At 44.6% G+C, this 54,670-nt stretch carries 60 protein-coding genes, 2 tRNA genes and 1 pseudogene; 35 read left to right on the top strand and 28 right to left on the bottom strand.

The features are described from left to right. Nucleotides 1–54 precede the first annotated feature (54 nt). The 9 genes and pseudogenes from VB073_RS03555 to dnaK form a co-directional block, all read right to left on the bottom strand. Nucleotides 55–140, bottom strand: a tRNA-Tyr gene (locus tag VB073_RS03555). Between the two features lie 22 nt (nt 141–162). Beyond that, nucleotides 163–236: transfer RNA gene (locus VB073_RS03550), tRNA-Thr, on the bottom strand. A gap of 107 nt (nt 237–343) precedes the next feature. Then, nucleotides 344–640 carry a ribosome hibernation-promoting factor, HPF/YfiA family gene (gene hpf / locus VB073_RS03545; protein WP_323402772.1) on the bottom strand — a complete coding sequence of 99 codons (297 nt, stop codon included), beginning with the start codon at nt 638–640 and terminating at the stop codon, nt 344–346. Between the two features lie 12 nt (nt 641–652). After that, nucleotides 653–1,543 (bottom strand): tyrosine recombinase XerC, encoded by an 891-nt coding sequence (locus VB073_RS03540; RefSeq protein ID WP_323402771.1) that lies wholly within the window; start codon nt 1,541–1,543, stop codon nt 653–655. A gap of 131 nt (nt 1,544–1,674) precedes the next feature. After that, on the bottom strand, nt 1,675–1,866 hold the full coding sequence (gene rpsU / locus VB073_RS03535) for a 30S ribosomal protein S21 (protein WP_323402770.1): 192 nt from the start codon (nt 1,864–1,866) through the stop codon (nt 1,675–1,677). A 327-nt stretch (nt 1,867–2,193) separates the two neighbouring features. Further along, nucleotides 2,194–3,039: a VIT1/CCC1 transporter family protein gene (locus VB073_RS03530; protein ID WP_323402769.1), complete on the bottom strand. Its 846-nt coding sequence runs from the start codon at nt 3,037–3,039 to the stop codon at nt 2,194–2,196. A 374-nt stretch (nt 3,040–3,413) separates the two neighbouring features. Then, nucleotides 3,414–3,602: pseudogene (locus tag VB073_RS03525) on the bottom strand (hypothetical protein); the annotation flags it as partial. Nucleotides 3,603–3,703: 101 nt separating this feature from the next. Next, complete coding sequence (locus VB073_RS03520) at nt 3,704–3,835, bottom strand: hypothetical protein (RefSeq protein WP_323402768.1); 132 nt, start codon at nt 3,833–3,835, stop codon at nt 3,704–3,706. Nucleotides 3,836–4,277: 442 nt separating this feature from the next. Continuing rightward, nucleotides 4,278–6,191: a molecular chaperone DnaK gene (gene dnaK / locus VB073_RS03515; RefSeq protein WP_323402767.1), complete on the bottom strand. Its 1,914-nt coding sequence runs from the start codon at nt 6,189–6,191 to the stop codon at nt 4,278–4,280. Nucleotides 6,192–6,494: 303 nt separating this feature from the next. Between dnaK and VB073_RS03510 the strand changes: the two genes are divergently transcribed. The 9 genes from VB073_RS03510 to VB073_RS03470 all read left to right on the top strand — a co-directional run bounded on the left by VB073_RS03510 (nt 6,495) and on the right by VB073_RS03470 (nt 15,535). Beyond that, on the top strand, nt 6,495–8,012 hold the full coding sequence (locus tag VB073_RS03510) for a DUF4301 family protein (RefSeq protein WP_323402766.1): 1,518 nt from the start codon (nt 6,495–6,497) through the stop codon (nt 8,010–8,012). Nucleotides 8,013–8,043: 31 nt separating this feature from the next. Next, on the top strand, nt 8,044–8,433 hold the full coding sequence (locus VB073_RS03505) for a hypothetical protein (protein ID WP_323402765.1): 390 nt from the start codon (nt 8,044–8,046) through the stop codon (nt 8,431–8,433). A 64-nt stretch (nt 8,434–8,497) separates the two neighbouring features. Further along, nucleotides 8,498–10,525: an OmpA family protein gene (locus VB073_RS03500; protein WP_323402764.1), complete on the top strand. Its 2,028-nt coding sequence runs from the start codon at nt 8,498–8,500 to the stop codon at nt 10,523–10,525. Between the two features lie 114 nt (nt 10,526–10,639). Then, entirely contained in the window at nt 10,640–11,248 is a 609-nt protein-coding gene (locus VB073_RS03495; protein ID WP_323402763.1) for a peptide deformylase, read from the top strand. A 91-nt stretch (nt 11,249–11,339) separates the two neighbouring features. Next, entirely contained in the window at nt 11,340–12,296 is a 957-nt protein-coding gene (locus VB073_RS03490; protein ID WP_323402762.1) for a DUF4835 family protein, read from the top strand. A 5-nt stretch (nt 12,297–12,301) separates the two neighbouring features. After that, nucleotides 12,302–13,963, top strand: coding sequence for a DNA repair protein RecN (recN, locus tag VB073_RS03485; protein ID WP_323402761.1), 1,662 nt, complete (start codon nt 12,302–12,304; stop codon nt 13,961–13,963). Nucleotides 13,964–13,966: 3 nt separating this feature from the next. Next, entirely contained in the window at nt 13,967–14,704 is a 738-nt protein-coding gene (gene rlmB / locus VB073_RS03480; protein WP_323402760.1) for a 23S rRNA (guanosine(2251)-2'-O)-methyltransferase RlmB, read from the top strand. Nucleotides 14,705–14,786: 82 nt separating this feature from the next. Beyond that, nucleotides 14,787–15,164, top strand: a complete 378-nt coding sequence (locus tag VB073_RS03475) for a RidA family protein (protein ID WP_323402759.1) — start codon at nt 14,787–14,789, stop codon at nt 15,162–15,164. Beyond that, nucleotides 15,161–15,535: a YccF domain-containing protein gene (locus tag VB073_RS03470; RefSeq protein ID WP_323402758.1), complete on the top strand. Its 375-nt coding sequence runs from the start codon at nt 15,161–15,163 to the stop codon at nt 15,533–15,535. The genes VB073_RS03475 and VB073_RS03470 overlap by 4 nt, the downstream gene beginning before the upstream one ends. Nucleotides 15,536–15,826: 291 nt before the next feature. Here VB073_RS03470 and VB073_RS03465 read toward each other — a convergent pair whose 3' ends face one another. The 5 genes from VB073_RS03465 to VB073_RS03445 form a co-directional block, all read right to left on the bottom strand. Beyond that, the gene (locus tag VB073_RS03465) at nt 15,827–17,200 is read right to left on the bottom strand and encodes a transposase (protein WP_323402757.1); all 1,374 of its coding nucleotides are present in this window, start codon (nt 17,198–17,200) and stop codon (nt 15,827–15,829) included. 188 nt (nt 17,201–17,388) lie between these two features. Then, nucleotides 17,389–18,216: a twin-arginine translocase subunit TatC gene (tatC, locus tag VB073_RS03460; protein ID WP_323402756.1), complete on the bottom strand. Its 828-nt coding sequence runs from the start codon at nt 18,214–18,216 to the stop codon at nt 17,389–17,391. Between the two features lie 143 nt (nt 18,217–18,359). Continuing rightward, nucleotides 18,360–18,560: a twin-arginine translocase TatA/TatE family subunit gene (locus VB073_RS03455; protein ID WP_323402755.1), complete on the bottom strand. Its 201-nt coding sequence runs from the start codon at nt 18,558–18,560 to the stop codon at nt 18,360–18,362. 124 nt (nt 18,561–18,684) lie between these two features. Beyond that, nucleotides 18,685–19,719 (bottom strand): hypothetical protein, encoded by a 1,035-nt coding sequence (locus VB073_RS03450; protein ID WP_416349495.1) that lies wholly within the window; start codon nt 19,717–19,719, stop codon nt 18,685–18,687. A gap of 10 nt (nt 19,720–19,729) precedes the next feature. Next, nucleotides 19,730–21,193: an aminoacyl-histidine dipeptidase gene (locus tag VB073_RS03445; RefSeq protein ID WP_323402754.1), complete on the bottom strand. Its 1,464-nt coding sequence runs from the start codon at nt 21,191–21,193 to the stop codon at nt 19,730–19,732. Between the two features lie 143 nt (nt 21,194–21,336). On the opposite strand from VB073_RS03445, the gene VB073_RS03440 reads away from it, so the two are divergent. The 7 genes from VB073_RS03440 to VB073_RS03410 all read left to right on the top strand — a co-directional run bounded on the left by VB073_RS03440 (nt 21,337) and on the right by VB073_RS03410 (nt 28,984). Then, a complete protein-coding gene (locus VB073_RS03440; protein WP_323402753.1) occupies nt 21,337–21,561 on the top strand; it encodes a hypothetical protein in 225 nt (74 codons plus the stop codon). Nucleotides 21,562–21,572: 11 nt separating this feature from the next. Next, complete coding sequence (locus VB073_RS03435; protein WP_323402752.1) at nt 21,573–22,208, top strand: OmpH family outer membrane protein; 636 nt, start codon at nt 21,573–21,575, stop codon at nt 22,206–22,208. 185 nt (nt 22,209–22,393) lie between these two features. Beyond that, on the top strand, nt 22,394–23,569 hold the full coding sequence (locus VB073_RS03430) for a glycosyltransferase (RefSeq protein ID WP_323402751.1): 1,176 nt from the start codon (nt 22,394–22,396) through the stop codon (nt 23,567–23,569). Nucleotides 23,570–23,653: 84 nt separating this feature from the next. Beyond that, entirely contained in the window at nt 23,654–24,262 is a 609-nt protein-coding gene (locus tag VB073_RS03425; protein ID WP_323402750.1) for a MarC family protein, read from the top strand. Nucleotides 24,263–24,429: 167 nt separating this feature from the next. Then, nucleotides 24,430–25,713, top strand: a complete 1,284-nt coding sequence (gene eno / locus VB073_RS03420) for a phosphopyruvate hydratase (RefSeq protein ID WP_323402749.1) — start codon at nt 24,430–24,432, stop codon at nt 25,711–25,713. A 114-nt stretch (nt 25,714–25,827) separates the two neighbouring features. Further along, nucleotides 25,828–27,429, top strand: coding sequence for an alpha-L-arabinofuranosidase C-terminal domain-containing protein (locus VB073_RS03415; protein ID WP_323402748.1), 1,602 nt, complete (start codon nt 25,828–25,830; stop codon nt 27,427–27,429). Continuing rightward, nucleotides 27,419–28,984 carry a sulfatase gene (locus VB073_RS03410; RefSeq protein ID WP_323402747.1) on the top strand — a complete coding sequence of 522 codons (1,566 nt, stop codon included), beginning with the start codon at nt 27,419–27,421 and terminating at the stop codon, nt 28,982–28,984. The genes VB073_RS03415 and VB073_RS03410 overlap by 11 nt, the downstream gene beginning before the upstream one ends. A 36-nt stretch (nt 28,985–29,020) precedes the next feature. Here VB073_RS03410 and VB073_RS03405 read toward each other — a convergent pair whose 3' ends face one another. The 14 genes from VB073_RS03405 to VB073_RS03340 form a co-directional block, all read right to left on the bottom strand. After that, the gene (locus tag VB073_RS03405; RefSeq protein WP_323402746.1) at nt 29,021–29,668 is read right to left on the bottom strand and encodes a succinate dehydrogenase cytochrome b subunit; all 648 of its coding nucleotides are present in this window, start codon (nt 29,666–29,668) and stop codon (nt 29,021–29,023) included. 43 nt (nt 29,669–29,711) lie between these two features. Next, nucleotides 29,712–30,827 carry a radical SAM protein gene (locus VB073_RS03400; RefSeq protein WP_323402745.1) on the bottom strand — a complete coding sequence of 372 codons (1,116 nt, stop codon included), beginning with the start codon at nt 30,825–30,827 and terminating at the stop codon, nt 29,712–29,714. Nucleotides 30,828–31,032: 205 nt separating this feature from the next. After that, nucleotides 31,033–32,136, bottom strand: a complete 1,104-nt coding sequence (locus VB073_RS03395; protein ID WP_323402744.1) for a HAMP domain-containing sensor histidine kinase — start codon at nt 32,134–32,136, stop codon at nt 31,033–31,035. Between the two features lie 62 nt (nt 32,137–32,198). Then, nucleotides 32,199–32,861: a response regulator transcription factor gene (locus tag VB073_RS03390; RefSeq protein WP_323402743.1), complete on the bottom strand. Its 663-nt coding sequence runs from the start codon at nt 32,859–32,861 to the stop codon at nt 32,199–32,201. A 105-nt stretch (nt 32,862–32,966) separates the two neighbouring features. Next, nucleotides 32,967–33,686, bottom strand: a complete 720-nt coding sequence (locus VB073_RS03385) for a dihydrofolate reductase family protein (RefSeq protein WP_323402742.1) — start codon at nt 33,684–33,686, stop codon at nt 32,967–32,969. A 98-nt stretch (nt 33,687–33,784) separates the two neighbouring features. After that, nucleotides 33,785–34,414, bottom strand: coding sequence for a hypothetical protein (locus VB073_RS03380; RefSeq protein WP_323402741.1), 630 nt, complete (start codon nt 34,412–34,414; stop codon nt 33,785–33,787). Between the two features lie 460 nt (nt 34,415–34,874). Further along, nucleotides 34,875–35,405, bottom strand: a complete 531-nt coding sequence (locus tag VB073_RS03375) for a hypothetical protein (protein ID WP_323402740.1) — start codon at nt 35,403–35,405, stop codon at nt 34,875–34,877. A 3-nt stretch (nt 35,406–35,408) separates the two neighbouring features. Then, on the bottom strand, nt 35,409–35,978 hold the full coding sequence (locus VB073_RS03370; protein WP_323402739.1) for a phage virion morphogenesis protein: 570 nt from the start codon (nt 35,976–35,978) through the stop codon (nt 35,409–35,411). Further along, nucleotides 35,975–37,798, bottom strand: a complete 1,824-nt coding sequence (locus tag VB073_RS03365) for a phage tail tape measure protein (protein ID WP_323402738.1) — start codon at nt 37,796–37,798, stop codon at nt 35,975–35,977. The genes VB073_RS03370 and VB073_RS03365 overlap by 4 nt, the downstream gene beginning before the upstream one ends. Before the next feature lie 114 nt (nt 37,799–37,912). Then, nucleotides 37,913–39,121: a phage minor head protein gene (locus VB073_RS03360; protein WP_323402737.1), complete on the bottom strand. Its 1,209-nt coding sequence runs from the start codon at nt 39,119–39,121 to the stop codon at nt 37,913–37,915. A gap of 113 nt (nt 39,122–39,234) precedes the next feature. Next, nucleotides 39,235–40,527 carry a phage portal protein family protein gene (locus VB073_RS03355; protein WP_323402736.1) on the bottom strand — a complete coding sequence of 431 codons (1,293 nt, stop codon included), beginning with the start codon at nt 40,525–40,527 and terminating at the stop codon, nt 39,235–39,237. Between the two features lie 18 nt (nt 40,528–40,545). After that, nucleotides 40,546–41,016 carry a phage protein Gp36 family protein gene (locus VB073_RS03350; protein ID WP_323402735.1) on the bottom strand — a complete coding sequence of 157 codons (471 nt, stop codon included), beginning with the start codon at nt 41,014–41,016 and terminating at the stop codon, nt 40,546–40,548. A 3-nt stretch (nt 41,017–41,019) separates the two neighbouring features. Next, a complete protein-coding gene (locus VB073_RS03345) occupies nt 41,020–42,573 on the bottom strand; it encodes a hypothetical protein (protein ID WP_323402734.1) in 1,554 nt (517 codons plus the stop codon). Further along, nucleotides 42,563–43,039 (bottom strand): hypothetical protein, encoded by a 477-nt coding sequence (locus tag VB073_RS03340; RefSeq protein WP_323402733.1) that lies wholly within the window; start codon nt 43,037–43,039, stop codon nt 42,563–42,565. The genes VB073_RS03345 and VB073_RS03340 overlap by 11 nt, the downstream gene beginning before the upstream one ends. 188 nt (nt 43,040–43,227) lie before the next feature. On the opposite strand from VB073_RS03340, the gene VB073_RS03335 reads away from it, so the two are divergent. The 19 genes from VB073_RS03335 to VB073_RS03245 form a co-directional block, all read left to right on the top strand. Then, nucleotides 43,228–44,343: a Clp protease ClpP gene (locus VB073_RS03335; protein ID WP_323402732.1), complete on the top strand. Its 1,116-nt coding sequence runs from the start codon at nt 43,228–43,230 to the stop codon at nt 44,341–44,343. Between the two features lie 57 nt (nt 44,344–44,400). After that, a complete protein-coding gene (locus VB073_RS03330; RefSeq protein WP_323402731.1) occupies nt 44,401–45,462 on the top strand; it encodes a hypothetical protein in 1,062 nt (353 codons plus the stop codon). A 79-nt stretch (nt 45,463–45,541) separates the two neighbouring features. Beyond that, nucleotides 45,542–45,922, top strand: a complete 381-nt coding sequence (locus VB073_RS03325; protein ID WP_323402730.1) for a hypothetical protein — start codon at nt 45,542–45,544, stop codon at nt 45,920–45,922. Next, entirely contained in the window at nt 45,922–47,163 is a 1,242-nt protein-coding gene (locus VB073_RS03320) for a DUF2586 family protein (RefSeq protein WP_323402729.1), read from the top strand. The genes VB073_RS03325 and VB073_RS03320 overlap by 1 nt, the downstream gene beginning before the upstream one ends. A 3-nt stretch (nt 47,164–47,166) precedes the next feature. Then, entirely contained in the window at nt 47,167–47,592 is a 426-nt protein-coding gene (locus VB073_RS03315; protein WP_323402728.1) for a hypothetical protein, read from the top strand. A 7-nt stretch (nt 47,593–47,599) separates the two neighbouring features. Continuing rightward, entirely contained in the window at nt 47,600–47,938 is a 339-nt protein-coding gene (locus VB073_RS03310; RefSeq protein ID WP_323402727.1) for a hypothetical protein, read from the top strand. A 50-nt stretch (nt 47,939–47,988) separates the two neighbouring features. Continuing rightward, nucleotides 47,989–48,138: a hypothetical protein gene (locus VB073_RS03305; protein WP_323402726.1), complete on the top strand. Its 150-nt coding sequence runs from the start codon at nt 47,989–47,991 to the stop codon at nt 48,136–48,138. Next, nucleotides 48,135–48,755: a DUF6046 domain-containing protein gene (locus tag VB073_RS03300; RefSeq protein ID WP_323402725.1), complete on the top strand. Its 621-nt coding sequence runs from the start codon at nt 48,135–48,137 to the stop codon at nt 48,753–48,755. Before VB073_RS03305 ends, VB073_RS03300 begins: the two co-directional genes overlap by 4 nt. Continuing rightward, nucleotides 48,752–49,732, top strand: a complete 981-nt coding sequence (locus VB073_RS03295) for a hypothetical protein (RefSeq protein WP_323402724.1) — start codon at nt 48,752–48,754, stop codon at nt 49,730–49,732. The genes VB073_RS03300 and VB073_RS03295 overlap by 4 nt, the downstream gene beginning before the upstream one ends. A 77-nt stretch (nt 49,733–49,809) precedes the next feature. Beyond that, nucleotides 49,810–50,355, top strand: coding sequence for a hypothetical protein (locus tag VB073_RS03290; RefSeq protein WP_323402723.1), 546 nt, complete (start codon nt 49,810–49,812; stop codon nt 50,353–50,355). Nucleotide 50,356: 1 nt separating this feature from the next. Continuing rightward, nucleotides 50,357–50,674 (top strand): hypothetical protein, encoded by a 318-nt coding sequence (locus VB073_RS03285; RefSeq protein ID WP_323402722.1) that lies wholly within the window; start codon nt 50,357–50,359, stop codon nt 50,672–50,674. Next, nucleotides 50,671–51,183 carry a lysozyme gene (locus VB073_RS03280; RefSeq protein ID WP_323402721.1) on the top strand — a complete coding sequence of 171 codons (513 nt, stop codon included), beginning with the start codon at nt 50,671–50,673 and terminating at the stop codon, nt 51,181–51,183. Before VB073_RS03285 ends, VB073_RS03280 begins: the two co-directional genes overlap by 4 nt. A 6-nt stretch (nt 51,184–51,189) precedes the next feature. Further along, nucleotides 51,190–51,489 (top strand): hypothetical protein, encoded by a 300-nt coding sequence (locus tag VB073_RS03275; RefSeq protein ID WP_323402720.1) that lies wholly within the window; start codon nt 51,190–51,192, stop codon nt 51,487–51,489. Continuing rightward, nucleotides 51,486–52,001 (top strand): hypothetical protein, encoded by a 516-nt coding sequence (locus VB073_RS03270; RefSeq protein ID WP_323402719.1) that lies wholly within the window; start codon nt 51,486–51,488, stop codon nt 51,999–52,001. Before VB073_RS03275 ends, VB073_RS03270 begins: the two co-directional genes overlap by 4 nt. Further along, nucleotides 51,974–52,243 carry a hypothetical protein gene (locus VB073_RS03265; protein ID WP_323402718.1) on the top strand — a complete coding sequence of 90 codons (270 nt, stop codon included), beginning with the start codon at nt 51,974–51,976 and terminating at the stop codon, nt 52,241–52,243. Before VB073_RS03270 ends, VB073_RS03265 begins: the two co-directional genes overlap by 28 nt. Nucleotides 52,244–52,245: 2 nt before the next feature. Continuing rightward, on the top strand, nt 52,246–53,079 hold the full coding sequence (locus VB073_RS03260; protein ID WP_323402717.1) for a hypothetical protein: 834 nt from the start codon (nt 52,246–52,248) through the stop codon (nt 53,077–53,079). A 2-nt stretch (nt 53,080–53,081) separates the two neighbouring features. Then, nucleotides 53,082–53,888 carry a hypothetical protein gene (locus VB073_RS03255; RefSeq protein ID WP_323402716.1) on the top strand — a complete coding sequence of 269 codons (807 nt, stop codon included), beginning with the start codon at nt 53,082–53,084 and terminating at the stop codon, nt 53,886–53,888. Nucleotides 53,889–53,898: 10 nt separating this feature from the next. Then, nucleotides 53,899–54,168, top strand: a complete 270-nt coding sequence (locus VB073_RS03250; protein ID WP_323402715.1) for a hypothetical protein — start codon at nt 53,899–53,901, stop codon at nt 54,166–54,168. Nucleotide 54,169: 1 nt separating this feature from the next. Further along, nucleotides 54,170–54,670, top strand: a 501-nt coding sequence (locus VB073_RS03245; protein WP_323402714.1) for a hypothetical protein, incomplete at its 3' end; no start/stop codon positions are given.

The following is a 54,670-nucleotide window of genomic DNA, read 5'->3' as shown; positions in this document are numbered from 1 at the left end:
CCGCTCTCCGTTTTTAATTGGCACATTGACTGATTTGCACATTGGCAAATTGATTGGTGGGCAGTGATGGATTCGAACCACCGAAGGCGTAAGCCAGCTGAGTTACAGTCAGCCCCATTTGGCCACTCTGGTAACTGCCCTAAATTAATGCCTTTTCGTTTGAGCCTCTTGTCGGATTCGAACCAACGACCCCGAGATTACAAATCACGTGCTCTGGCCAACTGAGCTAAAGAGGCTTATATTCTTGAAATTAACCGTTTCTCTCTTGAGATTTGGAGAGAAACGGTCGCAAAGGTAGTGATATTTTTTATGATGCCAAAACTTTTATCTGAAATTTTTGGCGTTACCTTTCCTTTTTTTCTTTGGTTTTGAGAATCTGTTTTTCTATGGCTACCACACTTAGGTCAATAGCCTCTTCGAATGTGTCAGCCGTTTTGTTGGCAAATGCCTCACTATGCCTGAGTTTCAATTTCACGGCTGCGTCTTTGTTCATAGCCGTTTCCGGTTTTACTACTTTCAGGATCACTTCTGCGAGGATAATGTCGTCGGAGAATCGTTCCAGTTTTTTGATCTTTTTCTCTACAAACGCTTTCAGTTGATCAGTGGCGTCAAAATTTACAGATTGAATTGTCAGTTCCATACTTTTCCTCCTTCATTTTTTTGCTCTTGGATGAGCGTATTGATATGCTTTTTTCAATTCTTCAAAAGTAACATGTGTATAGACTTCCGTAGACGCAAGGCTGGAGTGCCCGAGCAGTTCCTTTACCGCATTGATCTCGGCGCCGTTGTTCAGCATCTCAGTGGCAAAAGAATGGCGTAATACGTGCGGGCTTTTTTTTGCCAGGGTGGGGATGCTGTTGAGATGATTGTGAATGACATTGTACACAAGTTTAGGGTATAGAGGTTCTCCATCTTCCTTGACAAAAAGAAAAGGGGATTTGTTCTCTATTTCGGCATCTCTGGCTGCGATGTATGCTGTAAGTTTTTCTTTTGTTGTGTCGGAGAAGGGGATAATGCGTTGCTTGTTGCGTTTTCCCGTTACCCGGAGTGTGCATGCACCGAAATCGATATCATTATCCTTCAAGGCTATCAGTTCCGCACGGCGCATACCGGTAAGGTAAAGCAGTTCGATCAGGAACCGATCGCGGTGCCCCCGGAAGTCGTCGGAATACTCAAACGGATCATCCAGCACTTTCCCCATTTCCGGGTCATTCACGAACGAAGGGAGTTTCTTAGCCACTTTGGGGCCAGTTACAGCCTCTGTCGGATTCTGCACGATCATCTCTTTTTTCTTCAGGTACCGGAAGAATGATTTTACAGCGCTGAGTTTACGGTTCACGGATCGGGCTTTCAACCCCTGTCCCATCAACTCGCTCATCCAGATACGGATATGATTGCTGTGGATGCGTACAGGATCGAATGTACCCAGTTCCCCGATGATAAACGCTTCAAACTGAGTGAGGTCATCCAAATAAGAAATCTCCGTATGAGAAGAGTAGTTCTTCTCAACACGGAGATATTGTATGAATTTTTCCTTCCACATTTCGTTATTCCGTCGATGAGCTACGAAAGTAAGGAAAATTTTTGAAACTCCGAAACCAATAAAAGTAAAATAATCATTAAAAAAGCGAAGGATTATTATTGTAGGTCCTCAGAGGTTTCAGAGGCCAATAATTATTCTTCGTTTTGTTGCATTTGCTGCACGTAGATGGCGTGCTGTTTTTTCTTGCGTTTCTCGATGGAAGGTTTGGTGAATGCCTGACGGCTGCGTAGTTCTTTTACAACACCTGTTTTTTCGTATTTGCGTTTGAATTTCTTCAGGGCCCTTTCAATATTTTCGCCCTCTTTTAATTGTACAATGATCATATTTGTTGTTTGTTTAATTAATTCTTTTTGTTTGAGATTATTGTGATGAATGCCATACATTATTATAGACATCATCTATGCTATGGCCTTTGCGATCTGTTTCTTAGCAGTGGTAATTCCCGAACTTTGGCTCTTAATTTCTGCCATAGTCCGTTATCCATATTCAAGATATCCCCTCGCCGTAATCAGCCCTTAGCCTGAAATGTAACCGTTTTTATTTCTTCTTTGCTAATTTCTGGTTGTACAATAACCTCCTCTCTGTTTCGGGCTGCAAAGGTATAAATAAAAATATAAATATCAATCTACTAAGTGGCAGATTTTTTACTGTTATACATTAATATTAAATATCCGATTTACGATCAAACCGATGAAAAAACTGACAGTTGCCACGCCGAGACTGATGGATACCATCTCCAGAAAGCGTTTCCGGAAAGGTGTACCTTTGGCAACAGACACATAAAAATTGAATATGTAGATGATGGTTACAGCGATAGCTACTGTTATCAATAAAGCAATAAAGACATTCTTGACGATCAGGTAGGGGAGGATGAGCGCGATCACTGTAGCAATATAGGCGATACCTGTGTAGATCGCCGATGTGAGCGGTTTTACTTTTCCCGTATTTTCTGTTTTGGTCGATAAATATTCCGAGCCGGCCATGGAGAATGCAGCCGAAATTCCGGTGATGATGCCGATAGCGGCAATCATGGGAGAACTCTGTATCCCTAAAGTAAGCCCGGCAAGCACTCCGGTTAATTCAACCAAAGCATCATTCAGTCCGAGGACAATCGAACCGAGATAATCGAGCGGCTTATCATTCAGTAATTCAATCAGCTTGTCTTCATTTTCCTTTTCGGTTTCGTACATCTTTTCGCCCTCGGGGAAATCAGAGCGCATGGCACCGTAAGTTTGTACTCCTTTATGAGCATCACGTTCCAATAGCTTGATCCCGAATGTGAGGCCGAAGAATCTGATCAGCAACGTATAAAACGGCACTTTCCAATGATAGGGCAGTACTTCCTGTTGTGTATATGACTTCCAGGTAGCTGATTGATGTTCTTCATTCTTCGCTATTTGTAGTAGTATCGCTTTATTGTTTTCGTTTTTTTCGAAATCTGCCACGCGGTAATAGATTTTTGATTCCGTCAGTTCCGCGCGTTGTGCTTTTACCATTTTTTTATAGGAAGAATCAGTGTCAGTCATATCGAACTAGTATTAAGAAATTATACCTGCTGCAAATGTACGTAAATTATCCAGATCATCTTGGTTTGGTCTTCCTTTATGCAAGATTGTCAATTATCCGCGACAGTGAAATTCCCTTTCTCAACATGGATATTTCGTTTTTCCGGTAGTTGTTTTACCTGTGGGTATACTCCCTTATTCGTTACACTGAAAATTAAGGATTCCTCTTATTTAGTACTTCAATGTGGAGTAAAAAAACGGAGAACGTGAAAAAAGTCATTCTTTATCTGTTATCCGGTTTTAATTTCATCTATTTAGTGAAGTGAGTTATACCTCAAGCCTTCATATAGGTCAAACACTATCATTTACCAGGTGTAATATATTGCGAAACTGTATGGGGTCGTGTCTCCCTGGAAATAAATCGGACCCGGTTCAGCCTGGTTACTATCGATAGCGCCGCCCGTGATACCTGGAATTTCCTGGTTATTGATAATGGTGATGCCGTTGGCTATAATCGTTACCATTCGCCCGATCAGTGTGATATCATACGTCTTCCAGCCGTCGCCACAAAACGTCCTACCAAAGTTTCAAAACCCGATATCTCCACTTCCAACCACGAAGGTCTCATTGTGCCACCTTCATCTACTGTCAAATCTCATCTACCTACCAGCGTTCCGCCGTCTACACTCCCTGCTTTCGCCGGGGTTATTTGTGCATAACCCGAAGTGGCAATCATGCAGCTGCCAATAATCAGGCACATTACATGCAATAATCTTCTGATTTTCATTTTTCTTTTCAAAGAATGCTGAACCCTCTTAGCTCTATTGAAAACACACAAGCGGTGGATATACACCCCAATACGAAAGTATTTATTCCATTTATAACTATATCAGTTGTTTATAATATTGATGTTCAATTACAAAGATATAAGATTTTTCTTATATTTGCCCGTAAAAACAAGAAGGTTTGTCCTCGCAATAAATTTTGTTCACGAGATTTTATTTGTGATTTGCACTTTGCTTTATTAAAAACGACGGATAAGGATAATTGAAAATGATTGTATATCCAAATATATAAAACAAAAACCGCAGTAAAACAATTGCTTACTGCGGTTTGAGAATATTTGATTATTTATCTTAGTCGATCTTACTTCGTCAAAGCTTTGCTTTGTCACAATAAGTTCACGCTTGGAAATAAAAGTGAACTTTTACTTCTCTCGCTTAATCGCTTTATTTTACTTCCTCGAAGTCTACGTCAGTTACGTTATCATCGTTGGACTGGTTGCCACCTTGCGACTGTTGCTGTCCTGCATCGGGACCGGGTTGTGGGCCGGATTGGGTGTTGGAGGCATTGTACATGTCTTGTGAAGCGGCCTGGAAGGCAGTGTTCAACTCAGTGGTGGCTGCATCGATGCCGTCGAGGTTCTGTGCTTTGTGGGCTTCCTTCAGTTTGTTGAGGGCTACTTCAATCGGCGCTTTCTTGTCAGCGGGGATCTTGTCGCCCAGATCAGTCAATTGCTTTTCAGTCTGGAAGATCAGTGAGTCGGCATGATTCAGCTTGTCGATGCGTTCCTTTTCTTTCTTGTCGGCTTCTGCATTGGCTGCAGCTTCTTCCTTCATCCGTTTGATTTCATCATCGCTCAGCCCGGAAGAGGCTTCGATACGAATCTTCTGTTCCTTGCCGGAGGCCTTGTCCTTGGCAGAAACACTCAGGATACCATTGGCGTCGATGTCGAAGGTCACTTCGATCTGAGGAATTCCACGTGGCGATGGTGGTATACCGTCGAGGTTGAATACTCCGATCTGTTTATTGTCACGTGCCATCGACCGCTCACCTTGCAGTACGTTGATCTGTACCGAAGGCTGGTTGTCGGCTGCCGTAGAGAAGGTCTCGCTCTTCTTCGTCGGGATGGTAGTATTGGCGTCGATCAGTTTGGTCATTACGCCACCCAGTGTTTCAATACCGAGTGAAAGCGGAGTTACGTCGAGCAGAAGAACATCTTTTACTTCACCTGTCAACACGGCTCCCTGGATAGCAGCACCGATAGCCACTACTTCATCGGGATTTACCCCTTTATGCGGTTTCTTTCCGAACAGGCTTTCTACCAGGTCCTGTACGGCCGGGATACGGGTTGAACCACCCACCAGAATTACTTCGTCGATATCGGAATTGCTCAGTCCGGCATCTTTCATTGCTGTCAAGCAGGGTTGTTTACATTTCTGCAACAGGTCGTCGATCAACTGTTCGAATTTGGCACGTGAAAGGGTTTTTACCAGGTGCTTTGGAATTCCGTTCACCGGCATGATATATGGCAGATTGATCTCGGTGCTGGTAGAGCTGGAGAGTTCAATCTTTGCCTTTTCAGCAGCCTCTTTCAGACGTTGCAACGCCATCGGGTCTTTGCGCAGGTCCACTCCTTCGTCATTCATAAATTCATTGGCCAGCCAGTCGATGATACGGTGGTCGAAGTCGTCACCACCAAGGTGGGTATCACCATTGGTCGATTTCACTTCAAAAACGCCGTCACCCAGTTCGAGAATGGAGATATCGAAAGTACCACCACCAAGGTCGAATACGGCCACTTTAGAATCCTTGTTCTGCTTATCGAGCCCGTAAGCCAAAGCAGCGGCAGTAGGTTCATTGACGATACGGCGTACGGTCAACCCGGCGATTTCACCAGCTTCCTTGGTAGCCTGACGTTGAGCATCGCTAAAGTAGGCAGGCACGGTGATCACCGCTTCTTTCACCTCTTGTCCGAGATGGTCTTCGGCAGTCTTTTTCATCTTCTGCAATACGATGGCAGAAATTTCCTGTGGCGTGTAAAGATGTCCGTTGATATCAACACGCGGCGTATTGTTGTCGCCTCTTACTACTTTATAAGGTACACGTCCGATCTCTTTCTGAACTTGGTCGAAAGTTTCTCCCATAAACGTTTTGATGGAAGAAATCGTATTGTGAGGGTTGGTAATGGCCTGACGTTTGGCAGGATCTCCTACCTTGCGTTCACCGTTATCCATAAAGGCCACCACCGAAGGGGTAGTCCGTTTTCCTTCATTGTTGGGGATTACAATGGGTTCATTGCCTTCCATAACGGAAACACACGAATTGGTTGTCCCTAAGTCTATTCCTATTATTTTTCCCATAATCTATATATATTGTTATTATTATTTTTTCTTTTCAGTGAATGAGATTGACTCTCATTTCTCATTGTCAATCATCTGCCAGCCATTACCGGTCTGTGCTCGACATATTATTTCTTTTTCAAATGTTGTGCCAAATTTTCGAAGAGCAGGAGTTTCTGCCAATATGACGGTGTCAATTTTGTACATTCACCACTCTTCGTTTAAAAAATAATCTCTACCTTTGATGAATAAAGAGTATAAAAGCGGCATTCTGTTTTAGAATTGTGCTGTGTAATGATAATAACAATTTTAAGGCCAAACACTATGTATACACAACAAGATTTGGAATTACTGCGTGAAAAAGGGATCTCGGAGGATCAGATTGATACGCAACTGAAATATTTCGCTGCCGGATTTCCCTATCTCTCTATTGTCGCTGCTGCTTCCGTAGGGAGAGGCATAATGAAAGTAGGAAAAGAAGAAGAAAAAGTGTACCTAGATGCATGGCAGGATTTCCTGGACAGTGGTAAGAAGGTGACCAAATTTGTGCCGGCTTCAGGAGCAGCCAGCCGTATGTTTAAAGATTTGTTTGCTTTCATTGATGCTGATTATGATGTGCCGACCACTCCTTTTGAAAAAGAGTTCTTCGACCGTATCCAGCAATTTGCTTTTTTCGGTTCACTCGATGAGACATGTAGGGTTTTGTTTGCGAAGGATGTGGAGACATTGTGTCAAGAAGGACGATATAAAGATGTGGTGTCAGCGTTGCTTAGTCCGGAAGGGATGGATTACGGCAGTATGCCCAAGGGATTGCTCCTTTTCCATAAGTATCCCGAAGGCAACCGTACCCCGGTAGGAGAACACCTTACCGAAGGTACATTCTATGCAAAGAATAAAGTCGGTGAGGTGGGGGTGCACTTCACCGTATCGGCGGAACATAAGGAGATGTTTGAACTTTTGGTGGCAGCCAGGAAGTTGAATTATGAATTCAAGCTGGGGGCTACTTTCTCAGTATCATATAGTATCCAGAAGCCGAGTACCGATACCATTGCCGCAGATGTGCACAATGAACCTTTCAGAAATGAGGATGGATCGCTACTGTTCCGTCCCGGCGGACATGGGGCGTTGATTGAGAACCTGAATGATATCAATTCGGATGTGATTTTCATAAAAAATGTCGATAATGTGATTCCTGACAGGTTGAAGGAAAATGAAGCGCGATACAAGAGGTTACTGGCAGGTATTCTGGTATCGATGCAACAACGTACGCATGCTTACCTGAACCTGTTAGAGTCGGGCGAAGCCACGACGGACGAGTTGGGAGAGATGCTGGCATTTACCGAAAACGAACTGTGTATCTCTCATCCCGGACAATTTGCCACGGAAGATGAACTGAAAAAATACCTGAAAGTGAAATTCGACCGGCCTTTCCGTGTGTGTGGCATGGTGAAGAACGAAGGTGAACCGGGAGGTGGTCCTTTTATCACTGTCAATCCCGATGGCACGGCATCTCTTCAGATACTTGAGAGTTCCCAGATCGATAAGAATGACGCTGCAGCGATGGAGGCATTCAGGAATGGCTCTCACTTTAATCCTGTGGATGTGGTGTGCGGCGTAAAATGTAATCAGGGAAACAAGTACAATCTGACAAAATTTGTCGATCGTAATACCGGATTCATCTCCCAGAAATCAAAAAATGGCAAGGAACTGAAAGCGCTGGAGTTGCCAGGATTGTGGAACGGGGCGATGAGTAACTGGAATACCATTTTCGTAGAGGTGCCTATTTCCACTTTCAATCCGGTGAAGACGGTGAACGACCTGTTGCGACCTGAACATCAATAAGATGTCGTCGCACTGTAATCAGTCTCAATATATGCGTAAATCTGTTATTATTCTTTTTTTCTTTTTGCTCGCTTTCATTTCATGCGACAATGAACCTTTGGCACAGGATTTGTCTTCGTTGCAGGGGACAAAATGGAAGTATGCTGAAACTCAGACCTGGGATGGCGGTAGCTCCTCGTTCGTGATCACACTCCATTTCATAGGAGAAGAAACAGTGGATTATCGCTATGAGTTTAAAGGAAAGTCTGGTTCTGAAACTCAGTTAGGGAGAGAAGAACGCAGCTATATTTACCGGTACGACCTTTCGGTGAAGCAAGGTGTTTTTATTTATGAGGATGGAGATAGCCAATCCTTCGAGTTGAGAGGAAATCTGCTGTTTTTAGAAGTGGGCACCGATACCTATATTTTTCGAAGGGAGTGACTTACCGAAAAAGGATGATACAATAATTCCCCGAAAAAACCGTTTATAGCCAAAACGGACGAACTTGAAATTGGCTTTCCCATATATTCTGCTGGCGGCTGCATGTTTGCTGCTTTCGTGCGATCAGGCAAGACTGAGTATCGCACGGGATCAATATCTTCGTGGGGAATATTATATTGCGAGCGAGACCTATAGGACGCTATACCGGAATGCACTGCGTGAAGGGGTGGCTCAACGGGCGGTTATCGCTTTTGAGCTCGCTGAAAACTACCGCAGATTGAATCAGTCCGCACGAGCTGTGACTGCTTACAGTAACGCTATCCGTTACGGATATCCCGACACAATAATGTATCTTCACTATGCCCGGATGTTGCATCGTGAAGAACGTTACCATGCTGCCGCAGAAGAATATCTCCGTTTTTTAACATTCAAACCGGATGATCCGATGGCTCTCCGCGGGCTTCGAGGGGTGGAAATGGCTCTGAAGTGGCGAGAAAGCCCTACACGATATAGAGTCGAGCGGATAGAGTTGTTCAATTCAAATCGTGGAGAGTTTAGCCCGATGCTTTCACCGCAAGGCGACGGCCTTTATTTTGCCTCCTCGAGAGATGAGGCCCTTGGAGAAGAGAAGAGCCCCATCACAGGGATGAAATACAACGACCTTTTCACTACAACTAAGAATGTACACGGTGAATGGCAGCGCCCGGAACGGATAAATACCGACATCAATACCGACCATGATGAAGGTACACCCTCTTTCTCTCCGGATGGGGAGTGGATGTATTATACTTTCTCCGGCGGCGATCCCAATTACCCTACCACTGCAAAGATCTATCTCTCCCGGTGGGTCAATGGCCGGTGGAGTGAGGGAAAGCTTTTGGAGATAGTGAAGGATGATTCGCTCTCCCTTTTTGCCCATCCGGCGATCTCCCCATCGGGCCGTTGGCTTTACTTTGTTTCCGATATGGCGGGTGGCTATGGCGGTAAAGATATATGGCGGGCGGAAATCCGGAATAATCAGGAGATATTATCCGTAGAAAACCTTGGTCCGGTTATTAATACGCCTGGTGATGAACTTTTTCCCTATCTGCGCAATAACAATAGACTCTATTTCTCGTCCGACGGTCATCCCGGGATGGGAGGACTAGATATTTTTGTGGCTGTTGCCTCAGGAGAGGATAGTGGGAGAGGGGAAGAGTGGGAAAGTGGAAAGGAAGGGAAGTGGGAAGGTGGGAAATGGCTTGTACGTAATATGGGATCTCCGCTTAACTCGTCTGGCGATGATTTTGGGATCACGTTTGAAACGAAAGGAGAAAGGGGATTTTTCAGCTCTAACCGGAATGATGTGCGGGGATATGATCATATCTATTCTTTCACCTATCCCGAAGTGACTACATGGGTAGAGGGTTTTGCAGTGGATCCCGATGATGAATTCATCACGGGTGCTACCGTGAGCATAGTAGGAAATGACGGATCCCAACTGCAATTAGTGACCGGAGAGGAGGGTGAATACCGATTCAAGGCCCGGGAGGGAGTCGATTACCTGTTGATGACGAGCGCCGAAGGCTTCCTCAATAAGAAACAGAGATTATCGACCGTTTCTGTCGAAAAAGATACCCTTTACTATGTCGATTTTGAGATGATACCCTATTATAAACCGGTTATACTGGACAATATATTCTACGATTTCAACAGTGCCACATTGCGGGGGGAGTCGAAAGAGGAACTGGATTTGCTGATAACACTACTAAACGAGCATCCGACTATTGCCATAGAACTCTCAGCCCATACCGACCGGAAAGGATCGGACGAGTACAATCTTGATCTCTCCCTACGCCGTGCTCAATCGGTAGTGGACTATCTCGTGACTAACGGTATCAATACGCAGCGTCTGTCGGCTCACGGTTTTGGTAAGACCCAACCGGTAAAAGTAATGAAAAAGATGGCTGAACAATTCGATTTTCTGAAAGAAGGAGATCTCCTCACCGAAGAATTCATTGAAACTCTTACAGTTGATCAACAGGAAATCGTCGATCAGATCAACCGTAGGACAGCTTTCGAAGTGGTCGATCACCAATTCGGATTGCATTAATAGCCTGAAGAACCCTATATGTTCGAAAGGATTTACTAACTTTGGAACATAATTTTTTGTAGCGTATCGTTAAATTCATTACAAATGCAATGTAAATTCATCACATTGTTATTTATGATTGTATCTCAATTCAATCTGATGGCGCTTATACCCTTTACCGAAAGAGAATTGGAAATCATCCATAACGGGGATGAAGAAACTCCTTTTCGTGTGTTGCAGGTGACTGATCCTATCGACTCACTGGTGCTTCGCATGCACTCCACGGATGTTGATCCCGATTCAATTGCAAACGACGAGAGTCTGCAATTGCTGATCCGCCGCCTGATTGTAACCATGCATACGTCGGGTGGGGTAGGTATTGCCGCACCTCAGGTGGGAGTGCTTAAGAATATATTCATCTTTATTCGTCTGGATCTTCCTGGTGAGCCGGTGCATGTTGTGATCAATCCCCGGATAGTCGGTTTCCCGGAAGAGACTGTCTGCTTCGAGCGTGACGGTTGTCTTTCTATCCCCGACACGCAAGGAAACTCGCTCCGTTGGCCATGGATAGATGTGGAATACCGGGACGAAAAGGGGGATTTACATGCTGAACATCTGGAAGGATATAGCAGAAGTGATAGTTTTTCTGCCGTGATCTTTCAACATGAATATGATCATCTGGGAGGTATACTGTTTACCGACAAAATTTGTCCGGAGACTGAACCGGAGTTCCAAGTAGATTGATAGGTGTTTAAGTCGTTGACAAAGAGTTATGTAAGTTGCGCAGGTCGCTTCTGTTTGTCGGGTTCCATAAGATGTTTGAGAGTTAGATAGAATGTATCGTCGAAGAAAGTATGCATATTTTGAAGATAGTTTAGTCAGGACACCCATCATTCTGGGGTATAGCTGTCTGTCAATCCTGTTATTTTTTTTCGCGGGATTGTCTTCACTTTCCGCTCAGGAGTTGAATGCAGAGGTAAAGGTGAACAGTTCCATGGTTCAGGGTGCAAACAGGCAGGCACTGAATGTCCTTGAAGAGGCGCTGCGCACTTTTATCAACGGACGCAGATGGAGCGACACCCCGTTTCGGGCGGACGAGCGGATCAATTGCTCTTTTACGCTGGTCATTACCGAGGCGGTATCTTCCAATTCCTTCCGTGGTGAGTTGTATGTACAGTCGCATTGCCCGGTAGAGGGCAGCAGTTACAATACTCCCCTGCTGAATATACGTGACAAAGAAATGGAATTCGACTATACCGTGCATCAGCCTTTGCAGTTTGATCCCAACTTTCTTCAGGGGAATCTGACGACAATCGTAGCCTATTACGCTTACCTTATTCTGGGACTCGATCTCGATTCCCACTCTGCGTTGGGAGGCACATACTGTTTCCGATATATGGAACAGATTGTAGCCAATGCACAATCTTACGGATGGAAAGGGTGGGAGCGTAGTAACAATTGGAATCGTTCGGCTATTGCTACCGCTCTTAACGATGGTACGCTGGGAGAATACCGGCAAATGTGGTTCGATTATCACCGGAATGGTCTGGATGTGACAGACCGAAATGGCGGACCCGGGTTAGGGAAAATAGTACCTTCGGTCCTTTTCCTGACAACAATGCAGACAAAACGTCCGAATAACTTGCTGATCAGGCTTTTTGGAGATGCTAAACTCGAAGAGATAGTGAACCTTCTTTCCCGTGCCGATGCACGGGAGAAGAGAGAGGCCTATGAGGCGCTTGTAAAGTTATACCCCGCCCGTAATAATGAATTAGAGCAGTTGAGAGAATAAATTTTATGTTAAAGTCGCTATACATACAGAATTTTGCATTGATCGATTCTCTCCGGATCGGTTTCGATCCTGGTTTCTCGGTGATCTCCGGGGAGACGGGTGCGGGTAAGTCTATTATTCTGGGCGCCCTCTCGCTGATTCTTGGCCAACGTGCCGATGTGAAGCAGATCAAACAGGGCGCAGAGAAATGTATCATAGAAGGGATTTTCGATCTGTCGACCTATGATCTCGTACCTTTTTTCGAGAAACTGGACTGGATATACGAAGGGGATGAGTGTATCCTAAGACGGGAAATATGGAGTAATGGAAAGTCGCGTGCTTTTGTGAACGACTCTCCGGTCTATCTGAACGACTTGAAGGTATTGGGTGACAGGCTCATCGATATTCACTCCCAGCACCAGAATTTGTCGTTGAACGATAATCTTTTCCAGTTGAACGTGGTGGACCTATTGGCCGATACCACTGAGGAGCGTGCCCAGTATGGTGAATCTTATGCCGCATACCGTGCATCGGAAAAAGCATTGGCCAATCTACGGGAGCAGTCCCGTAAGAATCGGGAGGAGGAAGATTACCTTCGATTCCAGTACATGGCACTTGCCGAAATGAATCTGCACCCGGGTGAACAGGCTCAACAGGAAGAAGAGTTGGAGGCAGTTACTCATGCCGAAGATATCAAGACGGGGCTTTATGCAGCCACTGCATTGTTGTCGGATGACGAACGGAATGTGGAATCGATGTTGCGATCTGTGGCGGATACGTTGCATAATATACAACGATTTTATCCGAGATTATCTGAAGTGGCATCCAGGGTCGATTCTGCTTTTATAGAACTGAAAGATGTGCGGCAGGAGATCGCGGGATATTTTGAAGAGATCGAATTCGATCCCGGTCGCCGTCAATTTCTGGAGAATCGCTTAAGTGCCATCTACGACCTGCAGAAAAAGCATTCCGTCACTTCCGTGGAAGAGCTGATTGCTTTGCGTGATATGATGGGGCGGAAATTAGAGAATATCGATTTGCTAGATGACCGGTTGAAAGGGTTGGAAAAGGAGACTGGTGAGAAGCGGGAGATAATGATGGTAAAAGCCGACCTGTTAAGTAAAAAGAGGAAAAAGGCTGCATCGAATATTGAGAAAGAATTGGTAGAGAGGCTTGCTTATCTGCGGATGCCCAACGTGAGGTTCCAATGTGACTTCAAAACGAAAGAAATACCGGATGCTACGGGAGCCGATACGGTTCAGTTTCTTTTCTCGGCTAACAAGAATGCGGCGTTGCAGCCGGTCTCTCAGATTGCTTCCGGCGGTGAGATGTCGCGTGTAATGTTGTGCATCAAGGCGATGATCGCCGGGGCGACTTCGTTACCGACCATCATCTTCGATGAGATAGATACCGGTACCTCAGGTGAGGTGGCCGACCGGGTAGGAGTTATCATGGAAGAGATGGGTACCCGGATGCAGGTGATCGGTATCACCCATCTTCCTCAGATTGCTTCCAAAGGAGCAACCCATTTCCTTGTTTACAAGGAGGATGAGGGCAATATTACCACTACAAAATTAAAAGAACTGACGCCCGAAGAGCGTGTGCAGGAGATAGCGCGCATGTTGAGTGGTGCAGAAATAACGGAACAGGCAATTGAAAATGCAAAAGTAATGCTGAATAGAAAGTAAAGTATGAAGGAAAAAGAGATGATCTTCGGCATTCGTGCCGTTATAGAGGCAGTGGAAGCCGGAAAAGATATAGACAAGGTATTGGTGAAGCGGGAATTATCGGGTGAGTTGTTTCTGGAAATGCAGGAATTGCTCCGCCGATATGAGATACCCATGCAAAAAGTACCCTTGGAGCGGATTGACCGTATCACCCGGAAGAACCACCAGGGCGTGATCGCGTTCACTTCGGCCGTTACCTACCAGAAGTTGGAGGATATTGTACCATTCCTGTATGAAGAGGGGAAGACCCCGTTCATCCTAGTGTTGGACGGACTGACCGATGTGCGTAATTTCGGCGCCATAGCCCGTACCTGCGAGGTGGCTGGCGTAGATGCCATTGTGATCCCTGCCAGAGGTAGTGTTTCGGTGAATGCAGATGCGATAAAAACTTCGGCAGGTGCTTTGCATTCTATCCCGGTCTGCCGGGAGAAAAGCCTTAAGGAAGCGATTGTCTTCCTCAAAAATAGCGGAATCAAAGTGGTGGCAGCTACAGAAAAAGCCGCCACCTTTTATACCCAAACCGATCTCTCCGTACCGGTCGCCATTGTGATGGGATCGGAAGATATGGGTGTGGCTCCCGAGCATCTTCGTATCTGCGACGAGTTGGTACGAATTCCTCAATCCGGTACAATCCAGTCGCTCAACGTATCGGTGGCGGCAGGCGTGCTGATTTACGAGGTGGTGAGACAGCGCGGATCCTAATGTGCCAATATGCCAATGTGCCAATATGCCAATGTGACTAATGTGCCAATGAGAAAAATAATTGAAACTTCCAGAAAATAAAATGAAAAAAGTAATTTCAACAAACAATGCGCCTGCGGCGATAGGGCCTTACAATCAGGCGATTGAGGTAAATGGGATGTTATTCCTGTCAGGTATGTTACCTATTGACCCGTCGACCGGAAATATTGTACCAGGTGGCGTGAAAGAGCAAACCACACAGATATTTAATAATATAGAAGGGGTATTAGCGGTAGCAGGAGCCACTTTAGATAATATCGTGAAAACAACTGTATTCCTGGATGATATGTCGTTGTTCGGCGAAATGAATGAAGTGTATGGCAGTCGCTTCAGTGGTACTTTCCCGGCCCGTTCGGCCTTTGCCGTGGAAGCTCTTCCGAAAAACGCTTTGGTAGAAATAGAAGTGATTGCGGTAAAGTGAAAACGATCGGTAATGTTATCTGGGTGGTATTCGGCGGTGTTTTTATCGCCATTGAATACCTGTTGGGCAGTGTGGCGCTGATGGTCACTATCATCGGTATTCCTTTCGGGCTTCAGTCGTTAAAACTGGCTGAAGTGGCATTGTGGCCCTTTGGTAAGAAGGTCGTACGCAAAGAGTCATCCTCCGGTTGCTTGTCATTTCTGATGAATGTGATCTGGTTCTTTGTAGGTGGAGTTCCTATTGTGCTAACCCATCTGTTGTTCGGTTTACTCTTTTATATTACCATTATCGGTATTCCTTTTGGAAATCAGCATTTCAAGTTGATGAGCCTTGCGCTCACTCCTTTCGGAAGAACTATCCAGAACAAATAGTTTGGAGTTTGTTTATAAATAATCGGATATTCTGGTGTTATTTATTTGGATACTTCCGATTTTATTGTGTAGGGTGGGGAAGTCTCTTTTGATACCGAGGCACCTTCGCTAAATAGGTAAAATTTAAAACCGGAGAACGGATAAAGTTGAGACTTTTTCTGTTTTCCGGTTCTTTTTTGATTTTTTCTTTTACTCAAGTGTAAAAGTTGAGATTATCCCTGTTTTCAGGACATGAAGGATCAGGGGAGTGAAGAGTTTCATCCCCGATTCCTGTTTTTTATCCTTAAATCCTTATGCTGGCTTCCTTTGTTCCTTGCGCTGCCCTCTGGCGGCCAGTCTTACGGCATTTGCCGTATGGACACCGAAGAGTATCCACAGTATCTCCGTCTCTTCGGTCCTGGCCTTGACCTTTCTCAGGTTGTAATGCTCCTTCTCCGTCCCGAAGCTACCCTCCAGGCGGGTTGACCGCTCTTTGGAGAGCAACGACCTGAGTTTGCTCCTGTGATCCTCGTCACGGGCTTTCTTGCCCTTGCGTACGAAACCGGTATAGATGGGTGAGGGGGATGAGGAACAGTATTTGCGGGTCCTGTTCGTTCCATAGATCGCATCGGCTGCAAAATGCGTGACTTTCTTGCGGAAAAGCAACCTCGCGTATTGTATGGAGGATATCCCCCGTACCCCCTCGTTGAAGGGCTTGAAGGAGACATGTTCTATGAAGTTGATCCCGTCCACCTGGATCAGGTTGGCCTTCGCACCGAACTCGACGGCCTTCGTCTCCTTGCCCCGGACTATGGGGCGGACATAGTGCTTGTCGATACTCACGATGCGGCCCGGCATCGACTCACCGCTACGGTGCATCTGCCGTTGCTGGGAAAGCACCTCCCTGATGATATTGCGCCTCTTGTGGTGGAACCCGTCCAGTACAAGGATGCCGCGGTATTGACTCTCGATCGCATCGAGCTGTCTATCAAGTTTTTCCAGCAGGAAGATCAGGGAAGTACGCAGTTTCCTTCTCTTCTTCCGGGTTTTCCTGCGGCTGCGGGTGTAGTTCATGTAGCGTTTGCGGATATCATCATATTTGCTGCGGGGACGGCGCATCTTCAACTCCCTTGACAGTGTCACTATCCTCCCGTATATCCATTCGATGGCTTCCCACAGGAGTTTCTCGTTGGTGGGATAACGAAGGTGGCTCTCGTAACAGGTGGCATCGGACATGACCACGTGCAGGTCTTTCATCAGCGGCTTCCAGGCACCGGCCATCTCCTTCTGGAAACTGTCCATATCAAGTCTGGAGGCCAGTTCACACCTGACCTTGCTCACCAGCTTTGTATCCCGTATCTCTTCCCCCGGACGGATGAAGATACCGCAGAAGAACTGGAAGTGGATACTACCGTTGATCTGCTCCACCAACTTCCTGTCGGACAATCCCGTATAGCTCTTCAGTACCATCAGGGCAATCTTGCCTTCGGGGCTGAAAAAACTTTTGCGACCCGATTTGCACGTCTTCAGACTGAAGCTCTCAGCTATGGCTGAAAACGGGAATACACGGTACAGGCGACCCAATTCACTTGACTCGAAACTCGAACGGTAAAAAGATAAAAGTTCACTTTCCTGATAAAGGGGTAAAGTCTGGGATATTTCCGTTATTTGTTGTATCTTTCGCATGTCTTTTTGGTTGGATTTCCCCGTTTTTGGCCGCTAAACCGTATTTTCGGGGTTTTCCATAAAGATACAAAAATCCCAACTATTTCACAAGCAAATAGTTGGGATATTATTTTTTAATTGGCGAACGTGCCTACCGACTTTTACCTGCTAAAGGGGCTGATTACCCCTGTTTAGCGGGTAATTGTCCTTTACTCGAACACTGCGGGGAGATTTTCCTCCTCTTCCTCTTCAGGTGGGTCTTTCGTGACCATAAACGCACTGATTTCCCACAGCATATATATTGGGATAGTTACTACGAAAAGGGAAAAGGGGTCACCTGAAGGCGTGATAAGTGCGGCGGCTACCAATGAGCCAACGACGGCATGGCGGCGGAATTTCCGGAAGAATGAGCGGTAGATCAGTCCCAGTTTCGATAGCAACCAGAACACCAGTGGCATCTCAAAGACCAACCCCATGATCAAGATAAGGGTGTAGAAGTTGTTCATGTAGGAGTCAAGTGAGATTGAATTTTCAATGGAATCGCTTAATTCAAAGGTAATAAGAAACCGGAATATAAGTGGAAATACTATAAAATAACCTACTAGGCAACCTACAACGAACATAAACCCTCCGAATCCGAAGGCGGTCTTTACCCCTTTTGCCTCGTTTTCATAGAGTGCAGGACTTATAAATTTCCATATCTCATATAATATGTAGGGAATGGTGCAGAGCACACCAAACATCAACGAAGTAGAGATATAGGTCATGAACTGAGTGGTCATGTTGATGTTTAGCATTCGCACTGCGAAAGCATCTGCCGAGAAGTCCGGTAAGAATGGGATAAATTCACTCGCTTTTTCGAAAAAACGGTAAGTGGCAAAATCCGACGAGCGCGGTGCCATAATAATAGTGTCGAAGATTTTGGGGATAACGATGAATCCTACGACAGAGAAAACAAGTACGGCAACGAGAATACGAATAATGGTCCATCGGAACTCTTCCAGATGATCCCAAAAAGACATTTCTTTCTCTGTCATTTCTATCTTGTGCTAAATAATAGATATGTAAATAACCGAAGACAACCGGATTTTCCCGAATTTATCTTCGAAATACTATGCTCTTTGATGATGAGAGAGGAGACAACCTGCCTTATTGTCTAGCAGGTTTACTCCACTGATTTCTAATTGTTAGATGAATTGGTGTCGGTCGGTTCGGCCTTGATATCATCTTCAATATCCTTCAATCCTCTCTTGAAGCTATTGATACCTTTACCCAAACCTTTCATGAATTCAGGGATTTTTTTTCCTCCGAAAAGGATTAAGACAACCAGAACTATAATAGGTATTTCCCATCCGTTCAAATTAATAAGTAGTGGATTCATAAGTGCTGTATGTTTATTTATTTATACTTTTCTGTCTCTCTAAGACGCAAATATAGAACTTATTTACGAATATAAGTGTGATTATTAATATAAAGTTTTAAAAAAAAACTGGCAAAAACTTTCTTCATGGATGTTCAAAAACGAGCGTCAGGTCCATATAGATGGGTAGATGGTCACTGAAGCCACCTATATAACGGGGTCCCAGATTTGTCCTATATGGTTTTTGTCCATAATACTTCTCATCATCTTCCAACAGAAAATCAGCTTTGAAGATATGTGCCTGGTTGTTTTTCATGTGGACATTGTTTTCCATCTTCAATAGATTTCCACTTACTATAAACTGGTCGAGGACCTCCCACTTGCCCTGGTATTTATAACTGCCGAATTCGTGCTCTTTCGCTCGATGATAGAAGAGGTTATATAGTTGATCCGTTAGAGAAGGATATTGTATACTCCCGGCTTTCAATATTTGTGAAAGACTCTTGTTGGAGGGGTGGTCGTTAAAATCACCCATCAAAATAATTTGTGGGTTATCCCGGATAGAGAACAGGCTGTCGATCTTATTTCTCAGGAGAGTTGCAGCCTCTATCCGTGCGGGTTCCGTTTCTTTCTGTCCGCCGCTTCTGGACGGGAAATGGCAGACAAATATGTCGAGAACAGAACCGTTCAATACTTCGCCAACCACATGGAGGATGTTGCGTGTCGGCCTGATACCTTTGCGGCTGAATTTTACCTCGTATTCACCGGTCTGAAGTGGTTTGAACTGATTACGCTGGTAGAGTAATGCTACATCAATCCCCCGGTCGTCGGGTGAATCGGTGATGATATACGCATATTCCTGTGCACGTAAGGGTGACCGTTGAGTGAGATGGAAAAGTACAGAGTCGTTTTCCACCTCGCACAGTCCTACCAATGCCGGGGACTGCATGCCCCCGACAGCCGTGATCACACGGGTGATATTGCGCAACTTCTCCCAATATTTCCAGGGTGTCCACCGCATGAAGCCATCGGGCATGAAGTCATCATCTTCTTTCAAAGGATCATCTTCCGGATCAAACAGATTTTCTACATTGTAGAACATGATACGAAAATCGTTTTGCGCGACGATCCCTGCCACGTGGATAGTTAGCAGTAACCCTAATAATATGGAAAAGCGCATTGCTCTGTTTTTACTTTTCAGCAGGCATATTCTCCAGGATCTTTACCAGGAAATCCCAGAATTTGCCCACCGAAGAGATTTTCATTTTTTCATCGGGAGAATGTACGTCTGTCATATCCGGACCGATCGAAATCATATCGAGATGTGGATATTTCTCGAGGAACAATCCACATTCAAGGCCTGCGTGGATGGCCTTTACTTTAACGCTCTTGCCGTATAATGTTTCGTACTCTTTTTGTGCATGTTTCAGAATATTGGAGTCGGGATTAGGTTGCCATCCCGGATATCCGTCGTTATGGGTCACTTTTGCACCGGCCAGTTCAAATACCGATGATACCATGTTCACCACATATTCTTTTTGGGATTCCACCGAACTTCGCTGACTGGAGCCGACTTCAATGAGATGATGGTCAATCATTTTGACGGATGCCAGATTAGTGGATGTCTCCACCAGTCCGGGGATATCGAAACTCATACCAATCACTCCATGCGGGCAGGCGTACAGTGCACTGATCAGTCTCTCTGTAGTTTTTTTATTAATCACTTTTGACGGTATCTGAGTCGATTCCAGTTGGATATTGAGTCCGGGATCGGTGTGTTTGTATTCATCCTGTACCTGAGCGAGGAAAGTATTCAGTTTTATACGAATATCTTCCTTGTATTTCTCTTTCACTCCCAACAGGGCATGAGCTTCACGCGGAATGGCATTATGCAGGTTGCCTCCACCAATCTCCGACAAGACCATACCATATTTTTTTCGTGTGATGGAATACAGGAAGCGGGTGAGTATTTTGTTGGCATTGGCCAACTTCTTGTCGATATCACTTCCGGAGTGGCCACCCCGAAGGCTTTTTACTTGTACCTTACACCAGAAATAACCCTTGGGTACATCTTTCTCCTTATATTTGAAATAGGCTTTGGTACCTTTCCCTCCCGCACATCCGATATAAATTTCACCTTCCTCTTCGGTGTCGAGATTAATCAAAATGCTGCCGGTAAGCAGATCCTTTTCGAGAGAGTTGGCTCCCGTCAGCCCGGTCTCTTCATCTACTGTAAAGAGCGCTTCGATCTTGCCATGTGAGATATCATCCGCAGCCAGTAAAGCGAGTTGGGCAGCGACACCAATTCCGTTGTCGGCTCCCAATGTAGTGCCGTTGGCCTTTACCCAATCACCATCGATAATTGTTTCTATCGGATCATGATCAAAATCGTGCGTTACGTCCGAATTTTTTTCGCAGACCATATCTACGTGAGATTGGAGGATTATGCTCGGAACATCCTCTTTTCCCGGTGTGGCCGGTTTGGTGATCACTATATTGCCAGCCTTGTCCTGTTTTGCTTCCAAGTTATGCTCACGGGCAAAATCGAGCAAGTAAGCCAATATTCTTTCCTCTTTCTTAGATGGTCTCGGAATCTGTGTGATCTGGTGAAAATAGTTCCAGATGGCCGAAGGTTGTAAATCTGTTATCATCATTTCTTTTTATTTGAAATAGCTTATATAATAAGTAAAAGTACAAGAAAAATGGGGGACAAACAAAAAATTCACTATCTTTAATCCGAAAAAATGTGGTTTAATTGGCTAATTAGACTATCTTTGCGACATCAAATGGCATCATTATGATAAAAGTACTCATTTTAGGCTCTATTATCCTGTTCATCGCTATTCTATTGATGGGGATGCGTGTCTTCTTTACGAAGAAAGGTGAGTTCCCCAGTCTACATATAGGCGATAGTAAGCCATTGCAGGATAGAGGAATCCATTGTGCTACATCTCAGCATGCAGAAGAGATGAACAGAAGAGAAAGTCCTATAGAAAGAATGTTGAAATCAGAAAAAATTTAAATCTCTCAAAAATGAAGAATTCTACTCTTTACGTCGTCAGTGGTGTGCTGGCGGTTGCAATTATTATTCTTTACATCTTACATTTTACGACAAAACCATCTGCTAACGGAGCCTCTGCAAAAGACCTTTCTGCTTTGTTGAACGACTCTTCCATTACCCTGCCCATCGCGTATGTGAATGTGGACTCGTTGTTGATGAATTACAATTTTGCCAGGGATCTTAACGAATCGCTGTTGAGAAAGCAGGAGAGTACTCGTGCGACTTTAAACCAGAAGCAGGGACAGGTTAGTTCTGCCCATGCTGAATTTGAGCGTTTGTTGCGTAATAATGCTTTCTTAACTCCCGAAAGAGCGCAGCAGGAACAGAATAAGGTTCAGCAAATGTATCAGGAATACCAGCAATTGGAAGAACGGTTGACTCAGGAGTTATTGATGGAGCAGGAAAAACTGAATATCCAGATGGAGGATACCATCAAGGCAAGAATGATAGAGTTCAACCAGAACAAAAATTTCGAAATCATATTCAACAACAGGACTACAAGTACCATTCTGTATGCTGATAAGAAATATGATATAACCAATGCAGTGGTTGAATTCCTGAACAGCAAGTATGGTCCCGCTACGGCGACCGCTGCAGCAGGAAATTAGGTGGTTTTATCATCTTCAGAAAAAATTGAGGGTATGTCACATTGTGATTGTACCCTTTTTGCTTTTGGAGTAGCTGGAAGTGGATCGGTGAAAAGAGGAAAAGTGGGAGAGTGGGATGGAAAAGGTGGAACACTTTCAAATCCTAAATCTAAAATCCCGAAGTCTTGGCTCTTGTGTCTTAAAAGATGAAATATTGGAAGTCATATGTAGAAAGGCAGAAGCCGGAATATCTGCGTACCACAATTCCTCCGGACGTGGATGCAGATATGATCGTGGTGATTCCCTGCTATCACGAACCCTCTCTGTCGGAAACTCTAAATAGTTTGCGAGCCGGAGATCGTCCTGACGCGAATGTATTGATAATAATCGTAATCAATTCGGGTGTGCTTGCCGCAGAAGAAGTCATAAAACAGAACCGGTTATCTTATGATGAAGTCCTCCATTTTGCCATTCGTTACCATGAATCCGGTTTCGACTTTATGCCACTGTTGTTTGAAGGTTTACCGAGGAAACATGCAGGAGTAGGGTTAGCCCGAAAGATAGGGATGGACCTGGCGGTAGAACATTTCTTGCGTAAAGAAAAGTTGCGTGGTGTGATTGTTTCTCTCGATGCTGACTGCACGGTTACCAGTAATTTTTTGACAACCATTTGGAGTACTTTCTCCCGTGATAAATCGCTGAATGCTACTATCCATGATTTCTATCATCGGGTAGAGGAGGAGAGCCCGATAGCGGAAAGTGCTGCAAGGCAATATGAAGCCTACATCCGTTATTTTCGTTCGATGCTGCAATACATGGGCTTTCCTTACTATTGGCATACCATTGGTTCCGCTTTTGCAGTTTCGGCAGATGCGTATGTGAGTGTAGGAGGTATGGGCCGTCAGCAGGGAGGTGAGGATTTCTATTTCCTTCAAAAGATATTTGCCCTGGGCCATATTCTGGAGTTGAAAGAGGCCCGGGTATTCCCGATGGCCCGTCTCTCCGGTCGCGTTCCATTTGGGACAGGGCCTTCCTTACAAAAAATTATAGAAGATACGGATGGTAATAAGAGAGCTTATTCGGAGAGATCATTTCAGGTAGTGAAACAACTCTTCGATATGAAAGATGACTTTTTCGGAAAAGATGGGCATATGGTGGAAAGAATGGTAACGTCGTTGGATCCGTCGCTGCAACAATTCCTGAATAAGATCGATTTTCCTCTGCTCATCAGTGATTGCAATGGCAATTGTGCTTCACTGTCCACATTCAGGAAACGATTCTTTCATCACTTCAACGCTTTCAGGATTATCAAATACCTGAATCAGGTACATCCCGATCCTTTCCCTTATGAGAGTTTTGCTGCATTGATTGACAAATATTAGCATACGTTTTGCTATCTGATTGATATTTTGTAATTTTGCATTCAAAAGGTTAGCTATTCCTTTCATAATTCTAAATAAAGTGTTATGCCAGTTCTTAATGGAGTTGAAATTGTAAGTGCTTTTCTGGTCTTGTTTGCAATTATCGATGTTACGGGGTCAGTTCCCATCTTCCTGAATTTAAAAAGTCAAAACAGAACGATCCATCCGGAAAAAGCGGCCGGCTACTCATTACTGATTTTAGTAGGTTTCTTATTTATCGGAGAGTGGATATTGAAACTTTTCCAACTCGATGTATCCGCTTTTGCTGTTGCAGGGGCTGTTGTGTTGCTCATCCTCTCCATAGAGATGATTTTCGGTGTGGAGATATTCAAGAACGACAGTACCTCTACGGATAACTCTTCCACGATGTTCCCGGTTGTCTTCCCGCTTATTGCCGGACCGGGAAGTTTTACCACCCTGCTTTCGATGCGGGCAGAATATCATATCATCAATATCATTACCGCGGTAATCTTGAACCTGGTCATCGTCTATCTTGTATTGAGATATCTCGATCTGGTAAAGAAGTTGTTGGGTGATAGTGGTGCATATATCCTTCGTAAATTTTTCGGGGTCATCCTAATGGCTATATCGGTGAAACTACTTACATCCAATCTCTCCGCCCTCATCGTCACCGTGAACGCTGCAGGTGCGTAGTAGCCATTATCTCTCTTTTTATAACAACTTTATACTTTGATACAGCCCAAAATAGCAAAAATATAGCTATATTTGCAGGTCGGAAATTCCGACACCCCTTTAGGATATCAGGTTATTTTCTATCAATATAGGATTTTCAAATTAATCTATTTATAAAATTCAACAACATGAGAATTGTAAGTGTTTTAGGACGGGAAGTTTTGGATTCAAGAGGTAATCCGACCGTTGAAGTGGATGTGTTGACAGAGTCGGGTGCGTTTGGACGTGCCGCTGTTCCATCGGGTGCCTCCACAGGTGAGAACGAAGCGTTGGAACTCCGTGACGGAGACAAGAGCCGTTATCTGGGAAAAGGTGTGTTGAAAGCAGTAGCAAATATCAATGACGTTATTGCTCCGGCTTTGCTGGGTATGAACGTATTGGAACAGACCCAGATCGACGCCAGATTGCTTGAACTTGATGGTACGAAAACAAAATCGAACCTCGGTGCAAATGCTCTTCTGGGTGTATCTCTTGCAGTGGCTAAAACGGCTGCTAACTATCTCGGCCTGCCGCTTTATCGCTATATCGGTGGTACCAACACCTATGTATTACCGGTTCCCATGATGAATATCATCAATGGTGGCTCTCACTCCGATGCTCCCATTGCATTCCAGGAATTTATGATCCGCCCTGTGGGTGCCAATTCTTTCAAAGAAGGATTGCGTACAGGTGCTGAAGTATTCCATGCGTTGAAGAAAGTGCTTCATGACAAAGGCCTTAGTACTGCTGTAGGTGATGAAGGTGGTTTCGCTCCCAATTTGAGCGGTGGAACTGAAGAAGCTTTGGAATCTATTCTTACTGCTATCAGGAATGCAGGTTACGAACCGGGAAAAGATGTGATGATCGGTCTCGACTGTGCTTCTTCTGAATTCTACAAAGATGGTATTTATGACTATTCCAAATTTGAAGGTCCTAATGGTAAAAAACGTACCCGCGAAGAGCAGGCTGCTTACCTGGAAGAACTGATCACCAAATATCCTATCGACTCTATCGAAGACGGTATGAGTGAAAACGACTGGGAAGGTTGGAAATTATTGACCGATAAGATTGGCAGCAGATGCCAGTTGGTAGGTGACGACCTGTTCGTAACCAACGTTGATTTCCTTGAAAGAGGTATCAAAGAAGGTTGTGGAAACTCTATCCTGATCAAAGTAAACCAGATCGGAACACTGACCGAAACGCTGAACGCTATTGAAATGGCACACAGGCACGGTTATACCAGCGTAACTTCACACCGTTCGGGTGAAACTGAAGATGCGACTATCGCTGATATCGCTGTAGCTACCAACGCAGGACAGATCAAGACCGGTTCATTGAGCCGTTCTGACCGTATGGCTAAGTACAACCAGTTGCTCCGGATTGAAGAAGAACTGGGCGACCGCGCTGTTTACGGTTATAAGAAGATCAGATAATAATTTTCTTGATACATACTACGGAAAGGCCATCCTTCGGGGTGGCTTTTTTTGTATCAGTATTTGGACAGCGGTTTAAATTATTATATTTTTACTTTTTAAACCTGTTACAAAATGGATTCAATAAAAAGTAAATGGCTCTTTTCCTGTGTTTTATGTAGTATTTCTATGTTGGTCTTAAACGGACAAGTGACAACTGTTTCAGTGAAAATTCCGGGTACACCAGTGGTGATAGATCCGATGATTTACGGACAGATGCTGGAAGATTGTAATGACAAAATTATTTATGGAGGGCTGATCAATGAGAATGGAACAGAAAATGTTGCAGTAAATGAATTGTTGAAGCCTCTCGATATGCCGGTGATGAGGTGGCCGGGAGGTACTTATGCCCATGAGTACGACTGGAGGAAAGGGATTGGTCCGAAAGAAGAGAGACCTTCCGTGGAAGAATTTGCATGGAAGGGAATCGAAACCCATCAATTTGGAACTGACGAATTTTTACAATGGTGTGTAAGAGTAGGAACCGAACCCTATATAAACTTCAATATGGGTAATGATCCGGTATATGGAGCATCGTTGGGTGATGCTTTGGGTTGGATCGAGTATGTAAACGGATCAACCGAAACTACTTTCGGGAAGAAAAGAGCATTCAACGGACATGAAAAGCCATATGGTGTAAAATATTGGGGAATAGGAAATGAAAATTACGGTCCTTGGGGAAGACATACTGCTGAAACTGCAAAACAATATGCAGAAAGGCTCCATAGATGGGCTAGCGCAATTCGTTTTCAATATCCCGATTTGCAACTATTGGGTGTCGGATATATTTACCAATGGAATGATACGGTTCTTCACAGGAATGGCGATGTAATAGATTTTCTTACCAAACATTTCTATATGACAGCAAAGGTGAATGATGGAAAATTACAAAATCCGGAGTATACATTATTTTCACCTGTCAAAGTGGAGGTCCATCTTCGGAAGAATATCGAGTTATTAAAGGAAGTCAATCAGCGTTTCAACCGCATAGATCAACCCATACGGTTTAGTATTGATGAATGGAATTGCCGTCACTCCGTATTTGCCGGAGAAACGTATCAGTTTACTCGAAATGATGCCAGAAGACAATTTGATGTGGTAACGATTGCCGGAATGTTGAATGTTTTTATCCGTCAGAGTCCCTATGTCGGAATGGCCAATTATATCTTTCCTGTAAATGGGCATGGTATCATTCGGACTGTGGGTGAGAGAGATGCATATAAAACACCCATTTATTATGTCTTCGAATTGTATCGGAAATATATGGTAGGGAATAAATTGAACCTGGAGATAAAAGGAGAGGAAATCACTTTGCCGGTGAAAGAATTAGCCGTTGAAGGCGCTATCAGTGATGAACTGAACAAAGGCGATGTCAGTTTACACTATATAGATGGAACTGCTGTAATGACGGACGAGGAGGTTATACATGTGGCATTGATTAACCGTTCACATCTTAAAAAGCAGAGAATCAGAATAGAGGTGCCGAAGGATTATTTGCCTGTTACAATGTGGAAGATTGAAAGTAATGATATCAATAGCGCGAATTCTGAGAATGAGAGGGATAATATATCACTCCAAACGATTGATCTTTCTGGAAAACATTTGAAGTCTACAATTGTGATGGCCTCTTGTGGTTTTACCCTTATTCAATATAAAAAACGGAATAATGACAAATAAATTCAATAAAAAAGTATTTACAGGGATATCTGTCTCTATCTCTGTATTATCCGCTACGTTTGGGCAGGAATCTTCAAAAAGTCCCAATGTCATTATTATTATGGCGGATCAGCTACGGGTCGATTTAATGCACCGCGAAGGATATCCTTTGAATACAATGCCTTTTGCGGATAGCTTGGCTGAGAGAGGGACTTGGTTTGACCGGGCGTATACGGCCGCTCCTGCAAGCGGCCCGGCGCGTGTCTCGATGTTAACCGGGCGGTTTCCCAGTGCCACCCATGTCCGTTCCAACCACAATATCAGGGATGTCTTCTATGCCAAAGATCTGTTTGATGTGGCCCGGGAACAGGGATATGCCACAGCGCTGATCGGGAAAAATCATTCTCATCTTTCTCCCGATCGGGTAGATTACTGGAGCGCTTATAATCATGATGGACAGGATGCGAAGAATAAAAGCGAGGTTGGCAAGGCGTTCGATAAATATTTAAAGACACTGGATATGTATGCCGATATGGAACCTGCTCCTTATGGAGTAGAGGGTCAGTTACCTTATCGGATGGTGGATGATGCTTCGCATTGGATCGATTCCCTGTTGGGTAAACCTTTTCTGATGTGGTTCTCTATTGCGGAGCCGCATAATCCCTATCAGGCGTGTGAACCCTATTATTCCATGTTTCCTCCCGAATCATTGCCTCCAATGAGGAGTAGTGCTAAGGATATGAAAATAAAAGGGGATGAGTATCTCTTGCTTTCGGAGATGATGGCGCAAGGGCATGTCGGCTATCAGGAAAACCTGCAACGCCTCCGCTCAATTTACCATGGGATGTTAGGGATGATTGATGACCAACTGGCACGCCTGATAGGTGAATTGAAGAAAAAGGGAGTGTACGAGAATACTATCATTCTGTTTATTGCAGATCACGGCGATTATGTGGGAGAATATGGTTTGATGAAAAAAGGGGTGGGACTGGATGATGTCCTTGCCCGTATACCGATGCAATGGACCGGCCCCGGGATACAGGCTTCCGTAAATCCCCATGAAGGGCATGTGAGCATCATCGATATTTTTCCTACCATATGCGAAATAATGGGTGCCGATATTCCGGTTGGAGTACAGGGGCGTAGTCTGTGGCCCCTGCTGCAGGGAAAGGATTACCCGGAAAAAGAGTTTGAAAGTGTGATGGTGCAGGATGGATTCGGAGGGATGTATTATACCCGGAATGATGGTACAGATTATACGGCAGAAGGAGCGGTGGGGAAGCAGGGGCTGTTTTTCGATGAACTGAATACATGGACACAGAGCGGTACCATGCGCATGCTCCGGAAAGGGGACTGGAAGCTGGTATATGATATGGATGGCAACGGTCAGCTATATAATCTGAAGAAAGATCCGACAGAACTGGATAATCTCTTTGAAAACCGATCTTATAAAACCATCAAAAATGAAATGATTGAGAATTTATTGAGATGGGAGATATCGGCCCAGGATCCTATTCCGGTTCCCAGGCAGCGATATCGGTTTAAAAGGAATGCACACAATTATTTATTCCACTGATAAACGTAAACCTGAATAACGTTTTCCGGTATTCCGCTAAGCATCCCCAAATCCTAAAAAGAAATAGAGGGGTATAATCATATACCCTACCATGATCACATGGGAATAGATCACTGAAATCGTTTTCAGACGGGGCAGCCATTTGTTGTTGATTACCCCCATTGACTGGAACATACTCCAGAAGCCGTGTGTGATGTGGAACGTGAAGGCGAGAATCCATATGACATACATTGCCACGCACCAGCCATTGGTAAATACCGTTTTCACCAGGTCATACGGGTTTTCACCTTCGTTGCCCATGAAATGTTGTAACTGCATCTTTGCCCAGAAATGGCCTAAGTGTATCACCAGAAGTCCTAATACGATCAATCCCAACGCCAGCATATTCCTGGAAGCCCAGGAGATCTTCGTCTTACTTCCTACTTCATACCCTACACCCCGAGCCTTTCTGTTCTGAATAGTGAGGATAATCCCCATGGCTATATGTACAATAAATCCCAGTGCCAATACCGGCACCATGATCTGGATGAGTATATTCTCATCCATGAATTTACAGGCAGCTTCATAGGCTTCACGTGAGATCAGTGATGTCAGATTTATGGCTAAATGGAGCGTCAGGAACACGATGAGGAATGCCCCGCTGATGCTCATTACTAATTTTCTTCCGATGGATGATGACTTCATTTCTTTTTTATTTTAAATATTTGATGTGGGTTATTTTTAGGAATCAAACAGGAATAGGGTGTCCGGACTGTAACATCTCTTTGACTTCTTTTTCGTGTTCGAACAGGGTGCATCCACCCGTATGCTCTCCACCTACCAGACCCGATTCTCTGAGCTTGGCAAAGAATGGAGATTTCAGAGCTTCCTTTAATCCTATCTGTGCGATATTCCTGTCGGAATAGGGTGAAAATGGGCAGGCTTCCGCTTTTCCGTCGGGACTGATATGGAAAAAGCCCCGCCCGGCAGCCAGGCATCCTCCCATTGCTTTCTCGTCACCGGGAAACGATAGGAATATTACGTCGTCGTATTGCGATCGGAGTCCTTCGAGGTTGGCATCCATTCTGGCAATGCCTTCTTCGTCCAGGGCCAGGTCACGGGTTTCAGCCTCTGTGGGTACATACTCTACGTAAAATATAATCTTACATCCAAGATCCCTGAGCAGATTTATATATAGGGGAGAGGTGGCATAATCTATATTCTCCGTAGTGATGGTGATTGATGCACCATAGAATAATCCCCTTTCCTTGAGGAACTCCATCGAACGGATGACACGGTTATATACTCCGTGTCCCCGCCTGTCGTCCGTCTTCTCCTTGCATCCTTCTATACTCAGAATTGGAATTAAATTGAGATGTTCGGAAAAGAAGTCAAGGTATGATGACGTAATGATAGTACCGTTGGTAAATATCGGAAATATCATATCTTTCACTTCAGAAGCGGCTTGTAGTATATCTTTTCTCAAAAGCGGCTCCCCTCCGGCCAGGAGATTGAAGTTGATACCCATCTGCGCTGCTTCCTTGAATATCGCTTTCCATTGTTCTGCAGTCAGTTCTTCTTTAGTAGCTTTTGCCCCTGTTCCGCAAATATCGTTGGCACGGGCATAGCATCCCTTGCAGGTCAGGTTACAATCCGTCGCAATACTCGAAATAAGGAATGGTGGAACATGCAGGTCTTCTTTTTGGTAAGCCTTCCGTTTCTTCTCCGCTCTCCTGAAGACGTTCTGCATCCTGAATACGAACATCGATTCCTTCGGATTGGTAAGTACCGCTTTATAGGCACTTGACATAATATTCCTTATGGAGTTATTCAGATAAACGTCCAATGAAAATGATTCATCCATACAATTCTGTAATAAAGCACTTTGCAATGCAGTTTTTTGATAAGCCGGTTTGTCTCTTTTGTCTTACAAAAGTAGGAATACGGCACCACAAGATGCTTAAGATTGACTTAGGAATGTCTTAAGATTATCTTAATAGATAACTCCCTTATATCGTCAAATAATGTCATAATGGTAATAAAACCCTGCAATTTTGCGAATGAGACCATTATTCTTTTGTGGGGATAATAAGCCTTGCGATGGTTTTCTTCCCTTTTTCGCTGGTTATACCCATTTCTATATTCAGGAGGGAGCAAAAGCGTTTTACTATCGGAAGCCCTAAACCGAATCCCTTGACATCCGGGTTCTCGGCTGAACGGTAGAATTTCTCGAAAACGAATTCCAGCTCTTCCGGGGCAATACCCGGCCCGGTATTTTCTATTTCGATAATCAATGGATTTCCTTGTGCTTGCGCTTTTATTTCGACAGTTCCTTCGTCGTTACAGTATTTTACAGCATTCGACACCAGATTATTCAATATGGTGGAAAAGGAGTATTCATCTGTATAAATCGAGATTTCCTTTGGTGAGAGTGTGGTTGTTATATGTAGCTTTTTACTTAGAATGATATCACAGAACAAACATACTGCATTGTTTACCAGATCCTCCAGTGAATAATGACCGTAATTCAGCGAACGCTTGCCTTCTTCGTATCTTGTCAGGATGAGTAACTGCTCCACCATATTGTTCATTTTATCCACCTCTTTTATGCATTCGCTGATTTTTCCTTTGTATTCGGCTTCACTGCGGGGTTTGCGGATGAGCACTTCCATTGTCCCTTTGAGGACGGCGAGCGGAGTGCGAAATTCGTGAGAGGCATACGATGTGAATGATTTCTCCCTTTCCACTGCATATTCTATCCGGTCAAGCAGGTTGTTGATTGTTTCGGATAGTTCGTAGAGTTCATCTTTATGATTCGGGAGGGGAATCCTTGCGCTTAAGTTGTTATGGGTGATCGTATTGACGGTATTAATTATCTCCCGGATCGGTTTTGTGCTGTTCCTGGCGATGACGCGTGCCCGAAGAAACAGAAGGGAGAGTACGAAGAAAAAACCTACGGCACATACCCGAAGGAGGATAGTAAATAATTGCTCCACATCATTCAGGCTGATGTCGGCAGCATCCAGTTTGTCCACATGCAGTTTGAATACGATCAGGATGATACCGCAAAGGATCAAGGTAAGAATGGCGGTACTCACCATAATATTCAGCGCTATGCGGCTCTGTATGGAGAGTGTATGCCTCTTCAAATTCGCCCTAATCTTTCTAATCATCCCCTGGCAACTCTTTATCTTTTGTCTTTTGTCTTGGCTCTTGAATCTTGACTCTTGGTTCTTCAATCATTCGCAATATATCCGATTCCCCTGACCGTTTTGATATAACCGTTCTCTTTGTCCATATTCAGTTTTTTCCGCAGTGAATTTATGAATACATCTATCACGCTGGTATCATACTGGAAGTTGATATTCCATACCTTGTCGATAATTTCATTCCGTGTACAGATTTTTCCCTTATTGCGGATCAGAAATTCGAGCAGGGAGAACTCCCGCTGCGTAAAGGAGATTTCTGTCTCCCCATACAATACCTGATACGACGATTTGTTTAAAGATATTTCTCCCAGTGTGAGTATCTCATCCTCCTGTCTGTTCCGGAAATGGATTTTGATCCTTTCAAGCAACTCTTCAAAAGAAAATGGTTTCTTGATATAGTCGTTGGCTCCCGCCCTTAATCCTTCTATCGTCTCCTTTACGGTATCTTTCGCAGTCAGGAATAAAATGGGGGTTTCCTTGTCCTGCTTCCTGATCTCTTTGCAGACATCGATCCCTTGCATGCCGGGCAGCATCCAATCCAGTAACACCAGGTCAGGGTACATTTGACAGAATTTTTCTACTCCTTTTATCCCGTCGGAAGCAATTGAGATATTGTATCCCTCTTCCTCCAACCCCTCTTTCAGGAAGTTGTAAATACCCGGTTCATCTTCTATAATAAGGATATTCATTTTATTGCCGATGCTTGCAGATTGATTGCTATAAGTTGTAAAATTCAATCTGGTTATACCGTAACAAAAATAGATGAGCCATTAAAAAGAATGCTTAAGATTCTCTTAATTCTTCGTGTGAAACTTGTAATGGAGCCATACCATCCCGTCGTTCAGCACTTCAGCCTTCAGGAATTCGAGCGACTGGTTTTTTGCGGGATTGTTATCGGTTTGTCCCATGTAATCGATAATTGCCGGCATACAGGAGAGTCCGTCGATTCCCGGATAAATGATCACGCTCAGTTCATCGATCAGGCCTTCTTTCAGGAACGCGCCATTAATCACTCCGCCACCTTCCAGTAAAATGGTCTTCAACCCGAAATCGGTGTATAAAGTTTCTAATGTGATCTGCAGATTCATTCCGCTCTTACCTCCGAAAAGGTAGGAGATACCGTTATCGCGCAAGTGTGCCAGGTATTCTTCAGAAACGCTTTTACCCAGAACAACAATTACATTGTCGCCGTTGAGATTGTTGCTCTTATAGCCTAATTTCCCTTTCGGATCGAGTATGATTGCCGATGTAGCTGAACTCCTACTGCCGATATGGGTCTTGAATTCCTTTGCTGGAGGGTATTTCTCGAAATCGAAAGAGAAGGTCTCAAAATCCTGCTGTGCGGTGGTGCGTCCGATCATCCATGCGTCGGCGTTGAACTGTCGGGATACATCTTCGTAAACACCGTAAAACTCTGTTTTATCTTTTCCGTCAAACGGTTCTGTCCAGCGATCAGTCAATAACCGACCGTCGACTGAACTCATCATGTGACAAATAATTTTTGGTCTTTGCATATTTTTGTATTCTTGAAGGATCGTAAGCCGCATATAATCTTATGATAAGAAAGATGCTATAAGCAAAATATTTATTTTATTTCAATAACAAGAAAAGTCTACTCTTCCATAATAGAGTAAGTCATAATATCAGTTCCTTGCATCCTTTTTACTATTTCTCTGGTATTTTCTACTTTTAATGTTTGTTGGAAGTTTTTGCTGTAGCTGATGTATTCTCCTTCGGGTGTTTTTTTGTCTATTACATACATGTGCCAACCTGTATTGGATACCAAGGAGATAATGACTTTCTTTCCGTTATCTAATTCATTGTCAATCTTTGTAAATAAACTGTCTATAGGAAATCCTGCATTTCTAGGTAAATCAAATTTGAGATCAAAACGTACTCCATTGATAGTTCTCCCATCGAAATTTCTGAATGATCCGTCAATTTTATTTTTCCAGGCGTGCTGTAATTCATAAAAATCCATGTCTACTTTTCCTAAATATTTCAGAACCATTTCAATGGAAGATGGAATACATGAACTCATATAAATCTGCCTATGTCCATCGACAATAGTGGAAAATTCAGGCAGGGTATTTTTAATACCTTCATACTGATCAGTATTGCTCCCTTTTCTACTTTCAATATGAGTAATACCGGAAATCTCTTTGGTATCTTTTGATGTACCGTAGCTAAAGAGGAAAAAGAAAGAAACGGTAATCGATAAAAGAAGAAAAAACTTTTTCATTTTCTTGGTAAATTATATTATAAACTTATCATTTCTTGCAATGAATTTTATTCCCAAAGATGGGTTACACTCCGATATCTTAGCTATCCAATGCATTGCTTGATGAAACCTTTACAAATATCGTAAAAAAAAATGGCTCCCTTGATTAAGGGGCAATTCAATATAAGCATAAATGAGAATAACTTTAAAATCTTATGAAATAGACAGATATCAAAAACGGATTTTTTGAAGAATTGGTAATTCATGGGTATTTTATGGGTAAGAAAACTTCTGAAAGCCACATAAATAAACGATCTGATGGGTAAAGTAATGGATGATAACAAAAGTGCCTGTATTGAATTGCCGATTGATAACGGGGTGTTATCATTGGTTCAGGCATAAATGTTATCAAAATAATGATAACAAAAGTGCCTGTATTGAATTGCCGAAATTATCGGTTTTTCTAAAGTTTAAATCCCTTTTACATCGAATTTAAAATGTGGTGATTCTTTAAACTTCCATAGATATTTAACCTTTCAAACTCACCTATTATATCTTCCGGATGATCGCTGATCATATCACGTAAATTCACCTCGAATTCGTATGTTTGGGTGTGATAATTAACGACAGGCTCATCGATTGGCATTTCATTGATAAATGATAGTGCTGTTGAGGCCCCGAGGCGGCTTCCTTCTATTATATCTTGTAACAATAGATTATACATGAAACGTTTTAGACCTTCAGTCTTTTGCTCTGCAATGTTTGATGCATCAGGCATTTCATCGGTCACGACGTGTAATGTGGTGGTTACTTTTCGAGGCATCTTTTTTCCTTGTCCCAATATCGAATAGTCCACAAATATGGCCGGAAGAGAAAAATATTCGTATAGCTCCGGTTCGTACGGCTGGGAGCGATACACATCGATAAAGAAATCTCCATTCAGTCCGGCATCGGTGAATTTTTGTTTGTTGGTGTCAATGAGTTTGTAGAGTTCCAATAATTGTACAAGCATAATCTATTGTTTTAATGCCCTCGAGAACCGGGAGGCGGTTAGTAAATATATTCTTCTGCGTAGAGTGTAGCTATTTCCTAAAAATTGTCGTTGTGGAATACGCATGTTTACCTTTCTGGAATGCGATTTTACCATGTGCGATCTCACCGTTTGGGTTTTAATCTTCTCTGTTCGTCCGGAACGTACACGCGTATGAGCACGGCGACGGTGAGCCTTGACGGTATGTGCACGGACTGTAAAGGTGCCGGTGATCGTTCCTCCATAGTTATGGATTGATGCGTAGGGAACATCGGAACCTATTACAATGCGATCTGCGTTGGCCGATATTTTACGGATACTACGTTTTAAACGGCCTGTATCGACTAAGAGTGTCTGGCTTCTTTTTGTTCCACCCCTACGCCGTTGTTTTCGTGGTTTCCATCGCTCTTTCGTTGAATCCAACCATGCCTGGTCCCGGAACCTTTCCTTTGAGAACTCCACAGCTATTGCCGCAATCTCATCAGGTAGTTTTCTATAAGCGGATTTCAGCGCATTCATTTTGTGTGTCCATTGTGATATGTCGGCCTTGCTCATATTGCAGTTTCTGCTGATCTAACTACACGAAGAAGCATTTCTGTCATCCATCGTTCGAGTTCATCTTTGCTCATTCCGTTAATGGATTGATGAGTAGGTGTGAATCCTTTTACAAAACTATCAATATTGACAGTGACGTTCTTTGTCTGGCTGCCGTTTTTTATACTATTGATATTGTCTACCGGATTACCGGATATGATCGGATTTCCGTTACCGGTTGGTGTTATTGGTGCACCGTCGGGAAGTTCATCATGATCGTCCTCGGTTTCAACTTTTACCCGGTGCTTTATTTCACCGATATCGGGCATTTTGAAGTTCTGAATCTTTTCTTTAACTCCCTTGAAGTTAAAAGTGACCATATCATAGAATATGTTGCTGATCTCAGAAATAAACTCTTTTATCCATATAAGATATGGGCGTATATAATCATATAGAGACTTGAAACCTCCTTTAATTCCTGTGATTTTCTCGAACCATCCGTTGAGGGCGTCTGTTACATCAAATATCGCTTTCCATGCAATTTTAATGTAATTGATCACCGCTTTGATTGGAATAATTGCGATTTTGAAAGCCCACTCAAAAGCACTCCCAACGACATGCAGAATATCCCTGAATAGTTCCGATTCTTTGTATAAGTTTTTAAAATAGTTGATTATTCCGAGTATGCCATTTCCTATTTTAGAGATAACGGGAAGAAACGCCTCTCCGATCTTAATCATTTCGACCTTTAATTGATTCTGAATAATCTTCCAACTTTCCATCGGCGTAAGAGAGTCTCTATATGCTTTATCCAGTGCTCCCTGTGAGTTTACAGTTGCATTAATAGCTTTTTCAAGTCCATTAATATCTTGAATTAAGGTTGAAAAACCTAATGTGCTCATTTGATCTAACCCAAGTTGATCAAATTTTAGCATTCGTTGTTTATCTGTCAATCCAGACATTTGCTTGTCGAGGTCTTTCATTATCTCCAAAATGGGGCGAACTTGATTAGTATCCTTGTCGAAAACTTGTATTTTCATGCTTTCAAATCGTTTCACTATATCGTTGTTTGATAATGATCTCATAATTCCTTCTAAAGCAGTTGTAGATTGTTCTGCGGATAATTTCCCCGTTAATGAAGCGAACGCTCCGGCCGTTTCATCAAGAGCAAACCCTACATTTCTTGCAAGTGGTATAATTTTGGGAAGATATCTTGCAATGTCCCTAAATTCAGCATTCCCTTCTTTTACGGTTTCGAAGAGAATGTCATAAACTTTTATTGCATTTTCTCCAGATGACATCATTGTCGACACACCGGCAGATGCGACAGTTTCGATGTCAGCAAAGCCTGCTTTAGCAGCACGTAATGTGGGCTCCAAAGCTTCAAGGGATTGATTAGTACTTAGACCGGCACTAATGATACGGTTAAATGCATCCGGGACTTCCTCCAACTGCCGGACACTTCGGGAACCAATATCAAGTATTTTATCAGAAAGGCTTCCAAGTTGCTTCTTTGTGAGTTCGGCAGTTACATTGATTTCTGCCATTTTAGTATGCCAGTCGTTCGCCATTTGGGTTGCTTTTATTCCCATCGTTATGGCGACACCAGCAGCTGCTGCTATAAGTGTGTATGGGTTCGCTAATGCTCCCAGTGCGCTCCCGACTCCCGGAACTCTTGATGTGATAGCATCGAACGCCTGAACGTTTTTGACTTTGAAATCATTCAGTTTTGATTGAATATTGCCGGTTGCTTTTGTGATCTTTTTATGTGCCGCATCGAGTCCCTTATTGAGGTTCTCTTTCAGTTCGATGAATAATCGTAATTTTGCTAATCCGTTCATTTTTTTAATGTGAAAGTTTTGTTATTCAGAATGTTTTTGTATTTTTGTGATGTCAAGTCGTTCGCGACATGGCTCCCAACAGCGGCAAGGACTCCGGTTTTTGCCGCTGTTGCTTTATTTGACCTTGACAAATCGTTTACCGCTAAGCAACCATACTTCAAAATCACCATCCTTATAATGTGCTTTTATGTGCCCTTTGGCGGCATTCAAAGCTAATCCGAAATCAGTGCGATCGCCAATATGAATTATGACCTTGCCTGCCTGGGCCTTCCCGTGCGAAATGGCGTGTTGTATGGACCGCTTGCTTCCGTTTGGTGATTCAAATTCCACTACTTTGTTATTATATATGGCATCGGCATTCCTTCCGGGAAACTTTTTCATATAATCTTCCGGGAAGAATTTATCACGTGCTGCCATGTCTTTTGCCTTTGTCCTGGTATTTACCTCGATCACGGGCAATAACTTTACCTTTGCCTTGGGATCATGGCGCATCAATGCGTTGACCGCTTCGAGGTTCTTGCCGAGTTCCTTGTCACCATGCAACGGATGGATGTCCAACTCATAGTCACCAATGACAAATGACTGGTAAGTATCTTCCGGTTGTAGCCATGCGATGGATTTACGCAGTTCCGGTTTCGGGATACCATTGTAATACGGGTGGTTCTTCGGGAAGATCAACCCTGTTTTTGCCAGGTTGGTACGGAACATCTTCGGAATATCCACTAATGGCACTTTGTCGTCAGGCGTCACGGTTCCCAGTCCGGTGGGTGACTGCACGGCCTCACACCGGCACCCGTACCCATTGGGTGGGTAATGCGTTGACCAGAATGGATCGGATACCGGACGGATAATGCCATCCAGTAACTGGTGTTCCGGCCGTACGGCATCATCACCGACCGTCTGGTATTTGAGGTTGGGGATCGTGTCCTTATCCCGTTCAAACTCCGTCCATCTGGCGGCGTTCTGTGAGGCGGCCACGGAAAAATTATATTCACTCCTGAACCACGCTTCGTTATATTTGCCCGTGATCTTGACCGCCTGATCCTTGAAATCCGCAAACGTCCGCAACTTGCCGTCGTCATCCTTCAGCAATAAAGTGAGGTCCCGCATTTCCTGCCAGTTCTTTGCCGCGCTGAACTGCCAGACGTCACTTGTGAGCCTTGCCAACATTTCCGTATCGGGGGTTTTGAAGTCGGGGGTGATGGTCTCGTAACTTTCCCGTACTTTGTCGGCGAATGACCGCCCGGTAAGTGAGAGCAACTCGGTTGAAGGCTGACGCCCGGCATGGAGATCACCTATGACCGCATTCACCATCTCTTCCATCTTTTTAAGGATATCCGGCGGGATATCTTCGGATGCTTCCGGGTGTGATCCGCCACAATGCGGGCAGGTCTGCGCGTATAGTTCGGGAACGGCGTGCGCCTTGGCGCGCTCCCTTACTGAAAATTTGCAGCGATCCCGCCGGCACTCGATGGGGCAACCTCTTTTTTGCCGACAATCGGGAGGTTGAATGTTTCCGCTATGACATCCTGGTCGAGTTCGTAATGTTCCATCGCGCTACTGACAATCTTCCAGTGCTCCGACAGGGATAAATCTTCTGTTTCATCGAAACGGAAAAACATTCTGGTGTTATCAACGGGAAATCCGAGACGTTGAAGAACCGGCATAAGCTGCCTTTGTACAATAAAGATCAGGTTGCGTTTGTCTGATGTTGAAAGTTTATCATCAAGAGTCCTTTCATGGATTTCTGTTTGCGCTCTATTTCCATTTTCTTCGGTTATGGTTGTTGATCCGAGGTATCTCTTCCCTACCTGTCTGTCTTGGTATTCTGCTTGCGCAAGAAACGCTTTGTCAGGATTAGCCGCGTTGGCCACGTCGTGAACCGTAATGGTTGTCCCTGTAGGCAGTACGCCTGTACCTGATTGGCCGAGGTTTACTAATGATTTGCTTATTTTCTGGACCTCTGACTTATTATTTGTTTCTGCGGTGATAAGTGGAAACCCAAAACGTTCGGAATATTCGGCATAAGCCTGTAATGCATTACGTTTCCATATCAGATTCGGAATTATGTCGTTCAGGATACCAAACGGTGAGCTATGAAGAATCTCAACGACATCAGGCAAGGAATGGTATTCGATATATTTATCTCCCGAAACTTCCATATAAACACGTCCGGTTTGAGGACAGATATTGCGTTTAGGTATAATCGAAAATGCAGGTATGTCTACATTGCGATAAAACTGTAGTACGCTATATTTTTTCGATGTCGCCTCAAAATACTCGTCCATGAAGTCGTAAAACCATTTATCATTAAAGAGTTTCGATTGCTCATCAAGTTGATTGCCATTTAAATCTGTCACATAATACCGGTGATTCATTGTCGCCATCTTCCGGATTTCTGTTACGGAGGCTAAATGAGCGTCGATCATATCGCCGTATAAATCCTGAATCAAATACCATCTGGGATCATCAATATTTTCTGCAGCAGTAATTGCTTGTCTCCATTTGTCGATATCCTTCCGGTTGCGGTCCTGGTACTCTTTTATGATCTGAACGAGAATGTCGTTCTTTGATTTGTCAGCATAATACCTTAATGCCGCTTCGGTATTCAAATACTTCAAATACTCATCGGGATTTGTCCTGTCATTAATCGTCTGCATGAAAATGCGATCGTAGTTATTTCTATTTTCAGCAGGTTTATTTTTTTTGAATAAATCACGTATATTCATTTCATTATGTTTTTTGTGTTACCATTTATGATTTTCGGGAGGGCGGCTATTGATGATCACCTCACTGTATTCTTCACCCTCATCGTCTATTATCGGTGGTAGGTCGGTGGGAGTGGTCCCGTTTCCAACATCCTTCAGCCAGTCGATCGCATCTTGGTACCTGTTTGCCCGGTGTTCCGGGATATCTTTCATTCCTGTTTGGCTGTAAAGGTGATACAGGGCGATGTCGATAGTGATGGTTACTATCCATTGGTCGCGGCTGTCGATCTGGCTGCCTTCACCGTTGGCCGGTTCCATCAGTGGTTGGAATATGATATTACAGTCGTATCGTTTGCCGATACGGTTCTTTATTTGATGAATCGCCGTTTGTTCGGCCCTGACTAATTTTGCGGAATTATACCATTCTACGGTATTAGCCGTAAGCAGCCTGATGATTTCCGCTTTGATTTGCATTCCGTAATCGGATTGTAGTATAAATCGTGTTGCCATTAATTAAAACCTATTTTTTTGAAATACTGAACGTGGGGATGTGATGATGTCGAATGAGCTCACAAATGTCACTTTGTTGAGTTCCGCGATCGCGGATTGCAGGGCATCAGGCGCATCGTCGTTTGCGCCGCTTCCTTTCTCGAATGACAACGTCTGGTCTTCGAGGTTTTTCATCCCGGGATCGTTTTGATTCCTGATATTGAAAAACACCTTTAGTCGCTCAAAATGACCTGCCATGCTTTCTATACGGTCATACTTGTTGTTTTTTGGCTTTTTATCAGCTACAACCGGGATATAATACCCACGGCGGTCACCTTCGGTGTCAAAATCGTTCACAAATTCATCCTGTGCGAAAAGGCCCTCAATCATATACGTGATATTATATTTTTGCAGATGCTTTTTTTCGTACAGATCATAAAGCCAATAAGCACATACGGCACGCGATGTCTGCCGTACAAAAGCATCTATGACATGAAACTCCCTTTTTGTTTTTCCGACTAACAGCAATGCCTTATAGTCCCCCTTATCCTTATATGAAAGGTCCCCGTACATCACCAACGCATCGTATTTTTGCAATGGGAGCATCTCTTTGTACTGTATCCATTCGGGTTTGAAAATTGAACCATCGACCAGAGGTGTACACATATATTCACGCATCCATGACCGGTAAGGGGTGGAAGCTTGTTTCTCACGCCAATAGTCAGCGGTGTATTTGGCTGTCCATGACGGTGTATAAAGATCATCGATAACGGCTTTTACCTTAAAATGGTAGAATGTTTTTGGCAATTCCTGTTCCTTGGCCTTTTTGTTCGATATTTCACATAATTCAATCAGCTTTGACATGATGGAATTCTTGTGAATTTGATTGTTATTGAACACAAAACGTTCATGTCCCTTGTCAAAGCACCCCCATAGCGTTCCGGTGATATAGTCCACCGCTTCACGGATCAGCCGGTCATTATTGCACCGCTTCAACGTGTCGATATCGTCACATCCGATGTAATCAGGCCTGTGTTCTCCATTACGTAACCCTCGTGGGTCTTGACCGAATCCAAGCGCGCGGAAATGGATGCCGTTCTTTGTGGTGAAGTTTCCTTCCGACCAGTCCCCATGCTTGAATTGTTCACCATAGTCATTGATCAGCCGCTTGTTGAATTTTAAATTAGCCTGGATATCAGAAAGCAATCGTATCGCTTTATCTTCATTCTCGCCAATTAACAGCATGAACCAGATTTCCTTTTTGACCAGGGCCAGGAATAGCGGAACACCAAGCATGAAATGAACGGACTTTGCCGATCCCCTGAACCAGTCATTCAGAAGTTTGATTATGGAGTTTTCTATGACAAGGTTTGCCGTTCTTTTGTGGAATGGCGCGCACTCCGATGTCGCATATTCAGGGAAATGATACGCAAACCAGTCGGTGTAACTGGATTCGAGTCTCTTGATGCGCCTGTGCTTTTCTTCCACCGTCTCGCTTCCTTTCAGGAATGCCGTTTTCTGGATTCGCAGGCAATGCGCATCGTAGTCTTTTAATATTTTGTCGTAACTAATTGCCACTGTCCTGGTCTATTTTGAAGATTAAAAACATCTTATGGTACTGTGTTATCTTTACAGCATCTTCCGGTTCAATCTGGCTGATGTAGTTGTCACACTCCATCAACACATCACGTACGACTTCCGGGCTTACTTTTTTACTCATGTAGTCGTACGCCTTCATGATCTTGCTGATGGCATCGGCATCAATTTCCTTGATCTCATTCCCCTCCTTATCCGTCCTCTTCTCGCCTTTTGCGATACGGATCGCGGCCTCCATCAGGATTCGTTTCAATTCGGTGGGTCCCAAATCGAACAGTTCCTTTTTTTCATCCCACTTTCCGGTCTCACGCCAACGGTATATCGTTTTTATGTCGCGCTCCAATTCTTCCGATATTGCTTCCGGTTTTAATCCCCGTTCGACAAAAAGCCATTCCGCGTGATTGATTTCGGCCTGCGATGCCTGCCCTTTCCTCTTCTTTTTCGCCATAGTTGAATTTTTGCACAATAATAGATGTTTTTCGAATTTTAAGCGAATGAGCATTAAAGTAGCTTTACTATTTAATAAAGCTACTTTACTATTTAATAAAGTGGCTTTAGTGCCCATATTGACAAGTCGGAATTATGACTTTACTTTTGCGGTGCATATTTATTTGATTTATCGCAAAAAATTCATGTATGAAGATTCGGAAAATAGACAACAGCAGGGCAGAAGTGAAGATGTACGGGAATATCGGCGACTGGTTCCGCAGTGGTGACACATTTACAGAGATGCTGTCGGAGGTGGAAGCCGCCGGATTTACACACTTGGTCATACGGGAGCACTGTTATGGCGGTTCGGTTTTCGAGGGAAATGTGATATACAACGCATTGCAACGCACCAAACTGGACGTGACGATAGTGATCGACGGTGTGGCCGCCTCTATGGGCTGTTTTATCCTTCCGGCCATTGAGAATGTGGAAATATGCGATAATGCGTTCGGGATGATACACCGCCCCTCTTCATTCGGCGGGGGTGATGCCGATGACCATCGCAATCAGGCAAAGCTGTTGACCGACATGGAGGACAATTTTGCAAAACGTATGAGTGAACGTACCGGAATGAGTATTGATGATGTGAGGTCGAAATGGTTGGACGGAAAGGATCACTGGCTGAATGCTGCTGAAATGGTCCGCTACGGTTTCGCAAAAAAGATTGTGCCGGCTACAGCGAAAAATACCAAAGAACTGGATAAGGAAATCGTGGCGACGATGGGTGTAGAGGGTGTCTATTCCCGTTTTGCCGCCCAATTACAGATAGAACCAATTAATCATTTAAAAACAAAGAAAATGAATGTAAGCGCACTTATTGCCGCCTTCGCGCTCGAAGGTGTCACGGCTGAGAGCTCCGAAGCGGATGTTTTGAAAGCCCTCCGAACCAAGTTTGCCGGTTTGGAAAACAAAATCAAAGAATTGGAAAACGCGGCAACGGCGAGAACCGATGCCGAGATCAACGCGCTGTTGGATGCGCAACCGAAAGGTACCTTCACGGACGAAGAGCGTGCGAAATTAAAAGAGATAGGCGTGAAAGCCGGTGTGGATGCGTTGGCCGTGGCATTGAAAAAGACATCCGCACAACCGGTTGCCATTGCTGACTTGATCAAAAGTGAAGGAAAGCATGGAGCCGATGCCGGTAAGAACTGGAAATGGTATCAGGATAATGATCCCTCTGCCCTGGAAAAGATGCCGGAGAGTGATCCGGAGACATTTAAACAGTTGTACAGGGCCGAATACGGTGTGGAGCCGGAGGTATAAAGTAATACTATTGAGGGGCTGAAATATTAATTCAAACTACTAATTTATAAATTGATAATGAAAACGAAACTAATTCTTAGCGTACTATTTTCGCTGTTGTTCAGCGTTGTTTTTGGCGGTGTATTGTCCGCCGCTTCGGGATTGCCTGCCGTTCCGGTGATATCGGTCCTGGCTTTTGCCTCTTTTATTCCCATGCCTCAGGGTGTCCTTGGTGCTACCGTGTATAGGGAGGTCTGGACGAAGGAGATCATTAAAACAGTCAACCAGTTTATAAAGGATACTTTCCTTGATGGGATTCTTGACTTGTCGAGGTATGTTACCGGTGACGGAGAAGCACAGGTCATCCATAATACCTACTTTGGAGTGCAGCCGGACGTGTTGATCAATAATACCACTTATCCGATAGATGTGCAGGCGTTGAATGGATCGGACGTGCCTATTTCCTTAGATAAATACCAGACGAAAGCGACTCCAATCACGGACGATGAATTATATGCGTTGTCGTATGATAAGATGGGCATCGTAAAAACCGTACATGGAGAGGCCATTGCCGAAAACAGGTTGAAGAAAGCGATTCATGCGCTGGCTCCTTCCGGCAATACAGCCAAAACCCCGGTTATTGCGACCACGGGAGCCGAAACCCCTGACGGATCACGTAAGCGGTTGAAATGGGAAGATATCATCACTATGCGTGAGAAATATGCCGCCGCCGGCATTGCCGTTGACGGAATGCGGATGGTGCTTTGCCCAGACCACGTGAATGACCTTTTACTGGAAGACTCTAAACTGTTCAAAACACTTACAGATTGGAAATCGGGTGTTGTGCCGAGTCAACTCGGCTTCGAACTGCGTTCGTATATCGCGAATCCGTACTTCAATGCCACGACTTTGGCAAAACTTTCTTTTGGCACATTGCCGCAGGCTACCGATAAGATGGCCACGGTGATCTTCACTCCCAAATTGGCGCGTAAAGCATCTGGACTCACGAAGATGTATTTCTCGGAAGCAAAAACCGATCCGCTGAACCAGCGCAATCTGATAAACTTCCGCAACTATTTCATCGCATTGCCGACGATTAACGAAGCCATCGGGGCAATTGTCAGCGCTCCGGGTGAGTAATCCTTACCGCCATTGTCCTTGATCTCTCCCATCCGGGAGAGGTTTTTGGACTGATTTATAATTATAAATACGACTGAAAATGGAAAAATTGCAAGTTACAAAGGAACAAATGAAGCGTGCCAATGATGTGGCGAAAGCGAACGGATTGGAAACGGTTTTCATGAATGAAAAGGGTGAATTCTTCAGTAACAAGAATTTCGCAGCACTGAGTGTGGAAGGGGACAAAAATCGCTATGTGAAGATAGACGTCTCTCCTGAAAGTGGTGATTCCGAAAAAGAAGAAGGGAAAAAGACCAATGATCTCGGTCCTGCCGGTGAAGTGGTCGCCGCTATTGAAGCCGCGACGGACGTGGATGCCGTTGAAGCGATATTGACAGCCGAAAAAGCAGGAAAGAACCGTAAAACGGTTCTCGAAGCGGCTGAGAAAAAAATCAAGGGACTGACTAAAACCGAAGAGTGATGAGCCTGAGAGGTGTAACTATAAAAGAAGGTAAGATCGGTGCTAATGTCATCGGCGACGGGCGGGAATTCGGACTCATCTGCAATGGTGTGGCTGTGGCTGAAAAGATCGCGCTTGGAACTGTTTACACGTTGCGCCGTGTATCCGATGCGGATGCGTTGGGCCTTGATGCCACATACGACACGACAAACAACGTACGTGTGTTCCGGCATATCTCTGAATTCTTCCGGCGTGCCGGTGAAGGTCAACGACTGCATATCATGCTTGTCAGTCAGACTAAGAAACCCGGTGAAATGGTGGAAGATGCCAAGACGTTGGTAGTCGAATCAGGCGGAGTAATCTCCGATATCGCTTTCGCATTCAACCCCGCATCGGACTATGAAGATACGTTTCTCGACGGGATCAATGCGGATGTGAAAGCGGCCATTCCGCTTTTGCAGGGATTTGCCACATGGTGTGACGATAACGACATGCCATTGCATGTGATCCTTGAGGGGCGTGCGATCAGCGACACGCTTTCCGCATGTGTCGATTTGCGTGCGTTGGTGGTATCAGAACAGCAATTCAACGCTGAAAAGGTGACGTTGGTTGTCGGCCAAGATTGGACGTATGCCGAAACACTGGATGCGATCGGCAAGAAGTTTGCCGATGTGGGAACGTTCCTGGGCGTGATCGCCTCAATGCCATGGAACCGTAACCCCGGTGAGGTGGAAACGCAGAACCTCACGGATGCGCAACTCAGTGTATGGACGGTGGGCGGATTGAGTAACCATAAGCGGTACAGTGCAGTGTTTTCCGACTTGGAAACGCTGAACGACAAAGGTTATGTTTTCCCGATCCGCTATCAGGGTATTGCCGGTTACTGGTGGAACGATGGTCATTGCTGTGTGGAGATCATCAATGATGCCGCCGGCAACATGAACCAGCACACCATCTATTACAGCCATACGATGGACATGTGTAAGCGTGCCCTACGGCTTGTTTACCTTCCAGAGGTGAAGAAACCCGTGTCTTTGGATGAAAACGGGAAACTGCCGGAAAGTGTCGCCGGGTATTTCAATGCCATCGGCGACGGTGTGTTTAACACTTTGGCGAGCAACGAACTGATTTCGGATGGTGAAACGACAGTGGATATCGACAGCGACCTGTTGATCGAAAAGGTGCTGAATGTAGAATTTGCCGTGATCCCTACCGGTTGCGTGAATGAAATCAAAGGAACTATTAATCTCAAAAACCAGTAAGGTATGTTTCTAAAAAGAATGGGTGAGGTTTATTCCTCCGGGGATGCGGTGGTGACACTGGCCGGCTTGTATGACATCAATCCGAGTGCGATCGCTTACAGTTACTCTTATGCGCACGAATACCAACGGGGCATTAAACGTGCACCGCGAGGGTGGCGCATGGGACAAAAGGAGTATGAAGGCACGATCACGCTTCCGTTGGATGTGGTTTCCGCTATTGAAAAATTCGCCCCGAAAGGTGATATCGCCCGTATACGGCCGTTCCCGATTAACGTGACGTTTTTCAATGCGGAAAATGAACTGATCAATGATCTCGTGATGGCCAAATTCCAGGGCAATGGCCGTAATGTGACCGGTGATGGTGAGTTGGAGCGCGAATTTCAACTGTTCATCATAGATGTGAAATTAAATGTAGGTAAAACAATATAAAAGACAGATGGAAAAAATAGAACTGCCGGCCGGTATAACCGCCGAAATGATTATGAACGCCAAAAACAAATATGGCGAAAACAATGTGAAGTACCTGGACTTGCCGTTAAACGATGAAAGCACGGACTTTAAAACGGTACTTGCGGCCGTTCCGACACGTAATGTGATGGGACAATACCGCCGATATGCAGACACTGATCCCAAAAAGGCGGATGAAATCCTGGTAAAAAACTGCCTGTTGTCGCACAAGGATGAAGTGTTGGCAGATGATGGGCTGTTTTACGGCGCACTGACCGGCATTGGCGAGTTGATCCCGATACGGAAAGCGATTGTAAAAAACTGCTAACCCAACTGCCGGACATTCCACCCCTGGGTGAGAATGCCGACGGTTGGGATATGGATGACGTGTTACGAATGAATGATGCGATGATCCGCTTCTTTTTCAAGGAAAACCCGGATAATTTGTCGGATGAAGATTATGCCAGTCGGTTGAAGGAATTGAAGTGGTTATCAGAGGAAGGATTATTAAGAGGTATCAAATTATGAAAATCGATTTTGCGGGAAGGTTCCAGAGCGCGTTTGGTTTCATCACAAAGAGCATAAGCAGCCGGCTCGATAAGGAAGGCTTTGGTGATGTGATACGTAACTCACATAACAGCGGCTTCGACCTTGGCGGCAACGTGTATGTGTGGGATGACAACATGACGTTTGACGAAGTAACCCTGCGTAGCGATGTCGGTGGAAAGTACCTCTTTGCCTTCCGTCCGTTTTCGGAAGAAACCGGGGGAGATGTGTTCGCAACCCCGCCGATGCTTTCACTCAGGCGGTCGAAACGCTTAATCATCACTACGATCGACAACAGCGATACCGAAGTGGTTGAGCGTTATTCCACCGAACCGTATGAAATAACATGGCGGGGGTTGCTTATCGACATGGAGAACCATAGTTTTCCGATTGACCGGTTAGAACAAATCAACAAAATCTTCGAGGTCAACGGTGTGTGGAATGTCGATAGCGAAATATTGCAGGCGGTCGGAGTGGCTGCCGTTTACTTTCGGGATATCCAGATCGATTTTGTGGAAGGGTTCGAAGATACGATTTCTTATACTTTCACTACCCGCGCTATAAATCCAGTCACTTTTCAATTATCCAGTTCAAAATGAATTATCCCTATTTGAATATGCTATCTAAAGTAACGCTCGGAAAGGTTCTTCTGGACAATATTTCTGATTTTGAGATCAATGAAAACATTCTTGAAATATCGGACACGGCAAAGATCACCATTCCGCGGAATTACAAGCAGCTTGAAGGGAGATCGGTATTGGACCAGTTTAGTGTTGGTGATAAAATGACAATCAGCGCGGGGTATTATTACGGAGCTGATGTGGATATCGCATTGGAGTTTTCCGGATATATCCAGGAGATTGAAAGCGACTACCCGTTGATCATCCATTGTGAGGACGAGTCGTATATCTTCCGGCAGAACAATCATAACAAAAGCTATCGTAGTGCGACTCTCAAACAGGTACTCTCTGATATTGTGCCCAAAGACATTGCCATTGAATGTCCGGACATGGCGTTGGGTAAATTCATGATCGACAATGCGAGTACATACGCCGTGTTGCAGGGATTGGTAAAGAATTACGGTCTTTACAGCCGGTTACATGGAGATCGATTAAAGGTTGGGTTGGCGTATGAATTCGGGGATAACACCACGGAGCATACCTATACAATAGGGAAAGATGTAAAGAAAAACGAGTTGAAATACAAACGAGAACGGGATTTTAAAATACGGTTCAAAGCAATCTCCAATAACCCTGATGGCACAAAAACAACTGTAACGGTGGGGAATAAGGATGGTGATGCATCTGAACGCACTTTGAATTTTGCCGGTCCGATGTCCGAAGGTGAATTAAAAAAGATTGCCGAGGCCACGATGAAAAAGGTGGTTTATGATGGTTACACCGGTTCAATTACCGGCTTCGGTATTCCGCGTACCCATGCCGGTGACGCGCTGGTGATCCGGGACCAGTTCGATCCGGAACGGGAAGGAAAGTACATGATTGAAAAGGTGGATATAACCTATAACGAAACAGGTGGTTTTTCACGCAAAAATTCGCTCTCTTTTAAATTACAGTAGGAATATACCTAATCGGAAAGATAATCGATTGTGGGCGATTTTAAAGCAGGTTTAAAGCATTTGGGAGATATACGAACATGGGACAGGTTGAGCAGGTATTGAAAGAAGCGATACAGTCGGTTGCCGGAGCATCGCAAATAAAAGGGATCGTGTCGGGTGTAGCGGTGAATGTACGCGATACGCTATGCGATGTGGAGCGTGATGGCGCTCCGATCCTGTACGATGTGCGGTTGAACGCCATCGACGACGATCTGCAAAGCTATGTTACCGTTGTCCCGGAAGAAAAAAGCAATGTTCTGGTTGCTGTTATTGAGAATTTGAAAACTGAGGCTGTTGTTGTCCGTTTTTCTGAGGTTCAAAAAGTTTTACTGAAGATTGGGACCAATACGGCGGTGATGGATAACAACGGCCTTGTTTTCAATGATGGCGGGATATCGGGTTTGGCAAAATTGCCGCAGTTAGTTGAATGGATGCAAAAGGTGTATTCCGACCTGCAAACATTAAAAACGCAACTGCAAACACATCCTGTGGCAGGCAATGGATCACCGTTGGCCCTGGTATTCAATACACAGACAGTAAACCCGGAGACGTCTGATTTTGAAGATACGAAAATAAAGCATTGAAATGAAAGGAATTCTATTGGATAGCAGTCATGATCTGGTTGTTTCGGTGAAACGGGATGAGGGTGGGAAAATCGTGTCGGGCCTGGTACTGGATGATATCACATACCAGCGGTGCGAACTGATCATAATGGCGCAAAAAGGAGAATTCAAAGAATACCCCACGTTGGGTTTCGGAATCGAGAGCTATCTGAAGTTGCCGGCGACACGAAAGCAGGAATTTATCAATGCCCTGCAAACTGAATTGAAATCGGACGGGTTCAGCAGTGCAAAGGTGATTGTGAATAGTAATGATTTAAGTGATTTTGAAGTAGAGGTATGAAAACATCTAATAAGGGTATTACCCTCATAAAAGAGTTTGAATCACTGCACGACGGTGATCTGAAGAAAATAGGATTACAACCTAAAATGTGTCCTGCCGGGCTATGGACGGAAGGATATGGCCGGCTGGTTCTTGATAACAAGGGAAATAGGCTCTCCGGTGAGGCGAACAAGGATAAAGCCTATCATTTTAGTAGGATCAAAACGGAAGCACAAGCGGAGTCGGCATTACGGGAAGATTTGGAAGAACGTGAAAGTATGGTGAATTCTCTTGGTCTGCATTTCTCCCAAGGTCAGTTTGATGCCCTAGTTTCTTTCGTCTACAACGTTGGTTTTGCGAATCTAAAAAGCAGCACATTGCTGAAAAAGGCACGTAAGAATCTGAATGACATATCGATTGCAAACGAATTTGCAAAGTGGAATAAAGCGCGTGTCAACGGAGTATTGAAAGTACTTCCCGGATTGACCCGGAGACGGAAGGCAGAGAGTGATTTATATTTTTCAAAATAATACTATATGATTGACTGGAGTGGAATTGTAATAGCGGGTATCGGTCTGTTGACCTCAATTGGATCATACTTTGCCGGGAAGCGGAAACGGCAGAATGATTTCCTGTCCGACTTGCAAAGCAGCATCGACATGCTTGCAGAGAAAAACAAAGTGCAGATGGATGAAATCGTGAAGCTTCGCACGCAGAACGTTGAATTGCTTGCAAGTGTGGCATCACTGAGATCGCAGAATGAGCAACTTAAAAAAGAGATCGAAGAGTTGAATGCGAAACTGGAAAACGTAAAAACAATAACCAGGTTAAAATGAAAACAAAGATATTCATCCTGCTTATCTCCGTATTGCTTTCCGGCTGCGTTTCCCGTAAATCAGCCGTAAAGGAAACGATGAATCTTGATGAGACTTCGAATGTCGATCTTCAGGTAAAGGAGACGGCATCCCAAAGCAGCTATTCCGATGTAGTTAAAGAGTTGAAAACAAACGTTTCTGACAAGTCCGTTTCACGTATTACAGAAACGGAGTACTCCGAACCTGATTCGACCGGCCGGCAACATAAGAAGCGTGAAATTGTGACCGAGACAAAGAATGATATCCAAACCATCAATGAAGAGAATGAGCGGATCATCAGCGAGCAAAAGGCCGAAATTGAACGCCTGACAGTCGATAATTCGACACTTCTCACACGGTTGGATGCATCGCTACGGGAAGAAACAAAAACAGCTACACGGCCGCCTGTTTGGACGTATATCGTTGCATTCATTGCCGGAGTGGTGTTGACAATCATATTACGATCATGGTTAAAAGGAATGTTCAAACATTAGAGGGACAGTCAGTATTGGACGTTGCCGTCCAGACAGCAGGCAGTGTAGAGGCGGCGATCGAAATGGCAATGGTCAATGACCTGTCGATCACAGATGATTTCTCACCATCTAAACTGCGTACCTCTGACGTGCAAAACAAATCCATCGCGCAATATTATGACCGAAACGCAATAAAACCCGCAACGGCGGTCACTGATCCCGGGCAGATATTCGAGGACATTTTTACGGAAACATTTGAATGAGTATGAGAACCATTAACGAAATAGTACAATCAATCCGCGCAGATTTCGTGGCGAACTCAACGCTTCAGGAAGCCTATTCCCTGGACACTTCGAAAACTTTCGATGAGCAATTCAGTAAGGTCAGTCTCGAAGCGATATTCACGTACGTCTTTGCCGTGTCGATCTGGGCACTCGAAAGCCTGATGGATCAGCATCAGAAGGATATCAATGCAGCGATCACTGCCAATGCGGTATGCTCAATTCCCTGGTACCATGCACAGGCGTTAGCTTTCCAACTTGGGCACTCAGTGGAGTACAATCCGGAAACCTACCGGTTTGAATATCCCGTAATCGACGAGGCCTCCCGGATCATCAGGTATGCCGCCGTCCGGCAGTTGGAAGTTCAAGGCGTGACAAAGCTTCGCATCCATGCCTCGAAAGCCGGCAAACAGGCATTGTCATCGGCCGAACTGGCGGCCTTTTCAGCCTATATACGTGAAACAGGCGCCGTGGGCATACATTACGATATCATTTCACAGGCGCCATCGCAAATGTCGTTCACGCTTCAGGTCACCCGCGATGCGATGGTGATAGACCAGGACGGTAAGCGGCTGAATGGAAACGGAAAACCCGTGGAGGAGGCCATCTCGAATTATCTCAGCGATGGCATCATTTACGGGAGCGTGTTCAACCGCACCAAACTGATCGATGCGATACAGGCCGCCGACGGGGTGAAGGATGTGGTGATAGTCCAGGTGCGGGTCGGTTCCGATATCGACAACGGGCAGAATATAGAATCACCTTCAGGCGCGTTCACATTCAATTCCACCAACTCGGTGATAACATACATGGTGTGATTATGATGAAGATTGATTATAACAAGCTGGTAGAATTGTTGCTCCCGACGTTCCTACGTCGCCCCCGGATCATTGCCATGTTGCGTGTCCTGGTCGCCAAGCCTTTGCAGGGACTATTCGTCACCTTTCACTTGTGGAGGGTGAGATCACGATATGAGGCATCCGTCACACCGCAGGTGTGCAGTTTGAAACATGCCATAGAGCGCACATTCGATTGTGTTGTAGATATAACCGAACTCGACGGGAAGCCGTATGATTTCCTTGTTGAAGTGGATCGCAGTACTGACCTGAATGCGATCAAGGAGTTTCTTGACAAGCATAAACTTGCCGGCAAGTCGTACGTGTTCCGGCTTGGGGATACACATTACCAGGCAGGATGGAAAAATTACGTGCAGGAAAACATCATCACCCTTTTCAAAGCCAACTGGACGGGCTTCATAAGGGAAGATGACGGTGAAGCCTCATTGTTCCTTTGGTTCTGGAAAGATCCCGATATTGCGGCGGGTGGGTTTGTCTATAAGATGAGGGCATTTTCTTCTGTCGATGTGAAAGAAACTGTATCCATATCCGGGATCACATTCCGGAAAGACGGATTTCCATTCCCGACATACTGGCGTGAATTTCTGATATCCATTTTCCCCGGCACCAATGAAGCGGAGATCACGATAGAGATTGAAGAGGGAGAGGACTTTGAACGCGACATATATATCGGGGATTATACGGCGACAGATGGCACATACAGTTACCAGTTGACGGTGTTCCGGTTTGAACCGCCGATTATTGAAAAACCGCCTATCATTTGGGCATAAAAATAAAGATATGGCTTGGACAGGAAAAATGAGAAGTTTAACGGTCGTGATCGCCAAGACTGTCGCGAACGAGTTGGCGGAGGGATATCCGCGCACCTATTACGGCCGCTCCGCATTCACGTGGAATAGCGTGTATTATCAACCGCTTACTGATGAGGAATTGTCGGTAATGTCGGTAAACAGCTATGTGACGCGCCTGAATGCCTTCAAGGCTTATGTGGAATCACAGGAAGCCGGGCTTGTTATCAATGATGTGCAACAAAATCAACCCTATTATTAATATGGCAACATACGAAGAATTAAAACAACGTATCGGTGAGTTGAAGTCACGCACCGGGAGATCGTCGATATCCCCGGATGACACATTCGGTCTTGTGGAAGAATTGCTCGACAAGCTGGAAGGCGTGGACATGAACGCGGCCTCCATGTCCGTCAAGAAAATCTACCCCTCCCACGCGGCCATGACGGCAGACAATGCACCGGTGTCCGATGACGGCAAACCGTTAAAGCCCGGTCAACTCGTCGCGGTAAACAACGAGGCGGACGTGTCTGAAAATTCCGTATACCGGTATCTCGCACCCGGATGGGAACAAGTAGACCGGCTGGGTGATCTGAGCGACTACGCCAAGCAAGACGATTTGGTTCAATTAGCGGGCGAGAAGGCTGATCACGGATACGCTTCTTCGCCAAAAACGCTTAAAGATGTGGAGGAGTTAGCGTCTGCAAAAATCCCCAACCTCGTATTGAATGGTGACTTACATAACGGCCTAACTGGTTGGACT

This window comes from Proteiniphilum sp. (assembly GCF_034927365.1).
Lineage (GTDB): Bacteria > Bacteroidota > Bacteroidia > Bacteroidales > Dysgonomonadaceae > Proteiniphilum.
Note: the sequence above shows the minus strand (reverse complement) of the source record. Positions and strands in the feature narration are given on the sequence as shown.

Excerpts from the sequence above, each read along its gene's own strand:
- hpf (WP_323402772.1), bottom strand. The coding sequence starts at position 640 with ATGGAACTGACAATTCAATCTGTAAATTTTGACGCCACTGATCAACTG.
- VB073_RS03540 (WP_323402771.1), bottom strand. The coding sequence starts at position 1,543 with ATGTGGAAGGAAAAATTCATACAATATCTCCGTGTTGAGAAGAACTAC.
- rpsU (WP_323402770.1), bottom strand. The coding sequence starts at position 1,866 with ATGATCATTGTACAATTAAAAGAGGGCGAAAATATTGAAAGGGCCCTG.
- VB073_RS03530 (WP_323402769.1), bottom strand. The coding sequence starts at position 3,039 with ATGGTAAAAGCACAACGCGCGGAACTGACGGAATCAAAAATCTATTAC.
- VB073_RS03520 (WP_323402768.1), bottom strand. The coding sequence starts at position 3,835 with ATGAAAATCAGAAGATTATTGCATGTAATGTGCCTGATTATTGGCAGC.
- dnaK (WP_323402767.1), bottom strand. The coding sequence starts at position 6,191 with ATGGGAAAAATAATAGGAATAGACTTAGGGACAACCAATTCGTGTGTT.
- VB073_RS03510 (WP_323402766.1), top strand. The coding sequence starts at position 6,495 with ATGTATACACAACAAGATTTGGAATTACTGCGTGAAAAAGGGATCTCG.
- VB073_RS03505 (WP_323402765.1), top strand. The coding sequence starts at position 8,044 with ATGCGTAAATCTGTTATTATTCTTTTTTTCTTTTTGCTCGCTTTCATT.
- VB073_RS03495 (WP_323402763.1), top strand. The coding sequence starts at position 10,640 with ATGATTGTATCTCAATTCAATCTGATGGCGCTTATACCCTTTACCGAA.
- VB073_RS03490 (WP_323402762.1), top strand. The coding sequence starts at position 11,340 with ATGTATCGTCGAAGAAAGTATGCATATTTTGAAGATAGTTTAGTCAGG.
- recN (WP_323402761.1), top strand. The coding sequence starts at position 12,302 with ATGTTAAAGTCGCTATACATACAGAATTTTGCATTGATCGATTCTCTC.
- rlmB (WP_323402760.1), top strand. The coding sequence starts at position 13,967 with ATGAAGGAAAAAGAGATGATCTTCGGCATTCGTGCCGTTATAGAGGCA.
- VB073_RS03475 (WP_323402759.1), top strand. The coding sequence starts at position 14,787 with ATGAAAAAAGTAATTTCAACAAACAATGCGCCTGCGGCGATAGGGCCT.
- VB073_RS03465 (WP_323402757.1), bottom strand. The coding sequence starts at position 17,200 with ATGCGAAAGATACAACAAATAACGGAAATATCCCAGACTTTACCCCTT.
- tatC (WP_323402756.1), bottom strand. The coding sequence starts at position 18,216 with ATGACAGAGAAAGAAATGTCTTTTTGGGATCATCTGGAAGAGTTCCGA.
- VB073_RS03455 (WP_323402755.1), bottom strand. The coding sequence starts at position 18,560 with ATGAATCCACTACTTATTAATTTGAACGGATGGGAAATACCTATTATA.
- VB073_RS03450 (WP_416349495.1), bottom strand. The coding sequence starts at position 19,719 with ATGCGCTTTTCCATATTATTAGGGTTACTGCTAACTATCCACGTGGCA.
- VB073_RS03445 (WP_323402754.1), bottom strand. The coding sequence starts at position 21,193 with ATGATGATAACAGATTTACAACCTTCGGCCATCTGGAACTATTTTCAC.
- VB073_RS03440 (WP_323402753.1), top strand. The coding sequence starts at position 21,337 with ATGATAAAAGTACTCATTTTAGGCTCTATTATCCTGTTCATCGCTATT.
- VB073_RS03435 (WP_323402752.1), top strand. The coding sequence starts at position 21,573 with ATGAAGAATTCTACTCTTTACGTCGTCAGTGGTGTGCTGGCGGTTGCA.
- VB073_RS03430 (WP_323402751.1), top strand. The coding sequence starts at position 22,394 with ATGAAATATTGGAAGTCATATGTAGAAAGGCAGAAGCCGGAATATCTG.
- VB073_RS03425 (WP_323402750.1), top strand. The coding sequence starts at position 23,654 with ATGCCAGTTCTTAATGGAGTTGAAATTGTAAGTGCTTTTCTGGTCTTG.
- eno (WP_323402749.1), top strand. The coding sequence starts at position 24,430 with ATGAGAATTGTAAGTGTTTTAGGACGGGAAGTTTTGGATTCAAGAGGT.
- VB073_RS03415 (WP_323402748.1), top strand. The coding sequence starts at position 25,828 with ATGGATTCAATAAAAAGTAAATGGCTCTTTTCCTGTGTTTTATGTAGT.
- VB073_RS03410 (WP_323402747.1), top strand. The coding sequence starts at position 27,419 with ATGACAAATAAATTCAATAAAAAAGTATTTACAGGGATATCTGTCTCT.
- VB073_RS03405 (WP_323402746.1), bottom strand. The coding sequence starts at position 29,668 with ATGAAGTCATCATCCATCGGAAGAAAATTAGTAATGAGCATCAGCGGG.
- VB073_RS03400 (WP_323402745.1), bottom strand. The coding sequence starts at position 30,827 with ATGGATGAATCATTTTCATTGGACGTTTATCTGAATAACTCCATAAGG.
- VB073_RS03395 (WP_323402744.1), bottom strand. The coding sequence starts at position 32,136 with ATGATTAGAAAGATTAGGGCGAATTTGAAGAGGCATACACTCTCCATA.
- VB073_RS03390 (WP_323402743.1), bottom strand. The coding sequence starts at position 32,861 with ATGAATATCCTTATTATAGAAGATGAACCGGGTATTTACAACTTCCTG.
- VB073_RS03385 (WP_323402742.1), bottom strand. The coding sequence starts at position 33,686 with ATGCAAAGACCAAAAATTATTTGTCACATGATGAGTTCAGTCGACGGT.
- VB073_RS03380 (WP_323402741.1), bottom strand. The coding sequence starts at position 34,414 with ATGAAAAAGTTTTTTCTTCTTTTATCGATTACCGTTTCTTTCTTTTTC.
- VB073_RS03375 (WP_323402740.1), bottom strand. The coding sequence starts at position 35,405 with ATGCTTGTACAATTATTGGAACTCTACAAACTCATTGACACCAACAAA.
- VB073_RS03370 (WP_323402739.1), bottom strand. The coding sequence starts at position 35,978 with ATGAGCAAGGCCGACATATCACAATGGACACACAAAATGAATGCGCTG.
- VB073_RS03365 (WP_323402738.1), bottom strand. The coding sequence starts at position 37,798 with ATGAACGGATTAGCAAAATTACGATTATTCATCGAACTGAAAGAGAAC.
- VB073_RS03360 (WP_323402737.1), bottom strand. The coding sequence starts at position 39,121 with ATGGAAGAGATGGTGAATGCGGTCATAGGTGATCTCCATGCCGGGCGT.
- VB073_RS03355 (WP_323402736.1), bottom strand. The coding sequence starts at position 40,527 with ATGAATATACGTGATTTATTCAAAAAAAATAAACCTGCTGAAAATAGA.
- VB073_RS03350 (WP_323402735.1), bottom strand. The coding sequence starts at position 41,016 with ATGGCAACACGATTTATACTACAATCCGATTACGGAATGCAAATCAAA.
- VB073_RS03340 (WP_323402733.1), bottom strand. The coding sequence starts at position 43,039 with ATGGCGAAAAAGAAGAGGAAAGGGCAGGCATCGCAGGCCGAAATCAAT.
- VB073_RS03335 (WP_323402732.1), top strand. The coding sequence starts at position 43,228 with ATGAAGATTCGGAAAATAGACAACAGCAGGGCAGAAGTGAAGATGTAC.
- VB073_RS03330 (WP_323402731.1), top strand. The coding sequence starts at position 44,401 with ATGAAAACGAAACTAATTCTTAGCGTACTATTTTCGCTGTTGTTCAGC.
- VB073_RS03325 (WP_323402730.1), top strand. The coding sequence starts at position 45,542 with ATGGAAAAATTGCAAGTTACAAAGGAACAAATGAAGCGTGCCAATGAT.
- VB073_RS03320 (WP_323402729.1), top strand. The coding sequence starts at position 45,922 with ATGAGCCTGAGAGGTGTAACTATAAAAGAAGGTAAGATCGGTGCTAAT.
- VB073_RS03315 (WP_323402728.1), top strand. The coding sequence starts at position 47,167 with ATGTTTCTAAAAAGAATGGGTGAGGTTTATTCCTCCGGGGATGCGGTG.
- VB073_RS03310 (WP_323402727.1), top strand. The coding sequence starts at position 47,600 with ATGGAAAAAATAGAACTGCCGGCCGGTATAACCGCCGAAATGATTATG.
- VB073_RS03305 (WP_323402726.1), top strand. The coding sequence starts at position 47,989 with ATGGATGACGTGTTACGAATGAATGATGCGATGATCCGCTTCTTTTTC.
- VB073_RS03300 (WP_323402725.1), top strand. The coding sequence starts at position 48,135 with ATGAAAATCGATTTTGCGGGAAGGTTCCAGAGCGCGTTTGGTTTCATC.
- VB073_RS03295 (WP_323402724.1), top strand. The coding sequence starts at position 48,752 with ATGAATTATCCCTATTTGAATATGCTATCTAAAGTAACGCTCGGAAAG.
- VB073_RS03290 (WP_323402723.1), top strand. The coding sequence starts at position 49,810 with ATGGGACAGGTTGAGCAGGTATTGAAAGAAGCGATACAGTCGGTTGCC.
- VB073_RS03285 (WP_323402722.1), top strand. The coding sequence starts at position 50,357 with ATGAAAGGAATTCTATTGGATAGCAGTCATGATCTGGTTGTTTCGGTG.
- VB073_RS03280 (WP_323402721.1), top strand. The coding sequence starts at position 50,671 with ATGAAAACATCTAATAAGGGTATTACCCTCATAAAAGAGTTTGAATCA.
- VB073_RS03275 (WP_323402720.1), top strand. The coding sequence starts at position 51,190 with ATGATTGACTGGAGTGGAATTGTAATAGCGGGTATCGGTCTGTTGACC.
- VB073_RS03270 (WP_323402719.1), top strand. The coding sequence starts at position 51,486 with ATGAAAACAAAGATATTCATCCTGCTTATCTCCGTATTGCTTTCCGGC.
- VB073_RS03265 (WP_323402718.1), top strand. The coding sequence starts at position 51,974 with ATGGTTAAAAGGAATGTTCAAACATTAGAGGGACAGTCAGTATTGGAC.
- VB073_RS03260 (WP_323402717.1), top strand. The coding sequence starts at position 52,246 with ATGAGAACCATTAACGAAATAGTACAATCAATCCGCGCAGATTTCGTG.
- VB073_RS03255 (WP_323402716.1), top strand. The coding sequence starts at position 53,082 with ATGATGAAGATTGATTATAACAAGCTGGTAGAATTGTTGCTCCCGACG.
- VB073_RS03250 (WP_323402715.1), top strand. The coding sequence starts at position 53,899 with ATGGCTTGGACAGGAAAAATGAGAAGTTTAACGGTCGTGATCGCCAAG.